This window comes from Sphingobacterium sp. UBA1498 (assembly GCF_002325125.1).
In the GTDB taxonomy this organism is placed as follows: domain Bacteria; phylum Bacteroidota; class Bacteroidia; order Sphingobacteriales; family Sphingobacteriaceae; genus Sphingobacterium.
Genome location: NZ_DCRG01000020.1, coordinates 1 through 46,308 on the forward strand (window position 1 = coordinate 1; position 46,308 = coordinate 46,308).

General features: G+C 41.5%; 37 protein-coding genes and 3 tRNA genes. 14 read left to right on the top strand and 26 right to left on the bottom strand.

Annotation, left to right across the window (positions count from 1 at the left end; genetic code table 11):
- Window positions 1–111: 111 nt before the first annotated feature.
- Window positions 112–1,176: a PA0069 family radical SAM protein gene (locus tag B3139_RS11045; RefSeq protein WP_293882941.1), complete on the bottom strand. Its 1,065-nt coding sequence runs from the start codon at window positions 1,174–1,176 to the stop codon at window positions 112–114.
- A 226-nt stretch (window positions 1,177–1,402) separates the two neighbouring features.
- Complete coding sequence (mnmA, locus tag B3139_RS11050; RefSeq protein WP_293882942.1) at window positions 1,403–2,494, bottom strand: tRNA 2-thiouridine(34) synthase MnmA; 1,092 nt, start codon at window positions 2,492–2,494, stop codon at window positions 1,403–1,405.
- Between the two features lie 187 nt (window positions 2,495–2,681).
- On the opposite strand from mnmA, the gene B3139_RS11055 reads away from it, so the two are divergent.
- Window positions 2,682–2,754 (top strand) — tRNA-Phe (locus B3139_RS11055).
- Between the two features lie 42 nt (window positions 2,755–2,796).
- Window positions 2,797–2,869 (top strand) — tRNA-Phe (locus B3139_RS11060).
- Window positions 2,870–2,996: 127 nt separating this feature from the next.
- Here B3139_RS11060 and B3139_RS11065 read toward each other — a convergent pair.
- The 7 genes from B3139_RS11065 to fucP all read right to left on the bottom strand — a co-directional run bounded on the left by B3139_RS11065 (window position 2,997) and on the right by fucP (window position 9,971).
- On the bottom strand, window positions 2,997–3,788 hold the full coding sequence (locus B3139_RS11065) for an SDR family oxidoreductase (RefSeq protein ID WP_209577861.1): 792 nt from the start codon (window positions 3,786–3,788) through the stop codon (window positions 2,997–2,999).
- 180 nt (window positions 3,789–3,968) lie between these two features.
- Window positions 3,969–4,796 (bottom strand): amidohydrolase family protein, encoded by an 828-nt coding sequence (locus tag B3139_RS11070; RefSeq protein WP_293882945.1) that lies wholly within the window; start codon window positions 4,794–4,796, stop codon window positions 3,969–3,971.
- A 24-nt stretch (window positions 4,797–4,820) separates the two neighbouring features.
- On the bottom strand, window positions 4,821–5,678 hold the full coding sequence (locus B3139_RS11075; RefSeq protein ID WP_209577859.1) for a fumarylacetoacetate hydrolase family protein: 858 nt from the start codon (window positions 5,676–5,678) through the stop codon (window positions 4,821–4,823).
- A gap of 40 nt (window positions 5,679–5,718) precedes the next feature.
- Window positions 5,719–6,483: an SDR family NAD(P)-dependent oxidoreductase gene (locus B3139_RS11080; RefSeq protein WP_293882948.1), complete on the bottom strand. Its 765-nt coding sequence runs from the start codon at window positions 6,481–6,483 to the stop codon at window positions 5,719–5,721.
- A 218-nt stretch (window positions 6,484–6,701) separates the two neighbouring features.
- The gene (locus B3139_RS11085; protein WP_293882950.1) at window positions 6,702–8,363 is read right to left on the bottom strand and encodes a UxaA family hydrolase; all 1,662 of its coding nucleotides are present in this window, start codon (window positions 8,361–8,363) and stop codon (window positions 6,702–6,704) included.
- Window positions 8,363–8,695, bottom strand: a complete 333-nt coding sequence (locus tag B3139_RS11090) for an L-rhamnose mutarotase (RefSeq protein WP_209577856.1) — start codon at window positions 8,693–8,695, stop codon at window positions 8,363–8,365. Before B3139_RS11090 ends, B3139_RS11085 begins: the two co-directional genes overlap by 1 nt.
- 10 nt (window positions 8,696–8,705) lie before the next feature.
- Window positions 8,706–9,971 (bottom strand): L-fucose:H+ symporter permease, encoded by a 1,266-nt coding sequence (gene fucP, locus B3139_RS11095; RefSeq protein ID WP_209577855.1) that lies wholly within the window; start codon window positions 9,969–9,971, stop codon window positions 8,706–8,708.
- A 143-nt stretch (window positions 9,972–10,114) separates the two neighbouring features.
- On the opposite strand from fucP, the gene B3139_RS11100 reads away from it, so the two are divergent.
- Window positions 10,115–10,978: an AraC family transcriptional regulator gene (locus B3139_RS11100; protein ID WP_293882953.1), complete on the top strand. Its 864-nt coding sequence runs from the start codon at window positions 10,115–10,117 to the stop codon at window positions 10,976–10,978.
- On the opposite strand, the gene B3139_RS11105 is transcribed toward B3139_RS11100, so the two are convergent.
- The 8 genes from B3139_RS11105 to B3139_RS11140 all read right to left on the bottom strand — a co-directional run bounded on the left by B3139_RS11105 (window position 10,967) and on the right by B3139_RS11140 (window position 18,509).
- Window positions 10,967–11,938, bottom strand: a complete 972-nt coding sequence (locus B3139_RS11105; RefSeq protein ID WP_313448038.1) for an NAD(P)H-quinone oxidoreductase — start codon at window positions 11,936–11,938, stop codon at window positions 10,967–10,969. The genes B3139_RS11100 and B3139_RS11105 overlap by 12 nt on opposite strands.
- Entirely contained in the window at window positions 11,935–14,607 is a 2,673-nt protein-coding gene (locus tag B3139_RS11110) for a TonB-dependent receptor (protein WP_293882955.1), read from the bottom strand. Before B3139_RS11110 ends, B3139_RS11105 begins: the two co-directional genes overlap by 4 nt.
- Window positions 14,608–14,831: 224 nt before the next feature.
- Window positions 14,832–15,359 carry a ferritin gene (locus tag B3139_RS11115; RefSeq protein ID WP_209577852.1) on the bottom strand — a complete coding sequence of 176 codons (528 nt, stop codon included), beginning with the start codon at window positions 15,357–15,359 and terminating at the stop codon, window positions 14,832–14,834.
- 324 nt (window positions 15,360–15,683) lie between these two features.
- Window positions 15,684–16,058, bottom strand: a complete 375-nt coding sequence (locus B3139_RS11120; protein WP_209577851.1) for a DUF6686 family protein — start codon at window positions 16,056–16,058, stop codon at window positions 15,684–15,686.
- 177 nt (window positions 16,059–16,235) lie between these two features.
- The gene (gene hpf / locus B3139_RS11125) at window positions 16,236–16,595 is read right to left on the bottom strand and encodes a ribosome hibernation-promoting factor, HPF/YfiA family (RefSeq protein ID WP_209577850.1); all 360 of its coding nucleotides are present in this window, start codon (window positions 16,593–16,595) and stop codon (window positions 16,236–16,238) included.
- 14 nt (window positions 16,596–16,609) lie between these two features.
- Window positions 16,610–17,491: a tyrosine-type recombinase/integrase gene (locus B3139_RS11130; protein ID WP_293882958.1), complete on the bottom strand. Its 882-nt coding sequence runs from the start codon at window positions 17,489–17,491 to the stop codon at window positions 16,610–16,612.
- A 100-nt stretch (window positions 17,492–17,591) separates the two neighbouring features.
- Window positions 17,592–17,786 (bottom strand): 30S ribosomal protein S21, encoded by a 195-nt coding sequence (rpsU, locus tag B3139_RS11135; protein WP_209577848.1) that lies wholly within the window; start codon window positions 17,784–17,786, stop codon window positions 17,592–17,594.
- A 90-nt stretch (window positions 17,787–17,876) separates the two neighbouring features.
- Window positions 17,877–18,509 carry an HAD family hydrolase gene (locus B3139_RS11140; RefSeq protein WP_293882961.1) on the bottom strand — a complete coding sequence of 211 codons (633 nt, stop codon included), beginning with the start codon at window positions 18,507–18,509 and terminating at the stop codon, window positions 17,877–17,879.
- A gap of 89 nt (window positions 18,510–18,598) precedes the next feature.
- Here B3139_RS11140 and B3139_RS11145 point away from each other — a divergent pair.
- A tRNA-Ile gene (locus B3139_RS11145) sits at window positions 18,599–18,672 on the top strand.
- Window positions 18,673–18,751: 79 nt separating this feature from the next.
- Here B3139_RS11145 and B3139_RS11150 read toward each other — a convergent pair.
- Window positions 18,752–19,780, bottom strand: coding sequence for a pectinesterase family protein (locus B3139_RS11150; RefSeq protein WP_293882964.1), 1,029 nt, complete (start codon window positions 19,778–19,780; stop codon window positions 18,752–18,754).
- 103 nt (window positions 19,781–19,883) lie between these two features.
- Window positions 19,884–21,530 carry a glycoside hydrolase 43 family protein gene (locus tag B3139_RS11155; RefSeq protein WP_293882967.1) on the bottom strand — a complete coding sequence of 549 codons (1,647 nt, stop codon included), beginning with the start codon at window positions 21,528–21,530 and terminating at the stop codon, window positions 19,884–19,886.
- Window positions 21,531–21,971: 441 nt separating this feature from the next.
- Here B3139_RS11155 and B3139_RS11160 point away from each other — a divergent pair, with 441 nt between their 5' ends.
- The 6 genes from B3139_RS11160 to B3139_RS11185 are packed head-to-tail and all read left to right on the top strand — an operon-like array spanning window position 21,972 to window position 30,033.
- Window positions 21,972–22,496: an RNA polymerase sigma factor gene (locus tag B3139_RS11160; RefSeq protein WP_209577845.1), complete on the top strand. Its 525-nt coding sequence runs from the start codon at window positions 21,972–21,974 to the stop codon at window positions 22,494–22,496.
- Between the two features lie 43 nt (window positions 22,497–22,539).
- Window positions 22,540–23,556 carry a FecR family protein gene (locus tag B3139_RS11165; RefSeq protein ID WP_293882972.1) on the top strand — a complete coding sequence of 339 codons (1,017 nt, stop codon included), beginning with the start codon at window positions 22,540–22,542 and terminating at the stop codon, window positions 23,554–23,556.
- On the top strand, window positions 23,543–26,791 hold the full coding sequence (locus B3139_RS11170) for a SusC/RagA family TonB-linked outer membrane protein (protein WP_293882975.1): 3,249 nt from the start codon (window positions 23,543–23,545) through the stop codon (window positions 26,789–26,791). Before B3139_RS11165 ends, B3139_RS11170 begins: the two co-directional genes overlap by 14 nt.
- 19 nt (window positions 26,792–26,810) lie before the next feature.
- Window positions 26,811–28,190 (top strand): RagB/SusD family nutrient uptake outer membrane protein, encoded by a 1,380-nt coding sequence (locus tag B3139_RS11175; protein ID WP_209577842.1) that lies wholly within the window; start codon window positions 26,811–26,813, stop codon window positions 28,188–28,190.
- A gap of 42 nt (window positions 28,191–28,232) precedes the next feature.
- Complete coding sequence (locus tag B3139_RS11180) at window positions 28,233–28,886, top strand: hypothetical protein (protein ID WP_209577841.1); 654 nt, start codon at window positions 28,233–28,235, stop codon at window positions 28,884–28,886.
- 7 nt (window positions 28,887–28,893) lie between these two features.
- Window positions 28,894–30,033 (top strand): cytochrome-c peroxidase, encoded by a 1,140-nt coding sequence (locus B3139_RS11185; RefSeq protein ID WP_293882982.1) that lies wholly within the window; start codon window positions 28,894–28,896, stop codon window positions 30,031–30,033.
- A gap of 57 nt (window positions 30,034–30,090) precedes the next feature.
- Here the strand turns inward: B3139_RS11185 and B3139_RS11190 are convergent, their stop codons facing one another.
- The 5 genes from B3139_RS11190 to B3139_RS11210 all read right to left on the bottom strand — a co-directional run bounded on the left by B3139_RS11190 (window position 30,091) and on the right by B3139_RS11210 (window position 37,637).
- Window positions 30,091–33,735 (bottom strand): M1 family aminopeptidase, encoded by a 3,645-nt coding sequence (locus tag B3139_RS11190; protein WP_293882985.1) that lies wholly within the window; start codon window positions 33,733–33,735, stop codon window positions 30,091–30,093.
- A complete protein-coding gene (locus B3139_RS11195; protein WP_293882988.1) occupies window positions 33,728–34,612 on the bottom strand; it encodes an ABC transporter ATP-binding protein in 885 nt (294 codons plus the stop codon). The genes B3139_RS11190 and B3139_RS11195 overlap by 8 nt, the downstream gene beginning before the upstream one ends.
- 171 nt (window positions 34,613–34,783) lie before the next feature.
- Complete coding sequence (locus tag B3139_RS11200) at window positions 34,784–36,538, bottom strand: DUF885 domain-containing protein (protein ID WP_293882991.1); 1,755 nt, start codon at window positions 36,536–36,538, stop codon at window positions 34,784–34,786.
- A 40-nt stretch (window positions 36,539–36,578) separates the two neighbouring features.
- Complete coding sequence (locus tag B3139_RS11205; protein WP_293882993.1) at window positions 36,579–37,100, bottom strand: STM3941 family protein; 522 nt, start codon at window positions 37,098–37,100, stop codon at window positions 36,579–36,581.
- A gap of 3 nt (window positions 37,101–37,103) precedes the next feature.
- Window positions 37,104–37,637 (bottom strand): hypothetical protein, encoded by a 534-nt coding sequence (locus B3139_RS11210; RefSeq protein ID WP_209577835.1) that lies wholly within the window; start codon window positions 37,635–37,637, stop codon window positions 37,104–37,106.
- A gap of 198 nt (window positions 37,638–37,835) precedes the next feature.
- On the opposite strand from B3139_RS11210, the gene B3139_RS11215 reads away from it, so the two are divergent.
- Together B3139_RS11215 and B3139_RS11220 are read left to right on the top strand one after the other, a co-directional pair.
- On the top strand, window positions 37,836–38,654 hold the full coding sequence (locus tag B3139_RS11215) for a hypothetical protein (RefSeq protein ID WP_293882998.1): 819 nt from the start codon (window positions 37,836–37,838) through the stop codon (window positions 38,652–38,654).
- A 140-nt stretch (window positions 38,655–38,794) separates the two neighbouring features.
- Window positions 38,795–39,883: a DUF6688 domain-containing protein gene (locus tag B3139_RS11220; RefSeq protein WP_293883001.1), complete on the top strand. Its 1,089-nt coding sequence runs from the start codon at window positions 38,795–38,797 to the stop codon at window positions 39,881–39,883.
- A gap of 68 nt (window positions 39,884–39,951) precedes the next feature.
- Here B3139_RS11220 and B3139_RS11225 read toward each other — a convergent pair whose 3' ends face one another.
- Window positions 39,952–40,671 carry an outer membrane beta-barrel protein gene (locus B3139_RS11225; protein ID WP_293883003.1) on the bottom strand — a complete coding sequence of 240 codons (720 nt, stop codon included), beginning with the start codon at window positions 40,669–40,671 and terminating at the stop codon, window positions 39,952–39,954.
- A 234-nt stretch (window positions 40,672–40,905) separates the two neighbouring features.
- Here B3139_RS11225 and B3139_RS11230 point away from each other — a divergent pair, with 234 nt between their 5' ends.
- Window positions 40,906–41,220 (top strand): hypothetical protein, encoded by a 315-nt coding sequence (locus tag B3139_RS11230; RefSeq protein ID WP_209577832.1) that lies wholly within the window; start codon window positions 40,906–40,908, stop codon window positions 41,218–41,220.
- 125 nt (window positions 41,221–41,345) lie between these two features.
- Complete coding sequence (locus B3139_RS11235; RefSeq protein WP_293883006.1) at window positions 41,346–42,224, top strand: pirin family protein; 879 nt, start codon at window positions 41,346–41,348, stop codon at window positions 42,222–42,224.
- A gap of 71 nt (window positions 42,225–42,295) precedes the next feature.
- Here B3139_RS11235 and B3139_RS11240 read toward each other — a convergent pair whose 3' ends face one another.
- Window positions 42,296–46,162, bottom strand: a complete 3,867-nt coding sequence (locus B3139_RS11240) for a TIM-barrel domain-containing protein (RefSeq protein ID WP_293883009.1) — start codon at window positions 46,160–46,162, stop codon at window positions 42,296–42,298.
- Between the last annotated feature and the right edge of the window lie 146 nt (window positions 46,163–46,308).

The window sequence follows — 46,308 nt, forward strand, 5'->3', positions numbered from 1 at the left end:
CTCAGTAAATATAAAAGCCTGATTCATTGCATGAATCAGGCTTTTTTGCTAAAATTTAAAGCGGGTATTCCTCCTCGAGAATAGCAAATTCATAATTGTCGCTCCAACCATCTAAAACAAACCCAGCTGCGTGCCTGCATCGGGTAAGCGGAAAAGATCCCTTCTCAAGGATGGAAGCACCCCATTATCCATATACTTCTTGACGGAAAGCTTAAATAAATGCTGTAAGCTCTCGGCCATATGGCCATCCCCTTTTATCCTTCGTCCGAAATCGGTATCGTTAATTTTTCCGCCATGGCAGGCTTCAATCCAATGCAATACTTTTTCAGCACGATCAGGATAGTTCTGATAGAGCCAATTCTTAAAGATGCCACCGATCTGTCCATTGAGCCGCACGATGGTATAAGAGGCTGTAATTGCTCCCGCATCTGCTCCCGAACGAATCAGATCTGAAATCTCATCACTATTGATCCCCGGAACGATGGGCGCCATCATCAGCATGACGGGTACACCAATCCCTGTCAATCCCTCAATCAATTTCAACCGGGCCGATGCCGTAGCCGTACGGGGTTCCATTTTCTGACGTACCTCCTCCCGCAACGAATTGATGGTCACGGCAACGGAAACCAGATTTAGTTCCGCAAGTTCGCGCAAGAGATCAAAATCCCGTCGCATCAGTACATTTTTACTGATGATAGAAACAGGATGCTGGTATTTAACCATCAATTCTAAGATCGATCGAGTGATGCCCAATTTTCGTTCAATAGGTTGATAACAATCTGTATTCCCGGAAAGCATAATCAAATCAGGCTGATAGCTCGCTTTCCTGAATTCCTGTTCGAGCAGCTGCGCCGCATTATGCTTTACCAAGATCTTCCGTTCAAAATCCAGTCCTGCACTGAATCCCCAATACTCGTGTGAATTGCGCGCGTAGCAATAAATACAGCCATGCTCACAGCCCTGATAAGGATTAATAGACCTTTCGAAACGCAGGTCAGGACTATTGGATTTGGATATAATCGATTTCGGATGTGTCGGAATAAACTGCGTTTTTGCAGTACCCAAAAATTCCTCATCCAGCCCCTCGACATGCTCCTGCACATATTGGTTCACAAAAAACTTGTTATTGGGATTAATCTGTGCCCCTCTACCCTTTAAATATTCCGACGAATTCATAGGTTAAAATTACTAATTATTTTAGTAAAAACAAAACAGGCAATAATTAGTTGAACTTTTAACCTTAAGGTGTAAAGCTAAAAATTGCTATTAAATAGGTCGATCAAACTCGTCTACCCTATAGTAAATTTAAATGGATAGTATATAGAATGAATAAAAAATCCCTATACTGTATCTACAGCATAGGGATTAAAACTCTTATTCTAAATCTCAGGTCAGATTCCTATTATTTCATTAAGAAACCACCACCGAGTAGATCATTCCCTTCATAGAAAACGGCAGATTGCCCTGGAGCAATACCTTTTACATTATGCACAAAGTCGATACGGACTTTATCATATTCTTGCGAAATGGTCGACAAGGCACCTGAATCTTTATAACGCACTTTTGAGATAGCTTCCATCGGTTGATCCAGTCCTGCATATTTCACAAAGTTCACATTACGAACGTACGCGTGTGACTTTTCAAGTTCATGTTCTTCACCCAAGACCACCGTATTACTTTCTGGAAGAATTTCGATCACAAACATCGGTTTACCTAAGGCAATACCTAAGCCTTTACGTTGACCGATGGTGAAATAAGGGTAGCCAATATGTTTACCGACGACGGTACCATCAGATAGGATAAAATTACCCGGACCAATTTGTTGATCCAATGTTGGCACCTTATGTCTCAAAAACGCACGGTAATCGTTGTCAGGAACGAAACAGATTTCGTAACTCTCCGACTTATTGGCCAGTTCCTTTTGTCCCATATCTAAGGCCATTTGGCGAATCTCTTTTTTCGTGAAAGATCCTAAAGGAAACTGGGTGCGGGCAAGGTTCTCTTGTGAAACGCCCCATAAAACGTAGGATTGATCTTTATTCTCATCTTTACCTTTGGAGATCACATAGCGGCCATTGTCGTGCATGCGAATATTTGCGTAGTGTCCTGTAGCGATAAATTCACAGTCCAATTTGTCGGCACGTTTCATTAAAGCCTCCCACTTGATATGGGTATTACACAATACACATGGGTTCGGCGTGCGACCAGCAATATATTCTTCAACAAAATTATCAATTACAAAGTCCCCAAACTCATCGCGTATATCCAATATATAATGCGGGAAACCATAGTTTACGGCTAATGTACGAGCGTCATTAATGCTATCAAGGCTACAACATCCGGTCTCTTTAGACGAACCACCTGCGGATGCATAATCCCACGTCTTCATCGTGATACCGATAACCTCATATCCTTGTTCGTGGAGCATAACAGAAGCAACGGAGCTATCTACCCCTCCACTCATTGCAACTAAAACTCTTCCTCTTTTACTCATCTCTATTTATTGAAGTGCAAAGATACAGCTTATTCCTTTTTCTGTATGTTAGTTTCTTGTAATTTTATCTCAATCAAAATCAACATGTTCGAAAAAAGTACGAAAATAATCTGCATAAAAGTTTTAGAATTCAAATTATCAGACTATATTTGCATCGCAATAGGGGAACAAACCCATAGCAAAAAGCGGTGCCATAGCTCAGCTGGTAGAGCAAAGGACTGAAAATCCTTGTGTCCCTGGTTCGAACCCAGGTGGCACCACGCTTCAATCTGATGATCACAGATTTAAATAAAAGGTCAACTGGTGCCATAGCTCAGCTGGTAGAGCAAAGGACTGAAAATCCTTGTGTCCCTGGTTCGAACCCAGGTGGCACCACAAAAAAAGCTTGTTCAAATGAACAGGCTTTTTTTATTTTAATAATACACTACTGCATAAATTTTGGAAATTGAACGAAAGTCTCACTTATGCTAAAGTCCAATTTCCAACATCCAATCGCTGTTTACTACGATTCAGCGATAATCGAACGGTCTAGATGCACATATCCACCATCGACATGAATCAACTGTCCTGTTGTATGGCTTGACTTATCGGAAAGCAGAAAGACTGTTGTATCGGCAATTTCCGCAGCTGTTGTCATCCGATGCCCTAACGGAATGCGATCCGTTATTTTTTTCAATGTCTCTTCTGGATTTGCTAAAGTTTGGATCCAGGTATCGTATTGGGGTGTTGCGCATTCTGCTACGATAATAGCATTTACACGAATCGAATAAGGCAACAATTCTACGGCCCATTCCCGTGTAAGCGCATTACGTCCACCATTAGATGCCGCATAAGCTGAGGTATTCCCCTGCCCTGTTTCGCCAGTTTTGGAAGAAATATTCACGATACTGCCTTTCGATGCTTTCAATGCATCCAAAGCATGATGGGCCATTAGGTAATAGTGAATTAAGTTCTTGTGTAGAGAAGCAACAAATTTCTCGTAATTTCCAGAAGCTAGTCCAACACCGTCATTCTGTCCGGCATTGTTCACCAAACCATCAATGCGACCGTATACTTCCAATGTCTTTTGGACCGCTCTTTCACAATCTTCGGGCCTAGACAACTCTGCTTCAATACAGAGTGCCTCAATACCAAACTGTTGGATTTCTGCCTTTACTTTTTCATTATCGGCCTGTTTACGGCCAACAATGACCGGAATAGCCTGTTCTTTAGCCAAAGCATGGACTACTGCGCGTCCGATGCCTTTTGCTCCACCGGTAACAATAATAACTTTATCTTTTAAATGAAGATCCATAATACTTTTATTGAATGGTTTGATTCATTGATTGTGGTTAACATTCGCAACAATGAACCTATTTCACTGGTTATTGATTAATTTATATTGACGTCATTGTGCCTATTAACTAGCTATATGACCAACAAAAGCTTCAGCATGCTATTTTTCATTTTCATAACATGCTGAAGCTTTTCTTTGTTAAAGATTATACACACGTATAGCGTTCTCTGCCCAAAAGGCATTCTTTTCTGCAGCTGTAAATTGCCCCAATTTATTTTCGACGATGGCAATACTCTCCTCGTAAGATGCCGCTAGGAGGCATACTGGCCAATCTGACCCGTACATGATACGTTTCTTCCCAAAACATAAAAATATATGTTCCACATATTGTTTGAAATCATCCAGCTTCCACCCCTCCCAATCGGCCTCTGTAGCTAGCCCCGAAACTTTACATACGACATTCGGAAAAGCGGCAAGTGCATCAATAAATACTGACCATTCATCAAATTCCTTTGATTTGATGGGTGGCTTTGCAATATGATCCAACACAAACTGAAGTTCGGGATTTTGTCGTACACAAGCGAGCGTTGAAGCGTAATGACGTGGGCGAATAAGCAGATCATATGTGTAACCATAGTCCGCCAAAGCTTTCAGCCCATTTAAAACTGCCGGACGAATGAGAAAATCGGGATCCGCTTCCCCTTCAACAACATGACGAAATCCTTTGATGACTGCAGTCGACTGATACGCGTCCAATTGTTGGCGGATATCTTGAGCCTGAAGATCTATCCAGCCCACAACCCCTTTTATAAAAGAGTAATCGTGGGCCAATTGAACCAAATAAGCGGTTTCCTCGTCAGATTCTTGCGCCTGAACAGCAATACTTCCTCCAAATCCATTCCGCTCCAGCAAGAACTGAATATCTAAAGGGGTAAAATCACGTTTTATAACTTGCATTTCTTCTGTAATCCAACTATATCTAATTGGATCGAATTTCCAGAAATGCTGATGGGTATCTATACGCATAATGAAAAGAAAACTTGTGAGCAATTAGTTTTTTGAATAGGCGACAACAGTCTGACGGGATTCACCAAGACCATCGGCTCCTAATTCGATCACATCGCCAGGCTTCAAATAAATAGGCGGATTAAACCCTAAACCTACTCCCGCAGGTGTGCCGGTTGAAATAACGTCGCCAGGCAACAGGGTCATAAATTTAGATACATACGATACAACATGTGCTACCGAAAAGATCAGATCCTTCGTATTTCCATCTTGATAGGTTTTTCCGTTTACCTTTAACCATAGACGTACGTTGTTGATATCTTTGATCTCCTCTTTTGTCGCCATAAAAGGTCCCATAGGTGCAAAAGTATCACATCCTTTTCCTTTATCCCATGTACCACCGCGTTCCAGCTGATATTCACGCTCAGAAACATCGTTGTGCAATACATAACCGGCTACATAGTCCAACGCTTCACCTTCTTCTACATACGATGCTTTCTTACCTATGACAATACAAAATTCGACTTCCCAATCGGTCTTTAACGAGTCTTTTGGAATCATTACGTCGTCATATGGACCAATCAACGATGTGGTCGATTTCATGAAGATGATTGGTTCGGCCGGAATAGGAGCATTTGTTTCCTTGGCATGATCTAAATAATTTAATCCAATACAAACAATTTTGGATGGGCGGGCAAATGGTGCTCCTATACGTTCGCTTTGGGGAACTTCAATCAACTTACCATCATTTGCTTTTACAAATTCTTCTAAACGAGCTATACCATTCTCTGCAAAGAATTGTTCATCATAGTCACCACCAAATGCGCTTACATCGTAATTTACGCCATCGATCTGAACACCGATATTCTCTTTGCCTTGAGCTCCAAAACGTATTAATTTCATGTTTATAGTATTGAGATAATAGATATTTATTTTTAGCTTATTAATTATTCAATTTAATAAAACCACCATCAATCGGGTAGTCATTTCCGGTAATAAAGGCTGCATCATCACTGCACAAGAAAAGGGCTAATTTTGCAATTTCTTCCGGTTGTGCCATACGGCCTATTGGCTGGCTTGCCGATAACTTTTTAAACATCTCGTCCTCTTTGCCTGGATAATTTTTTGCAATAAATCCATCCACAAACGGTGTATGTACACGCGCAGGGGAAATACTATTGCAACGAATCCCATAGGCCATGTAATCTCGTGCAACAGACATCGACATCGCATGGATAGCGCCCTTGCTCATCGAATACGCGAAACGGTCGGTGATACCCACCCATGCCGCAATTGAAGCGAGATTAAGGATTGCTCCTGAACCTTGTGCTTTCATCAAAGGCACCACAGCAGACAATGCATTATAAGCGCCTTTGACATTCACGTTAAAAACACGGTCAAAATCTTCTGATTGACAATTTTCTAAATTACCAACATGAGCAATGCCAGCATTATTTACTAAAATATCAATTTTTCCGATATTTTGTGCTATAGAAGTAATTTCTTGCTGATCAGTCACATTGCACCGATGAAGCACAGCTTGTCCTCCCGAAGCCAAGATCTCGGTAACCACAGCCTTGCCCCCCTCTTCATTTAAATCCAAAATATGAACTTTTGCTCCTTCTGCAGCAAATTGCAAACTGATCGCACGGCCTATCCCACTACCACCCCCTGTAATAACAGCTACTTTTTGTTCTAATTTTCCCATTTTCTATTTACTTATTAGCGTCAACCCCAAATTTCCTTAATCTGTCGATGCAACAAATTTCTCGCGTTGACTATTCTTTTTATGACTATTCAATCGTTTTACTTTCCAATAAAGGCATCTACTTTTTCACCTGACTTTTTCATTTATCGGCAAGTACTTCCTTTACCGATTTTTTCCAACATCAGGTGCTTCCGCGCAAGCCCTGTGGTATTTTATCGCTACAAAGAAACACCTCGACGCCAAGGGATGAAATCATCTTGCCCCAACAACACGGCCTTTGGCTGTATTCTGCCAGAAGCAACTTCAATCACATAATCCAAAATGCGGTGTGCGGCTTCCTCAATAGTTTCTGTTCCTTCGATGATCGTACCACAGTTTAGATCCAGTATATCCGGCATTTTCTCAAAAGTCTTAGTATTGGTCGAAAGCTTTACCACTGGAGCGATTGGGTTTCCTGTCGGTGTACCCAGCCCTGTTGTAAACAGGACAATATTGGCACCAGCTGCCACCTCTGCAGTGGTACTTTCTACATCGTTACCAGGAGTACATAATAGGTTTAATCCCGGGCGGTTAGCGAGTTCAGGATAATCGACCACCGCTATAACAGGCGATGTTCCTCCTTTTTTTGCAGCTCCGGCAGACTTAATGGCATCAGTTATCAAACCGTCTCGGATATTGCCTGGTGAAGGATTCATATAGAAACCTGAGCCGTCCGCTTCGGCTTTTGCATTATATGTACGCATCAACGACATAAAACGATCTGCTGTGGGCTCATCGATACAACGATCACTCAACTCTTGTTCTACACCACATAACTCTGGAAATTCCGCCAAAATCACAGAACCGCCTAAAGTCACCAAAATATCCGATACAAAACCTAGTGCTGGATTGGCAGAGATGCCTGAAAAGCCGTCTGAGCCGCCGCATTCCAAGCCGATACACAATTTGTCCAGCGGAGCTGGTCTGCGTTCATTTTGATCGGCTTGCATCATCCCTGCAAAAGTTGCTTTGATCGCCTTTTGCATAAGTTCCCTTTCGGTTCCCTCTTTCTGCTGCTCGAAAATATATAAAGGCCGATCGAAACCAGGACTTCGTTTTTCGATCTCCGCCTTCAAAATTGACGCCTGCGCATGCTGACATCCTAAACTCAACACGGTTGCCCCTGCCACATTTGGATGCGTGATATAGCCAGCCAAAAGGCCACATAGCGCATCCGAATCCATACGCGTTCCACCGCATCCCATCTCGTGATTTAAAAACTTGATTCCGTCAACATTTTTGAACAGACGGTCGTGCTCTCCCCCACTCGAATTCGCCAATAGCTCGTGGTTAAGGATGTCGTTAATATCCGCACCAGACTTATAGCGCTCAATCAAATCTTCTACCTCGGAAACATAATTATTTGCTTTTACTTTATAGCCGAGTTTCTCCTCAAAAGCAGTTTTTAAAGTCATTACATTCCTGTTTTCACAGAACACTAACGGAATAACCAACCAGTAATTTGCCGTCCCCACAGTACCATTGGAACGGTGAAAACCATTAAACGTTTTATCCTTAAAGGCCGAAACATCAGGTTTTGTCCAAGAGGTCTTCCGGTTACCCATTCTAAAATCTTCCGAAGCATGACGCAAGTTTTCAGTGGTAATAAGTTCACCTGCATTTAAAGGGATATTCAATTTTCCAACTAACACTCCGTACATCAATACTTCAGCATCTTGCTCCATGGGCTGGATGGTAAATTTATGTTTGGCAGCAACAGCTTGCTTTAATGGAAATTCTTTACCATTAAAAACAATCGTTGTTCCCTCGTCCAAGTCTTGTAAAGCGACAAGGACATTATCCATTGGATGGATCTGTAAATAGCGCTGTATAGCCATCATTATACTAATTCAAAAATTTTAGTCATCATTACCCATTTCTCCCCTGGCTTTGTCCCCGGAATTGCAGCCTGATATTTCCACATCAGCTGCTCCCATTCCTGCACCTTTTCATTGGCTTCATCCATAGCTGCTTTTCGCTCAAATGAAAAGTCGTCGCCCACTTCCATATTCATAAACAATCTATTTTCAAAACGATAGATTTCCATCTGCAGAACGCCGGCATCCAGAATCGAACGTTTTATTTCTGGCCATACCTCACGGTGATAATCCTCATACTCCCGGATCAATTGCGGATCATTCACGAGATCCAATGCCATAACATATCTTTTCATTTTAACTAATTTAATGTGATTTTAGACTTTCAGTTTCCACAATACTGACCCTTCTATTTTGGAAGGCAAACAACAGAACAACAATAAAACAAACCAAAGGCACAAAATAACCATATTGGAAATTTCCTGTTTTATCAGAGATAAAACCCAAAATTGGAGGTAACAAAGCACCGCCCACAATTGACATGACGATCAGACTGGATGCCGACTTCGTATCTGCTCCGATCCCCTGTACACCAAACGCAAAAATCGTTGGGAACATAATTGACATAAAGAAAGCGATACCAATTAGCGCATATAAGGTTTGAATGCCTGATCCGAAGATGACGAATAGGGATAAAAGGATGGCGATAAAGGAATAAATAATCAGCAGTTTGGATGCGGATACAAAACGCATAAAAAATGTACCTATAAATCGTCCCAGCATAAAAGCCAGTCCGGCAAATCCGGCGTAGTCAGCCCCCTCTTTACCCGATATGCCGGCAACTTCCGTAGCAAACAATACCAGAAAACTTAAAACACAAACCTGGGCTCCGACATAAAAGAACTGAGCCACCACTGCCCATCGAACATTTGTGTGACGAAAAGCATGAAAAAAACCTGCCTTACCTTCTTCTTCCGCATCTTTGATATCAGGCAATTTTGTAAAGAAAAACAAGGCTGCGATCAATAAAATCAATATACCCAATACCACATAAGGCAATTTTACAGAAGCTGTTTCGGACTGGATATAAGCCATTTTTGCCTGTTCAGCCAATTGCGCCAGTTCCTCCTGCGATTTAGGCTCATGAGATAAAATAAATTTCCCACCAAAGATCGGAGCCACAAAGGCTGCCAGACCGTTAAAGGACTGTGCAAAATTAAGTCGCTGCGCCGATGAAGCCGGATCCCCCAATATAGCGACGTAAGGATTGGCAGCGGTTTCTAGAATCGTAAGACCACAGGCGACAACAAATAAGGCTCCTAAAAAGAAAACATAACTGATCGTGTTGGCAGCAGGTACAAAAAGAAAACAGCCAATCGCAAAAAAGATCAATCCGATCAAAATGCCAGCTTTATAGCCGTATCGTTTCATAATAATACCTGCAGGAATGGCCATCACAAAATAAGCGATGAATACGGCAGAATCGACCAATGAAGCTTGAAAGTGCGTTAAACTAAATGCATTTCTCAAATGCGGAATTAAGATTGGATCTAGGTTATGAATAAATCCCCAAAAAAAGAATAAGGATGTCACCAAAATCAAGGCAAATGTGTAACTCTTTTTATTCGTCATATCTTTCAAATGGTTATAAGTAGTTATTTATGTAAAATAAGCTTAAAAATCCTAGACAACATTCAAGTATATTATCAAATTATTAAGCTATATTACCATATCCAAACTCAAATTGGTAACTTTACAGCATATATTTCACAATTATGAAAGCACAGCTGCTTCATTTAAACAGTAACCCTGAGCATTCATTCAATGCCAGAAGAGACAATACCCCGCAATACCACAACCTTTGGCATTATCACGAAGAACTGGAGTTGATTTATTTTGCTAAAGGCTCAGGTACTCAATTTATTGGTGATAGCGTTAGGCGTTTTGAATCGGGCGACATCACACTGGTGGGTTCAAATTTACCTCATTACTGGCTGTTTGATGCCATTTATCTGCAGCAGGAAAAAGCAGAATGCGCAGATATCCGTGTAATTCATTTTAAAGAAAACTTCTGGGGAAATGATTTTATCAATTTACCTGAAAATAAAGCCATCAAAGAGCTTATTCGGGTATCCAAGAGAGGCATTTCATTAGCAGCGCATAGCCGATTAAAAACTATGCAATTAATTGATGCTATTTTGACGACAACCGGCACACCACGTATTATTCATTTACTGGAGATCTTAACGTGCATTTCGGCCGAAGAAAAACATGATTTATTGACCAGCGCCACTTTTACCATCCAACTGCAAGATCAGGATGCCAACCGTATGCAGGTTGCGATGCACTTTATAGGTGAAAATTACCGCGACCAAATACGGCTGCAGGACCTTGCTTCGCTAACGGGTATGACACCAAATTCATTCTGTCGCTTTTTCAAGTCACAGACCGGAAAAACACTCTTTCAATTTCTGATCGAAATGCGCGTGAAGACAGCCTGCAATTTATTAATAGAAAACAAACAGACGGTGAAGCAAATCTGTTTTGAATCCGGTTTTCAAAACTTCTCCAGCTTTCACAAGTACTTCAAAACCGTAACCGGCACTACTCCCCTCAACTTTCAGCGATCAAAAGCTTAAGACGATCTTACCCAATAAGCTTGAGTCTTCCATCAGCCGATGAGCCTCAGGGGCCATAGCAAAAGGAAGCACTTGGTATATAGAAGGTTTAAAATGTCCAGCACTGAGCTTGGGCCATACCTGAGACCAGATCTCGTCACGTAGTATTTGCTTAAATTCGCGGTCTCGCGAACGCAGTGTACTTCCAGTTAAAAGGATGCGTTTTTGCATCAATTGCAGCAAATTCAATTCAACTTTTGCGTTTTCCATCGCGTTAATATACACCAGTCGGCCATCGGGGTTCAAGAGACGGATATTTTTCTCAAAATATGAGCCACCAATGCTGTCTAAAATAACATCCACACCCAGCCCCTTGAGCTGCTGCTCGAAATCTTCTGTTTTATAATTTATAGTTTTGACGGCTCCCAATGATGCGCAAAAACTGGCTTTCTCGGGTGAGCTGACTGTCGTATATACTTCCGCACCAAACAAAGAAGCGAGCTGAATTGCTGTACTACCAATCCCACCAGCACCACCATGTACCAAAAAGTGCTCACCTGTCTGCAATTTCCCCCGTCGGAAAACATTGTCCCATACCGTAAAAACGGTTTCTGGAAGTGAGGCTGCCTCGGCAAAATCCAGATGATCTGGAATAGGCAAACAATGCCCTTGATAGACTTTGGCATAGGTGGCATAACCTCCGCCCGCTACGAGTGCACAGACGCGGTCGCCGATATTCCACTCGGTGACATCCTTTCCTTTCTCAACGACAATACCAGCAATCTCCAAGCCAGGTATCCGAGGATTTACTCCGGCTGGCGCAGGATAACTTCCTTTACGTTGGAACACATCAGGTCTATTGACTCCTGCCGCTTTTACTTCCACTAAAACTTCGTATTGTCCGGGCTGCGGCATTTCCTCATCGCTAACTTGCAAAACTTCCGGCCCACCGGGTGCAGTAATAATAACAGCTTTCATCATGATTTTTTAGGGTATTTTTGTAATCTTATATTAAGGGAAAGCATAAAATAACGCGCCAGTCGATTATTACGGACATCCAAAATGTCATTTCCTAAGACGACACGCGAAATCCCGGTATTCTGGTTCATTAAATCGAATCCCTGAAAACGCAGCATACCGAGGTTATTCCGTCCAAAAGTATATTCCATATACGCATTGATTATCGTCGGGCTAATATTGTTCCACGAGCTTGAATATCCTGCGTTAAACTTTTGGGAAAGCTCAAGTCCCATCGTAAAATGTGTACCCAGATATGCTTTAGATCCCAGTCCAACAATACCCGAATGCACGGTGATATTATCTTGCACAGGCCAATCAAATGTCGCCCTGTTCAAGGAATAGTTACCATTTAATTCGGCTTCGAAGATATCACTCCAGGTATAGCGAAACTGAATCGCTTGAGTAAACAAGAAGTGTCCACCAAAGCTCTTCTTATCGTTTACATAAGAGATATTGTTATAATAATCGGCATTTCCGTTCAAGCTCATCTGCAGGTTATCGGACAATAACGAGGCTGTAAACAAATAATAACTCTTAACATCATAATATCCTTCTGTGTTGCGATAGGTCGTTTTTTGTATGGTCGAATTGGGATCAATTGTACGGTTGGCAACAATCTTATCATTCACCAGATTAAGAGCAAGACTAGCTTCAAAGTACTGACCACTGCGTGTCATTGATTTCCGGTATTTTGAAACAAAACTATGTGCAAATTCCGATTTTAGATCTTTATTTCCGACCACAATATTTTGTGTGTTGGTATTGTCCACCACAGGTTGTATTTGATAGAAACTCGGTTGATTATTACGCCCATAATAATCCATCGAAAGATCCTCCTCTTTGCTGAATTTCCATTTCAGTCCGGCAGAAGGTACAAGGTTCACATTGGAATAAGAGGTTTTTATCAGCTTGTCTGTTGAACTTCCTGTAAGCTCCGAAGGCTGAACCGCAAAGCCGAAACTCACTTTCACTTTGTCACTCAGATCTTGCCGATAAACCATACCGACTTTATTGCTTGCAAAAGCATAGTCGTACTTCAAACTCAGCGAATCCACCAAGAGAGGTCCATTGTCAAAGTTGTTGTCAAAAGTGGAACGTCTAGCATCAATCTTGGTATAGTCAAAATCGTAATTGATTTCTAAAGTCCCTCCTAAATCAACGGGTTCGACCAGGGACAGGCGACTTTGGATATTTTTATTTTCACTGCTGGAACGGACGCCTTGATTGAGATACGTCTCCGTTATTCTGGGCACATTTGAGCTACTATCGATTGCTTTATTAAAGTCGCGGACTTCCTCGTCTTTATCCAACGAATTAAAGTCAGTATGCAACGTATAAAGCACTTTCCGCCCCGGTTTGGTAAAACTTCTGACATAAAAAAGATCTAAAGCTGCCGCCGGACTTTCCGTGCTACTGCCCGCATCATAGTTACCCGTACTACTCAACAAATTATTTTGTATCCTCCTATCTTTCAACGTATTGCTTGTAGCATTGGTATAAGATAATTTGGGCGATATTTTAAGCTGATCTTTGGGAGACAGCTTGATATCAAAGTCCCAGTCCATTTTGTGTGTACGATCAATCGATTTTATGCTGTAGTTTTCAGAATTGCTGATCAAATTATTCCCCCCTTTCCCATATCCGTATATGGACTGCAACAAAGAATTTCCCTGGATGTAATTATTCCGCTGCGTAAAAGAATATTTACCACTGGCGGTCACATTTTTAGAAAGCGGACTGGAAAAACTGCCTCCTACGGATCCGATTTTATTCAGTCCATCTGTAGGGTCTGCAAAGTCGGCAAGTTCGCCCATTTCCCGCTCCCGCTCTCCACCATTGGGGGAACCAAAAGAAAAGAGGTTTGTGTTGGTATTGTTTACTGATGTGATAATAGAATATTCTCTTCCATCATTAAAGCGGTTCAGCCCAGCACTACCCAGATAACGATCGGCCGAACCACCGCCCAATGTGGCCTGTCCAAAAGTAATTTTCTTCTTATCATCTTTGAGGACGATATTGAGGATCTTTTCCGATTCAGCACTTTTAATTCCTTTTGCTGTAGCCTCGTCTCCATAAAAATCGATCACCTGAACACTTTTTACAAAATCTGCGGGTAGATTGCGTGTTGCTGTGAGCACATCGCCGCCAAAGAATTTTTTTCCATCGACCTTAACGGAGGATATAGGTTTGCCAAAGGCATAGACAGAACCATCCCTTGAAACCTGAACATTTGGCAACGCTTTGAGAGCCTCCTCCAACAGCGCGCGGTGATCGAATTGGAAGGCATCCAGATTAAATTGAACGGTATCCTGCTTATAGACGATAGGTTTATATTTCAGTACAACAACCTCTTTCAGCAGGGATACATGGGGGAACATCGTTAATTTTCCGACATCCAATGTCGCTGTTGTACTATTGTACAAGGGATAGCTACGTTCCAATATACTTAGGCCCAGCTGACTACAACTGATACGAATATCATTACCTTGCACACGGCTGAAATGAAAATAACCTGTATTGGACGTTGATGAGAACAAGGTATCGCGAGAGCTTGTCAGATGGACACTCACACCGTTTAACGGTTTTCCTGCTGTATCTACAACAATACCATACACCTCTTTTTTTGACACCTGCCCTAAGGCGCTTTTAGGTAAAAAAAACAAGTTCGTTATAGCTAAAAAAAGTACTAACCGGATAATATTCCCGTCCCTTAGTTCCATCAAACAGACTTTGCGATAATACAATTCAATATAAGAATTCTTAAGCTATTAACGTAAAAAGTTGTGATTTTGTATATAAAAAAACGAGCTGTCGGATAAACAGCTCGCTTTTTTATACCTATTTTTAAAAATTACTATTCACCTGGAAAACTAACTTTAAGAAGGTGTTTGTCAATTTCCCAACGGCCAGTACCTTCTTCACCGATTACATCGAATAATTCAAGAATGCGTCTTGCTACATACTCTTCTTCCACCTGCTCTGCCAAGAACCATTGAACAAAATTAAAAGTAACATAATCTTTTTCTTTCGCACATCTATCAGCGATGTTATTGAATTGTTCAGTAACAAACATTTCCTGCTCCAGTGTTTGTTCAAACACGCCACGGAACGACTCAAAATCTTGAGGAATACCGATCACCTCCGGAGAAATTGCACGTCCACCGCGATTGTTGATATAATTGAAAAGCTTCAACATGTGTTCACGCTCTTCGTTGGATTGCTTTGCAAAAAATTCTGAAGCGTTTTCCAAACCTTGATCATCACACCAAGATGACATAGCCAAATATAATGCAGAAGAGTGAGCTTCAACTTTAATTTGCGCATTCAATATATTTTCGATCTCTTCTTTCAAAGAAGATTTTAATTTCAATAAATCTTTCATATTTACCTTAAGTTTAAATTCTAAAACATGCACAGGTGAAACACATCCTCACCTGATTGTATCACAAAGATACAGCAGAACTTTAAAATTTGTATCAAGAATATGTAATACGAATTCAGTCTAAATTAGGCCAAGCGGGCACAACTTGTTTAGAATCAATACAATTACAAATACAGCTCATCAATACTTTCGATAAGCGATCAATAAAACGATTGGAGACATTATTGTTGAAAATAGTGTATGGCAACAAAAGAGAAAGGACAGCAGTATGAACTGCTTGTTTAAAATAAAAATTAGCTTAATACGATTCGTTTGATGTATTTACTACGCAAAAACTGCAAATGGCGAAACCTGAAGACACGTTCTGATTACGCTATTCAGCTCGATCATAAATTTAGCTCCGTCTAATAATTCACGTAACTGAAGCACATCTTCTACCGCTAAGATGAAACATCTTTCCGTACGGAAGGGCATGATGATTTCGAAATCCGACGAACGGGTAGTGTCATGAAGCATATGTTCGACATCAATGGCATCTATACGTTTTTTGAACATTAAAAAATCAGATACCGAGAAAGAAGTAGTCTCCTTATTATATTCCAACCAGAAACAATTTTTGCGGCTACATTGATAGACTTTACCTGTTGTAGTTGAAAAAACTTCCTCCACCTGTGCTAACGGACAAACCAATTCTGACATTTTTATTTCGCTTATCATTTAAATCGATCAAAAATAAATATTATTTATAATCAATCCAACTAAAACTGTAGATTATTTTGATTTAATATAAATAAGCCTTTTAATTCTTCACTATCCATAAAAAAAGAGGCCAGTTGATACTGACCTCTTACATGAATAACTTTATTTCAATCGTTTTTAATCGTATTCTTCTTCCTCTTCTTCCTCTACTACAAGAACGTCATTACGACTATTAATCACGGTATTTTTAGTTTTTGTTTTATGCTTATTTATCTGTCTACGAAGAGATTCCACGGCAATATCTGTTGCCTCTTCAAAACTTTTTGCCTGCCCCTTTGCAAAAAGCTGACTTCCTGGGATATTCAATTTAATTTCCGAAATTTTGTTTGCCTCATCATCGACATTTTCCAATCGCAGATAGCATTCGCCACCAATAATGGAATCCAAAAACTGCTCCAATTTTCCTGTTTTCTTTTTAATAAAATCGATTAGCTTTTGATCAGCAGTAAATCGAATAGATTGCACAGTAATGTTCATTTTTCCTCCTTTTTTTAAGCTTTTGGATGAGCTTGTTTATAAATTGACTTCAATCGTTCTGCTGAGTTATGCGTGTATACTTGTGTTGCCGCAAGTCCTGCATGCCCCAGCAGCTCTTTAATTGCATTTAAATCTGCCCCATTATCCAATAGGGCCGTTGCGAACGTATGCCTCAAAATATGAGGACTTCGCTTACCTTGTGTGGAAATAAGTGTCAACTGCCGATGTACGATATCGTAGATCAGCTTGGCGTATGCCGGCTTCCCCTCTTTAGTAACGATCAGTAAGCTATTATTAGTATCAACAAATTGTGTCGCTTTTTGTTGTAAATAGTTTTTCAATTCTTTCAATAAAAGATTATTGATCGGAACGAGGCGTTCTTTGTTCCTTTTACCTAATATAAGAATGTTTTTATTAAAAAAATCAATATCCTGTTCTTTAATTTTCAACAATTCCGCTAATCGGATGCCTGTACCAAACAATAATTCCATCACCATATAATCACGGCAGGATTCAAATCCATCCTGCTCCTGCTCCATCTGATCCAATAAGCGCACCAATTTTTCCTTTTCGACAACTACCGGTAATTTTTTAGGAGTTTTTAACGCTTTGATAAGTGTCATGGGATTTTTGGCAATACATTCCTCACGTTGCAAAAATTTAAAATATGTTCGCAATGCAGACATGCTTCGGTTTACGGAGCTGGCATTCTTTCCAGATTCCACCATTTGCGCAAAATAATGCCGCAAATCACGGTACACGATATCCTGCACCATCAGTCCTTCCCGACCCAAAAAATAATGAAACAGATCCAGCTCATGCTTATAAGCGACAACTGTGTGTTCTGAATATCTTTTTTCAATTTGCAAAAACCGAATAAACTCCTTTTCCAACATTTTTCCCTTGCTATATGGCTTAAATTACAAACTTAAAAGCACAAAAAAAAGGGAAAAGCATTGCTTTTCCCTTTATATTTTGAAATTATCAACGAATCAACTAGTTAGCTAGATCTTGATTCAAAGATTGTTTGTAAATCGCTTTTTTCACTTGAATGCGACGAGTTACAGATCTCTTTTCGTAAGCTTGACGTGAACGCAACTCTCTTAAAACTCCAGTTTTTTCGAATTTCTTTTTGAAACGTTTCAATGCTCTATCTAAAGATTCTCCTTCTTTTACATTTACGATAATCATGCGTTATATATACCTCCTTTCGCCGCTTTTAAATTTAAAGTGGGACAAAGGTAAGCTATTATTTTTAAAAAGGGAAACAAAATTATTTTTTTATATCAATTTGAATTCTTCCAGTAAAATTTGCAGGGGTTTCTCTTTGGTACACAATGCCGTATGCCATCCCAACTGATTAGCTGTTGCCAAGTGCTGCGGACTATCATCGATGAACAAAGTTTCTGCAGGGTCCAATTGTTGTTCTGTCATAACCAACTCAAAAATCTCCGCATCAGGTTTACGCATTCCCACCAAATGAGAGTAATAGGTCTTTTCAAAAAAAACTTCATTGTCTGCAACGCCATATTTCTGCTGGATATCATTCATACAATAGGCATAGTGAATAGCATTGTTATTGCTTAATAAGAAGGTCCGATATCGATCTTTCAACTGAAGTAAAATTTCATGATTACCTTGTGGCACACCAATCAGCAGGCTATTCCAGGCAGCGTCTATCTCGTCGTCCGCCAATGCCGAATTTTGGGTCAATTCTCTTATTCCATCCCGAAATTGAGCCGAATCAATTTTTCCTTTATCAAAATTATCAAAAAGTGCACTTTGACCATGATGTCCAAATACAGCATCTACATTCCCTATACCTAACTGAGTAAAAGCATCTTTCAATTTCACAAAGTCGATCATAAAGATCACATTCCCATAATCAAGAACAATATTTTTAATTTTTTCCATCGAATTATTTTGAAATATCGATACAAATATCGATAATTGCATCGTCAAAAGTGCACAACAGCTGTTTAAATTGACAAAATTACAGACCTGCTCCTATAGCTCAGTCGGTTAGAGTAGAAGACTCATAATCTTTTGGTCCCTGGTTCGAGCCCAGGTGGGAGCACAAAGCAAAAAAGCGGATTTTCTAGCTAGAAAATCCGCTTTTTTGCTTTATCACACCGACCGCCTTTTTGGTGCAACAGCTACGGCGTGATCATCTTTTTAACGTTCCAATCGCCCAGTACACGATCCAGCTTATATATATCCCGTTTTTTTTCCGGAAGCTGATGTGACCATTCCACACGCTTGGAAAGATTCAATGCCCCGGCTCCTTTCGATCCCAATTCGGCGTAAAACACGGTTTTATGCTTATCTGGAAACAAGCTATCACCCTTCCATTCATTCCACCCTTCAGGAACAATATGAGCTCCCAAAGTACAATCTACCAACACCGTATTGGCGTAGGGACGCCATGGTCTGCCGAGAAATACTTTATCGACAGCTGCATCTGCAGCGACAAAATCACACTGCTCAAAGACATAACCGTACTTTTGCCCCTGAGGTGTAGCAGCAGCTGTGACATACGAATTTCGCAGGGATAGAATCCGGCATTGCTGAAAAAATGCAATGCCCGGCCCGAAAATAAAATCTGTTGTTCCGCTGATACTGCAATCGAAAAAATAGCTCCTTGCGCCGCTTTTACCCAGATATAAAGTATCCTGAAAACCCAAAAGACGGCAGTTGACCAATGCTATCTGGTCACCTTCCAGATGAAGTGCCACCGCCTGCCCCACTGGACCAGCTGCATTTTCGATCGTTAAATCCTTGATGAGCACCCTACTTCCACGAACCAATAAGGTATAACTACTGAATGTCCCAAGCGTAAGATCCCCTCGCTCATCTGGACAGTCAACCTGCTTACCCGCATAATCATTAAAAACAATCTTGGTATGGATAGCATCCTCACCTATAAGCTCAATATTTTCGATATACGTTGGGATCACTATTTTTTCATGATAAATCCCTTTCCTGATCCAAATCCGAACGGCCTGTTCACCGCGAAAAGCACGAACTGAATTTACTGCAGCTTGTATACTTGTAAAATCACCCTTTCCCTGTTGGTCTACTGTAATCAATTCGGGAGGAGCAGCCCGCCCACATAGCGCGGTGAACAGTATACCCAACAGTAGGCCGACAGGCAGCATCTTAAATACATTTATTTTTCTCTTCATGAGTGTGTTTTTAGCATAAACCCTATTGCTGAGCTTATTATATTATCATACAATTTTAACTACCCTAAACGGTCAATAAGACTAAAGTAGGATAGCAGCATCCTTATTTTTCTATTCTAAACCAGTCTACTTCAGCATAACCACTATCATTGCTGTGCTTTTCTCTACTTGCATAGAGGCCTAATGCTGCACCAACCCACTTCCCTGGCTTAGCCTCAAATTGACCTCCAACGGGTATATAACTTTTGCCATCCAAACTATATGACCATTGACAGGAATTTCCATCTTTGACTACTACACGGATATACACAAAGTCATCCGGCAAAGAAGAAACGGACTGCACATTTTCCGCATGACCAGCATAGGCCCCTGAACAACGACCAGAGTAAAGTTGAAATTGACCTTTATCTTTACGTATAAAAAGCTGGGAATAATCTTCACCGACCACCACCAGTCCTGCTTTTTCACCAAGTTCCTTCTCATTGGGACGCAGTCGTATTTTTGCTGTCGCACTGAAATTTTCTGCAGGAAACTTTTGCGTCATAATATAAGGCGCCGACATTAGGTTTTTACTTCCTTGAGGCTCTTGTTGGCTATAGAGCCGGAGCTTACCCTCATGTGATGGCATAAGCCAAGTGCCATCCGGATTAGCCTGCCATTGCCACTGCAATCCTAAATGAGGAGACTCAAACTCGTCAGATTCCCGAGGATTGACCGAAGCAGAGACCTGCTTTCCGACGTTAGGTTTTCTATAGGTCGTCACGGGGGTACCTATGCCATTTCCATCGCTATCCTCGCCGATGATGGGCCAATTCTCTTTCCAGACCATCGGCTGAAGATGCACCACACGTCCTAGGGCTTCTTTATCCTGAAAGTGGAAAAACCAGTCCTCCCCAGAAGGAGTATCTACCCAAGCACCCTGATGCGGACCATTAACTGCCGACTTGTTCTGCGCCATAACCACCTTACGCTCATAGGGCCCATAAATATTTTTCGAACGCAAAACCAATTGCCAGCCCGTGGAAACCCCACCCGCTGGTGCAAACAAAAAATAGTATCCATTCCTCTTATATACTTTGGGTCCCTCAATTGTAGGGTCCAATTCATGCCCATCATAAACAATTATACCGCGATCCAATACACGAGTTCCGTCAGCGCTCATCGTTGCTATTGCCAGAACACTTTTCAAGCCTGCACGGCTCCCCGCATAGGCATAAGCTAAATAAGCACGACCATCTTCATCCCAAAACGGGCAGGGATCGATCAATCCCTTTCCTGGGAAAACCAACGTTGGTGCTGACCATGTCCCCCGGATATCCTTTGTTTTTATTTGATAGATTCCAAAATCCGGATCGGGATAATAGATATAAAACTCGCCATTGTGGTATCGAATAGAAGGTGCCCATACTCCTCCGCCATGTTGCACGCTACGGAATACTGCTTCGGGCACTTGCCGCTGCAGCGCATGACCTACAATCGTCCAGTTGATCATATCTCTGGAATGTAGAATGGGAAGGCCTGGACTGTGATGAAAACTGGAGGAAACCATATAATAATCTTTCCCTACACGGATCGCGTCCGGATCGGAATAATCGGCATGGATAATAGGATTTTTAAATTTTCCATTTCCAAGATCCGGACGCCACACCTCAGAAGTGTAATTCTGTCCGAATGCTAATAAACAGCTAGTCAAGGTCATATAAGCGATCAGGCAACTCGTTCCAATCGTTTTATTTTCAATTCTTATCATAAAATTCGAGCATAAAATATTCATTTAAATTCTTAAGCTCATTTCTATAACCAGCATGCTATGAAATGACACCTTAGGTTTATCTGCTACTTTTTAAAAATTGGTTACCAGTTAAAAATAGCTTTTTACGAATGTATTCTACTATTTTTTCTACGCAAACGATCTCAAAAGAACCATCGAAACCGACCATTCAATCTGCTTAACTAGCAATCGTCTTTGAACGCACCAACCGCCAATCATACGCTATTGACCTTTAAGGCTTTTGCTGCAACTTTTTAACAATAGTCAAAATTTAATCGACGGGAAGAATGAGAAATACGTTTGATCTAAGCCACGTGATATCAACAGCAAGAAGCGAATAGATCCATTCAAGCGCGATCCAAACAGCAATCTTATTTGTAATTATTCTAAATAAAAATGTAGATTTGCGCCATTCACACCATGAGACAACATTGGATAGCTACATTGAAAGGGTCGAGTGAGGCCTTTGAATCCTTATATGACTTAGTATACAGAGAGCTTTTTGCCTATGGCATGATGCTAGGATATTCGCGTGAAGCCGTAAAAGATGGTATACAACATCTATTTTTAGAATTATGGGAAAAACGTGACCGCCTGCCTCCTGTCGATAATATCAAATCATATTTGATGACATGGTTGCGCCGTATTCTGAATGACCGTCGGTTATTGGATGAAAAATTGGCGATAACAAATTATCGGTCCAATGACAATGCTCCTTCACACGAGACGGTCCTCATACAACAGGAATCCATTCGCGAAGCGAGTACCCGTTTAATTCAAGCTTTGGAATCCCTCACCCCGAAACAAAGACAGGTGATTGATCTCAGGTTTTTTCAAAACAAGTCTTATGAACAAATTGCATCTGAAACTGGAAATAGTCAACGAACAATCTATAACCTTGTTTATGAAGCCATTAAGGTTTTAAAGAAAAAAAATGAAAAATAATCCGGTAAAAAACTGGATTTCTCTCCTCTACACTCATATATACATGAAAAAAATTTACAACGATAGCGTTGATTTAGTAACCGATGAGAGTTTTGTGTCTTATCACAATGGAAACGCAAAACGAGCGGAAATTCATTTTTGGACGACATGGATTGCAGAAAATCCAGATAAATTACATCTTGTTACTGAAGCAAGGACGATGTTGGATGCCCTAAACGTGCATATCAGCGAAGGGGAATTGCAAGTTGAAAAAGATAAACTATTTGCAAAGCTGGAAAGCAAAGCAACTGCAAAAACACATCAGCTAGGAGGAAAATGGCGATGGATTGCTGCAGCTTCTATCCTACTCATCGGTGCATTTTCATTCCATCAGATTTTTCTTAAAGGCACGACTCAACCTACGCTCGCCTTACATCCTACCTCTACTGAAGAATGGCTTCATGTCGCTACCAAAAATGGCAGAATGATCAAGGTTAACCTCAGTGATGGAAGCCAGATTACGTTGATGGGTGGAAGTACACTACATTATCCAAAACATTTCAGTAAGGATACCATGTGTGTTCTGCTGAACGGTGATGCACACTTTAATATTTCAAAAAACGCAGGCCGCACATTTGCAGTAAAAACAGATAATGCCTTAGTGACGGTATTGGGGACACAATTTTTGGTGGAGCAAGTTGATTCAAAAAACACCCGTGTAAGTTTGTTTTCCGGAAAGATTAAACTGACCAACCGCAACAATAAAAAACAAATTCTGCTCAATCCTGGGCAACAGGGGTATGTCACCACTACGAATATCCATCTCGATAAATTTGCGCCCACACAGATCAATAATTTTCCGGAAGGTATTTTACATTTTCAAAATGCTCCTTTCGCTGAAGTCGCCCGGAAAATGACGCAATATTATGGCATCCACCTCTCCCTCCGCAAACCCGATGCGCGATGGAGATATACCGGGCATTTTGAGAAGCTGCCTGTTGAGGCTGCACTCGCCGCGATTTGTTTTTCAAAAGAATTGTCATCAAAAAAAATAGCAAAAGATACGTATGTGCTTTATTAAAGAAACAGTAAGACGAACCTTCTTATTGAACACCATTTTCCTACTATCCGCTGGGGCCGTTTCCGCACAAAGCACGCCCGGGCAAGGAACCTTGGAAACTGCTTTTAAATTATTGACCCAGCAGCACGCCGTACATTTTTCCTACGACGCTTCCATCGGACTGCAGCGCCGTGTTCCTCTTCCCACGGCCAAAGAGAACATAGACACGTATTTGTCTAGGCTAGCATCGACACATCAGCTGCGCTTTCAGCGAATCAAACGCTCTAACGTTATTGCCGTCAGCAAGGCAGCTAAGCCCATATTGCTCAACGGTGTAGTGACAGATGCAAAAAAAGGCTTGCCATTGGCCGGAGCGACGCTAATACTTAGGAAAGAAAACAAAACCTATCGCACTGATAGTTTAGGACGATATCGCATACTGACCGCAGCTGAAAATCGCGGCCAGGAAATTGGAATACGTTACTTGGGCTATCAAAATTACGACATTAAGGTGGATACCGCATTTCAGCGGATCAAACTGGTTCCATTAGATCAACAACTTGAGGAAGTATTTGTCAGCAGCACCTACGAAGCACCGAAACTACGCGAAGAGATGATTGGGAGTGTGTATACGATCAGCGCCAAGGATTTGCAAGCCGACCGGCCAATAGAAAGCGTAGATAAAATGCTGGAAGGACTAGTGCCGGGATTATATGTCGAACCCAGCACTTCCCTAGGCACCCCTGTTAAGCTTCATATTCGCGGCCAGGGAACACTGACAAACCTAACAAGCAATACCGGACGATCGACCTCTTCGCAGCCGCTGTACGTTGTTGATGGTGTTGTTGTACAAGAACAGGAAATAGGCGATGCCAATTCACTATTCACGGGGGAGACCTTGCTGAATCCGATCGCAGGAATCAACCCATTGGATATTGAATCCATTTCAGTACTTAAGGATGCTGCCGCAACAGCAATCTATGGCGCAAACGCGGCAAATGGTGTTATTTTGATCACGACCAAATCTGGTCGCAGTGGCAAGGCACAGCTAACAGCCTCTTACAATACCGGGGTCTCCACGTTTATCAACCAAATGAAATTACTCTCCGGACCGCAATACTACGAATTACTGCGAGAGTTTTATATAAATACGGGCTCAACGGCAACTGATGCCTCAAAAAAGGCAGGTAGCAACACCATCGATACCGACTGGTTTGGACTGACGTCACGTAATGCACGTTATGATAATATCAATCTGTCTCTTTCGGGCGGGAAAGGTAAAGATACATATTATCTTTCCATGGGCTACCGTAATCAGCAAAACGCCAGTCCTGGAAATGGTTTGAAGCAATACACAAGCTCTATACGTTATTATAATCAGTTTAGCGACAGGCTTCAAATGACCACCACCATATCGCCGGCACTGATGCGGCGGGAAGGTCTCGACCAATTCGCCAATGCCGCTTATATGCCGCCCAATATAACCCCCTATCAGGAAGATGGAAGTTACAGCACCTTCTTAGGCCTCGTCAATCCAGTCGCAGCATTAGCCGAAAATACGGATAAAGCGTTGGCTTTTACAGGGACCGCACGGATCGAACTGCAATATGCACTTTTACCTTTTCTAAGCTTGCGCGGAGCGATAGGCGGAAATATGCTGCAGTCCAAGCAGGAAACTTTTCTTTCGGGTATCGCCGGCGCCTCCATTGCCAAAGATGGGCGTCTGCGCATCAATGACCGAACGACATACAGCTGGACTTCCATGCTACAGCTTACCTACAGTCCAAAATGGCGAAGTGGACACCGCTTTGTCGGAATTGCGGGGATGGAGCTAAAAGATCAATACAGCAATTTACTAGTTGGGCAGGGTAGCGGATTTACCTACGACCGCGTCATCGCAATCGGGCTCGCAAGCACCAAGACGTCTTCTTCGTCGAAAATCTCGGACGCGACAGTATCCAACTATGTCCAGATGAACTACGACTATGACAAGCGATTTTATGCTTCTCTCAGTGGCCGTGCAGATCAGTCGTCTATGTTTGGTGGCGACAAACAGGTGGCGCTGAATGGAGCGCTTGGATTGGGATGGAATATCAGCAATGAAAAATTTATGCAAGCCATTCAGGCAATAGACTTTTTGCGTTTACGCGGTAGCTTCGGAACGACAGGCAATTCGCGGATTGGATCCTATGCGTCGAGAGGTTTATACAAATTCAACAATGTGACCTATGGCGGACAGATAAGTGCAAGCCCATCTTCTTCTGCGGCGGAAAATCCGGACTTAGGCTGGGAAACGAATATCAAGTTTAATGTTGGCGTTGACCTGAATGCTTTCAATAGGTTACGTGTGGCACTGGATTTATACCGAAACAATATCCGCAATCTGATCGCAAATATCAGTGTGCCACTGGAAACAGGTTATGGTGGTATGCCGCTCAATTCAGGAAACATGTACAATCAAGGACTGGATTTGAGCGTTGCCTACCAATGGTTAAAACAGTCCAAGGTCACATGGAACAGTACACTTATCGGTGGCTGGAATAAAAACAAGGTGACTTCGTTTAATAATCCATTGATTGAGCTGTATGCTGCAAACTCCTCAGATAACATAGGTGCAGGCCAGCGGGTAGGATACAGCGCTACATCATTGTGGGGGATCAGATGGGCCGGCGTAGATCCCAATACCGGGGAGGAAGGTTTCTACACCCCCAATGGTGATGTGGTCAACAGAACCGAAATACGGGCTATGGGGCAGAGCGCCTACCAATTGCTGGGGAATGCGATGCCCGATTTTCAGGGTAGTCTTATTAACAATTTGGGATGGAAGGGATTTCAGCTTACGCTCAATTTACAATATAATCTTGGTGGCAACAAGTTTGTAGCCACAACCTATTTACGGGATGGAAATAGTCTGTCAAACTCCAATATGTCGGTCAATTTGCTGGATCGATGGCAGCAGGTGGGCGATATCACGGCAATTCCAAAGCTAAACTCCAGCTCACCAGTTAATAACTCTTCCCGCTATTTGTACAGCATGACCTATATCAAGCTAAGCAACGCTTCCTTAAGCTATCGTTTGGCCGATCGTTTAATGAAACGGATGGGTATAGGACAGACAGCATTGAGCTTCAATGTAACCAATGTATTCTATTGGTTCAAAGACAAAAGTCCGGCGGGCAGAAACGGCATCCGCGAATACCGATTTATCTATCCTGAGACACGTAACTTTTCGATTGGTTTACGAACCACACTTTAATCTTTCAATAATTCGAGTTATGAACATAAAGACACTAAGTGTTGCTTTCCTTTTGGCCTGGAGCACAATGAGCTGCTCAAAATTCTTAGATAAAGAACCGGAAAACGAGGTTTCGGTAGACCTTATTTTCTCCGATATGCAGGGAGCAAAATCAGCCCTTGCAGGGGTGTACAACAACCTATTTCAGTCGGACTACTACAATGGTGTACGCATGGTTTACCCCGATCTACTCGGTGGCAATTTGACATTTGCCGCAGCGGGTAGAACAACGCTGTTAGATGTCTATTCATTTGAGACTGATGCTGACAATGATACGATGAACAAACTATACAGCTATCAGTACACGCTGCTCAATGCCATCAATAATATCATCAAACGCGTCCCGGCAATAACCAATATCAGTACACTTGAACGCAACCATATCATGGCGCAGGCGTATGGCTTGCGGGCATTGGTTCATTTTGATCTCGTACAGTTCTATGCGCAGCCCTATCTTTATACAAAGGATGCTTCGCATATGGGTATCATACTTGCCAAAAGCACAATTCTCCCCAAAGATGCACAAATAGCACGTTCTACCGTGGCAGAAGTATACCAACATATCGAAAGTGATCTGAATCTGGCTGATTCGTTATTTGCCAATAGCAAAACCGTATTTGAGGGCAATGCCAAAATATACATGAGCCTACAGGCAAGTAAAGCGCTTCAGGCAAGGCTGGCCCTCAATCGCAACGATTGGCAAAAGGCTTATGCCTTCAGCGCCGAACTGCTCAAAGCAAACTATTCCCTTTATAACCATGCTGAGTACATCGACAGCTGGAAACAGGCCAATACCAAAGAATCTATTCTTGAGCTGGCCGTTCCGAGCAATTATTCCGGCAACTCAATCGGTAGTTACTATGTCAAGGAGGCCAGTAATTCCTATTATCAGTTTAGGCCAAGTCAGGATCTCCTCGGACTGTTTGGCCAAGATGATGTAAGAGCAGCCGGTGGGATATTTAAATATCCAACACTACAAACGGCAGTAACTAGTGTCAAGTTGATCCGCCTCTCGGAAATGTACTTGATTCACGCGGAGGCAGCAGCTGAACTAGGCTATACCGATGAGGCTGTTTTGAGTTTGAATGCCATCCGACTCCGCGGTAATCCGAAGCTCGGAGCTTACGTTTTCAATACAAAAAATCTGTTGATCAATGAGATCCTTGACGAACGTCGCCGTGAGCTTTGTCTTGAAGGACTTTTATACCTTGATTTGATGCGCAGGGGGCTATCTGTTAAGCGCAATGACTGTACAGGGACAAACTGTAACGTCACTTTTCCAAATGATCATATGGTATTGCCCATCCCAAAGCAGTCGGTGCTTTCCAATAAGCGCATGATACAGAATCCTGGCTATTAATATTAATCAGCAACACTAAAATACAAATTAATAAAATACGACATGAACAGTTTAAAAGCAATCCTTAAGTTATCCAAATTCGTCACTATCTGCAGTATCCTATTTTCCACCATCTCCTGTAGTAAAGATAGTAATGTGGCTCCAGAACCCGAATATGTTCCTAAGCCGGACAACAATGCTATAGCTACCTTTACCAGTACAGATCCTTATTTTGAACTATATATCTACCGTTTTGATGACGCCACAGAAACCTGGGGAAAACGTATTCGGGCACATTATCCTACAGTGTCCACAACCGACACCACCTATATGGGATTTACGAATCCCTATGTAACAGATAGTGGCGTCAATCTTTTCCAGATGGTCACACTATATAGCGATAAGATCGGTACGACAAATATTAAAACGGCAGGTATCAATGTGGACCAGGTATTGCAATTCTTACCAGATCAGCATAACGACCAGCTCGGCAAAGTGACTGTAAAGGAGCAACAGGTAAAAATCTACAAGAAAACCGAATCTGCCACAGAACGGAAAGATATGGAATTTTTCGAAATCGGTATCAGTGGTGCGGGGACGTATGATTTAAAACAAGGCTTAATCGACCTAGAGGTGAATTTTAACGAGACAGCGATCGGTGGATCCAATAAAGTAACCCGTAAATACAAATTAAGCACCAAAGCGTTAGAATTGTAAACAACAAATGATACGAAGATTACTTGTATTTGGTTCATTGGGAGTCATCCTGATCTTACTGTCTTTTGTGCAGGATCAGGATATTCCTGATATTGCCTTATGGCGCAAATTATATTCCTCCGGCGATAGCAAGCGATGGCCGAAACCACATCTGGACGATGATGTAAAGGTAAATTTTGTCGATATTGGCACCTTGCCCAATGTTCAATATCCTGCCGATAATCCGTTTAGCAAGGAAAAGTCGGCGCTGGGAAAAATATTGTTTTTCGATCCCAGGCTTTCGGCAACAAAACAGTTGGCCTGTGTGAGCTGTCACGATCCGCAACTGGGCTGGGGCGATGGCAAGAGTCTGGCCCATGGACATAGTCGACGGGTAGGAAAACGAAATGCCATGCCCCTCTACAATGTCGGTTACTACCGCTCCTTCTTCTGGGACGGACGGTCATCTTCCTTGGAAGCGCAGGTATTATTTCCGCTGACCGACAGTGTGGAGATGAACACCGACCACCAAGTAGCTGTGCGCCATATTCAGGAGATCGCTGGTTATGCACCGTTGTTCCAATCGGCCTTTGGAGACAGCACGGTCAGTATCTTGCGTATTCAACAGGCGATTGCAACTTTTGAAAGGGGCATTCGTAGTTATAACAGCAAGTTTGACCGCTTTGTTCAGGGAAATAAGAATGCTATGACGGATGAAGAGGTATGGGGGCTGCATCTTTTTCGGACAAAAGCACGCTGTATCAACTGTCACAATACGCCTTTATTTTCAGATAATCAGTTTCACAACGATGGACAGACGTTATATGGTACCAAGCAGCAGGATTTCGGCCATTACCATATTAGCGGTAAACAGGAAGACATAGGCGCATTCCGGACGCCTTCATTGCGGGAGATTACGCTAACTGGCCCCTGGATGCACCACGGTAATTTTCCAACGCTGTTAGATGTCGTACAGCTCTATAATCTCGGTAATCCCGAACCAATACAACGCAGCGTTACGATAGACCCAAAAACAAGGCCTATACATTCGGCAAAGCTGAAAAAGCTAAACCTTACGAATGAAGAGATTAACGCTGTGCTTAAATTTCTGGGAGCGATCAGTGGTAGTACGCAACAACGTATGATGACTCCAAAATTGCCCGAATAAAAAAATCCTCATCTTGCGATGAGGATTTTCATATCCTTTTCTATTTGACAACCTTTTCTATAGCTCTTTCCTGTTGTCATCGGATTCAATATCAATCAGTTTATTGTAAGGATCTATGCCTACCTGTTCGGGCTTTTGATCAACAACTAGCGTCAGGGTATTATTGATCCGATCAATTCTATGCTTTTTGAGATAAAGTTCCTGCCGGTTGTTTCCACCTTTACCTTTTTTACTGGAGAAAATACCAACTTCAATATAATCTGCAAGAGGCAAAGACTTTATTGTCAGCCGATCTGATTTTTTAAATGACAGCGCCTGCCCCCCTGCGTCGATATAGCTCTTTTTCCCATTGCCATCCACGCGATATTTAGAAACTTCAAACTGAATATCAACCTGATATTTGCCATTTTTAAGTTTCTTGGCGCTCACTTTGTCAACTTTATTGTTATACAAAGTAATCGTTTCAAACATATCCTTGATCAGGTAACGCAGTGAGTCTGGAGTTACCTGCCTAAAGCTATCCACAAACTCGGTTGAGGTTGTGTATGGCGGATTTTGGAAAGCTGTGCGTTGCAAATAAGCTCGCGCAGTACGATTAAAAACATCCTCTCCCAGGTAATCGCTCAACGCATAAAGCACCAAAGACCCTTTTTGGTAATGGATGTACATTTGATTTTCATTGTACATCAATGGCTTCTCGCCTAGTTTTTCGGCACTTCGCCCCTGCAAATAGCCGTCGAGTGCATCTTTAAGAAACTTACGCATCTGCCCTTTGCCATATCTTTTTTCCAAAACCTTGAGCGATGAATATTCAGACATACTTTCGGACAATAAGGTCGCGCCTTGCACATTAGCCCCTACCACCTGATGGGCCCACCATTGATGGGCTATCTCATGTGCTGTTACTGCATAAGGATAATCAACTGCATCATCCTTCTTCTCATCAACATCGGCAATAAAACCGATTGCCTCAGAAAAAGGAATGGTATTGGCAAAAGACTGCGCAAACGTTCCAGCGGTACGCGGAAATTCAATAATACGCAATTGCCGATGTGGATAGGCACTATATTCTTTCGTATAGTAAGCCAGAGAGGCTTTACTAGAAGCCATCATACGATCGAGGTTGTAGATATGCCCTTTGTGGTAGTAAATTTCGAGGTTAACACCATTCCACTCGTCTTTTTTGACTTCATACTGCGCCGAATTAAAAGCAAAAAAGTTGAGGATCTCTGAATCCATTTTATACTGATAATACTTGCGGCCATCTTTTTCCCATTCCTTCGTCAGATATCCCGGGGCAATAGCCAACTGATCTTTAGCGGTGCTTACGGTAGCTTCGAAACGGATCCAATCCGCATCGTTGGAGATATAATTATCTTGCAGTGCTCTTCGATCACTCTGCGGGGCCATCCGATTTCGAAACGGTAGACCATACTTCTTGCGCACATCATTATCCACCAGCTCGCCCCGGTCCAGATAGCCTATATTCGGAAAAAGCATATTATTGATAAAAGTACCATTTCCTTTCACTGGTGACTTTTCATTTATCCAGGTATTGGCTGGACTTTCCGTACTAAATTTCAACACAATGGAATCTCCCGGAGCCATGGGCTTATCGAGCTTATAAATATTAAAATTATATATATCGTCGGCAGAAAGCAGCTTATTTGGCACATTGAAAGAAAATTGATAATCGTAATCATTATAATTGACAAAAATAGAATCGATAGCGATATTGGTCTTATTTTTCAGTACATACGCTGCTGTTGCTTTAAAACTACGCGTATCCGGAAAAATATCGAGATTAAACTTAATATCCACGACGCGTGGCTGCGGGCGATATTGATATTTCTTATATTTCTTTTCCCATTCGACGGCCTGTTTTTCATGATCCAAACTTGTATAATAGGGGTTTTTGACGTGGTTTTCGTAGTATATTGCACTGCCGATACCAACAAAACCTAAGAAAGCGATCAACACTATCGCACCTGCCGTCGGGCTCCAGTTGGCCCTAAGAATAGCCCAACGCTCCCTAAAGCCCGAAAAACTACCTCTCCGCCACAATAATAGTGCGAGCGTAGCAAAAACAACCGCGAAGAGCAGCCAATAGATCCGATACGTTAAAAAGGGAAGTACATAACCAAACCCGTCCATATCGGAGTAGTCAAGATCTGGCCCCTGATTAAACTGATAGATTTCCTGTTCAACTCCGACCATAGACAAAAATGGCAATCCAATAAATAAGGTCAGCAGTACAAAAAATCCAGCCAGGTAGTTTTTGAAAACCGTATGGACAAACAATGAAATAAAAAGCCATACCACATTGGACAGCATACCATAGACCATCAAATGCAGCACATATTGTTTGATTTCAAAATTGTAATAACGATGGTAAACCTGAAAAGCCATACAGGTTAAGATCACGACGCCCAACAGGGTCAACTGCATCAGCAGGACGGCAATAATTTTAGATCCCATAAAAGCCCAGTTGGGAGCTGCTGTGGTGTCCAGTAGTCCCCCCATCCGCGTAATGGTTCCACGGTGGACTAAAAGCCCCATAAAAAGAAAAGTCAGGATCAGCAGGAAAAACTTAAACGTACTCCCCGGGATCATCAGCATTTTCCAGGTAACGGGATAAGTCGACGTTCCAAATATCGAGCCAATGGTGCTTGCCATCAAGATAATGAACAAAACTCCTACTAAAGTCAATATTAAAAATACCGGATTTTTGACGATATAGCGATAGTCATATCGCGCCATTGTCCATGTCGTTTTCAAATAATGAAATGTCGAAAAATCATAGCTGACCTTAGGCAAATTGATCCGGAAGATACTGTCAAAGTTATTCTTTGTCAACCGAGCTCCTTTTTTTGACGATTTAAAGGAAATCGAATGTTGCGAAAATGAAAATAACATGTAAAACCCACCAATGAATAATGCTGCTACAGCGAGCCAAATGAGGCGGTTATAAATAACTGCTCCGGTAAAAGGCAGATTGTTGACATTCTTCTCATCTGGCGACCAGTACTGAGTATAATACGAGATGGCACTATCGCCAAACGGATCGATCAATGCACCGACAAAACGATTGTCCATGTTGTTTGCCAGACTTTGAACAAGCACCTGAAGAATAATAAGGATCAGCACGGCAACAAAACCAACGTATACGTTTCTTGTCAATGTTACGAGTACGAAGATAATGGCACTAAAAATAACCAGATTGGGAATAACCTGTACGATATAAGTCTGTAGATAAGCCCAAATATCAATCGGCCCCAACAAAGATTGATTGATGCCGGGTACAAATTGTGCCACAACAATACCAAGGGTTGACGCCAATACAATAACCAATACCACGGCTACCGACCCAAAGAATTTGCCCAACAGGTAATCCGTTTTTGAAAAGGGGTAACTGAACAGTATCGTATGCACCTGATACTGAAAATCACGATAGACACAGGCTCCAACAATGGAAGGAATCAAAAAATAAATAATTGTTGACATCCCATTGACCATACCATTAATTCCCCAAGGTGAGTTTCGGATGGTGTTGGATGAAGTGGTCGCCGTTACACCGTCAAAGATGCCCAGCGATGAAAGCATGATAAACAGCGAGAGTGCAAAGAACAGCGCCATGTAGATATAGACGGCCGAACTTTTAAACCAGCGCGTAAATTCAAAATTAAAGATAGCTTTAAACATGGCGTTGATCATTTTTTAGCGCAACAAAATAGACATCCTCCAATTGACCTTGGGCATTCACAAATGACTCATCCGGACGCTCATCACTGTGCACCCGAATGTTGAGCGTATTGTCCTGATTGTAATTGGTCGAAATGACGTTAAACTTCTGAGTATACTCGTCCAATTGATCTCTACTGATGATACGCACCCAGATCTTGCCCTCCAATTGGTCGATCGATTCTTTCGGAGTACCTCTCAAAAGGATCTTACCACCATTTAGAATAGCTAACTCATGACATAATTCCCGTACATCATCGACAATATGGGTAGAAAAAATAACCGTATGATCTGTACCTATTTCCCGTAGGACATTCAAAAAGCGATGTCTTTCCGCTGGGTCAAGTCCCGCGGTTGGCTCATCAACGATAATTAATTTTGGATCATTCAGCAACAACTGTGCAATACCAAAACGTTGTTTCATGCCCCCCGAGTAACCGCTTACACTTTTATTGCGCACGTCCCAAAGATTGGTCACTTCAAGAACGCGATTGATAATAGCATTGCGGTCCGCTTTGGATTTGATTCCTTTAAGTTTCGCAAAGTATTGCAGCAGATCGGAAGCGGAGAGGTTGGGATAAACACCAAATTCCTGAGGCAGGTAACCCAAAACTTTCCTCAAATCCAGCTGATTTTTCAACACATCGATATCGCCGAAAGTGATACGGCCACTGTCGGGTTTCTGAAGCGTAGCGATCGTCCGCATTAAAGAAGACTTACCCGCACCATTCGGGCCCAGCAAACCAAACATTCCGGGTCTGATTTCCAAGTCTACATTGTCTAACGCTTTGACCCCATTCGAATAGGTCTTACTAAGGGTTTCTATGGATAAATTCATAATTAATTTTAACTGTTAATAGTAGGTTAGTATACCAAAACAATGATATGTTACATGAATATAGTAAAAGTTAAAAACAAACGAAAAGGAAAGACCAAAATACCCACACCCACCCTGCCTGTAAACAACTGAGCCACTCCGGGGGAGTGGCTCAGTCATTGGTCGCGATGGCTATTTTAGCATCATCTCGCGGATATACTTCACTGGCGAATTTCCAAAACTCAGGAACGTCTCATGGAACTTTTTCAAATTAAACTGTTTCCCTTCTTTTTGCTTAACAGCCTCTCGAAGTTCATAGATTTCTTTATACCCAGTATAATAAGAAGTCAGCTGAACACTGCTTACCGACACACGTTTCCATTTACCCGCTGCTTCGGCCTGTTGTTGGAAGGCTTCATCCACCAACAGATGCATAGCGTCTTTCTCGCTCATATTCTTCACATGTACGCTGTAGTCCAATATGGCATTGCAAACTGCACGCAGATGCCATTTATACCACATCAACCACATTTCGGGCGCATTGTCACCGTAACCGTTTTCCAGCATCATCTGCTCGGTATACACTGCCCAACCTTCAATCATAGCACCATTTCCTAAAATACTCTTGATGAGACTTGGCGATTGGTTGGCATACACCAATTGGGTGTAATGCCCCGGAATAGCTTCGTGGATATTGAGTATCTGCAGGATGTAATGGTTATATTCTCTCAGATAACTCTCCTTAGCCTCTTTCGTCCAGCCACTTAGACTACCGACATTATAATAAGTGTTACCTCCTTTATCATATGGCCCCGGCGCACTGATTGATGCGCCCGCGACACCAGCCATATAGGCGGGCTCTTTGCGCACCACGAGCGGTTTACTCTCGTCGATATATAGTAAATCTTTCTGTTTGACAAAAGCGACCAATTTAGGTATCTGCGCTTCGATAGCCGACTGAAAGTCTTCTGCTTTGACATGATTTACCGAAAGGGTATCGATCATTTTTCGGATGACAGCCAAACTATCTGCAGGCACAGCTGATTTCCCAAAATACTTTGGCCAAAGTTCCTTGCTGATTTTATACATTTCGCCATGCAAATAAGTTTTCCGTGCAAGCGCAGCCTGATAAACCTGTTCGGCAGTGGATCCAGACTGTATATCAAAATCGAATTTTTTGTCGTAAAGCGCTTTTCCCAATCTAAAACTCCGTGGCGACGGATTAGGCGTCACTTTTAAAAACTGTACATACCCGTTTATCGCCGCAACAGCTTGCTGGGATGCCTTCCCAATGGCTTCTTTTTCCGCAATTGATAGATCTGATTTTTTCAGTGAATCCAGTAAGTCGCTTTCAAAAACAGATAATCCGCCCAAATTCTGTTGAATGCCCAAATCGGTCAATACCTGAGCTGGATTTTTAAGCTGTTTCTTTGCAGCCTCATAATAGGCCGGAATTTTTATTAAACGCTGTTGAATGGCTTTAAGCCGCGTCGATAACGGTGCATAACGCTCTGCGAGCATAAAAGCGATTGTCCCTCCAACGTTGTAAGACGACGGGTTCCATTCATAGGCACGCTCTTGCTCTATCGACCAAATATTTGATTCAAGATAATTTTTAATCAAATGATAATCTGTCTGTTGCGATAAATTCAAAGAACTCAAATCAAAGCTTTTTAGGCTGTCCAACTGGTTCTTTGAAAATTCTAGCCGTCGCTTTCTGGCATTCGCATCTGGTATGGTTAATAGAGAATCATACTGATGAAAACCAACTTGGGTAGCCCATTCTGGATTTTCTTTCCAAAGCTGCAGAATAAAACGGTCTTCATACGATTTAAAATTTTCATTCGTAGCGGTATCAGCAACAGTTTGACTGTTATGAGCTCCTGATCCACAGGAAGCCATCAGCCCCAGTCCAGCGATAGCAAGGGTATATATTTTAAGTTTCATTGGAGTAATTTGGCTAAAATTAACAAAAAAAAACGAGCCATTACTTTTGCTTGTCCCAATAAGATAAAAACAGTTGATGCAGTTCTGAAGGCTTCAGATCAATGGTTGACGCCGAATACATGATATTTAATTCCTGAGCAGATTCCTGATAGGCCATCTTCCATAGTAGTGATGGTAGTCTATCTTTATACTTACCTGAATTTTTTAGGGTAACAATGATCATGGTATCCCCACCCACTTTCTCTAAATCAATAGACTTTACATCTTGCCAATTCCCTTGACCAAAAGCTTTTGCCAATGGCGTAGTTTTTCCGAAAAAATATTTTTCACTAAGAACAATCTGGGCTGATTTATCCCGAAGACTCAGCAAGTTTACAATCAACAAGATGAGAAGTACCAACAATACTCCTGCAGAAAAGATCGTGGGCTTAGCTTTAAAAACTCCATCAAACAATCCAATACTATAAAGTAATATGATTAAGAGTAGCAAACAAAATGCTGCTGAAATTAGCAGCATTTGTGTTGTTTTTCGCTTATTTCTGTAAAGATGTGTTTCCTTCATGAGTTAGTTTCCCCAATTCACGTTTAGGTTGTGCTTTTCTGCGTAAGCTTTCCCTAAGGTATATACATTGTCGAAAGCACTATTGATTTCGGGCATGTCATTCTTCTCAATCTTTTGGAGTAAAGCCTGCTTTTCTTCAGCCGAACCTTTACGATCACATAACTTTGCATAGGCCGTATATTCATTTTTATAAACGGGCAGGACTTTCTCGAATAATGCAATAGACTGTTCTTTCAATGCTTTCGCTTCCGCATCGGAAACATTCAGCTCTTTGATATCCTTTAAAGCCTTTTCGACAACCTGAATCTTAATCTCAACTGACTTTTGAGCTTCATCGCCCACTTTCTTACTGGAAGGCATGTCCGCAAATTCCACAGTCTCCTGCTCGAGGCTTTTGCCGTAGCGCTCAGGCGCAAAATCCGCAATAAGATTGGTATTTAAAACAACTTTTCCGAAAAACTTATCCGGACTGGGAGATTGACAAGCCGTAAAAAACATGCTCGACAACATAAGAATAATAACTAGTAACTGCTTCATATATACATATTGTTTGTTCCCAAAATAATTAATAATTATGAAACAGGCAAAATATGTAGTCCTCTGACTGTCGCATACACTTTCAACCAGTTGCCCCTTTTCAATGATAAAAGAAGAGATATGAACGATAAGTATTGTACAAAATGTTAATTTTTAATACCTTAGCAATTAACATACAAGAGATTAAAAAAAGTCATTATGGGCTATGATATTAGTTACCACCCGATCTCAGAAAAACAAATAGAAACGTGGTATTTTGATTTACTCCAAAATCCCGAAAAGCTTGAGGAAATATCCACATTTCATCAGCTCGAAGACTTCTATAAAACCAAGTACCAAGACACTTTAAATGCGGGCCGTGAAACCGGAAAAAATGATTATTTTGACAAGACCCACGGTTTTTTTATAGCGGTGGTACAAGGTTTTTTCGAAAAGTACTTTTATGTTCGCGGCGGAGCTTTGTCCTTCTCCCAAAATGAACATTTGTCTGTCTATTACAAAAGATGGGAAGAATTTATACAACCAGAATTCCTAACCAATACGATCGAAAATAGGCTTGTTGAAAACTATTGCTCGGGTGTCTTTATTCCAGCAGAGAAAACCGCTCAATTATGGATAGACTATCATCATAACCCAGCCATCAGGGCTGAATTAGATACACTTTTTTCAGAGAACCGGATTTCAATTTTTCTCGATGCATTGCAATATGCCAAGGAGCGAAATCTCGGCCTTTTGGAAGCAACCGAAGTCGTAGAACCACAACCTTTTGACCTGAATGAATCGAAAAGTTACTCCAACCTGTTTAACTGTGACAAAGCAGGTCTACTCTTATATCAGGCTACAGCTTTAAAACAGATTCAGGATATAGCACAACGCAGCGGACTTCCTGAAAATGAGGCTTTGCCAAATGTCAAGACTGATACGATACATGTGCAGCCGGAGAAGCCTGAAACGACCGAAAACTTTCCAAACAGTAAAAAAAGAAATTTCTGGAACAGGTTATTTGGAAAAGATTAAACCAGCTATTTTGCGCTCAATAATAACACTGTTTTCAACACTTATGATGATTTCTGGCATATACGTGTATCACGTCGAATCTGAATCCAGCACACTGATTTGACTATATTCTTCTTCGCATTATAACTGCTCATTCTATTATGATTTTAATTCTTCTTTTCATTATAATCACGCTTTTCGGAATTTTATATCTGCTGCGCGCGCTCGTGAAAAAACAACAGCGGGATGTATCCTTTGTTGAATATACCGTTGTCACTGCTTACCTTTTAGCGCTGCTGCTTGCGGGGATTGGTTTTGTATTCCATTCGAGCCAATATAACCAACCCGTGGACCCTGTGGATGGAGACTGCTATATTCCCTTCGGCGGCAAACACATCTTATCGCTGTTTATCTATTTCGTTGCATTCAATATTTCAGCAGCTACCATCTGGATAAAAGGGCGAAGAATTCCACCCATACCTCTCGTTATGATGCTGGTGATGTTATTGATAGGCAGCGTAATGAGTGTATTTGTACTTATTCAGGTCAGTCACCACGATACATCCACACTGGATATGTATGTTGGCAATGAAGGAACTTTATACTTTATTTTTACACCAATTTGCAGCTTAATTATCGGTGTCGGATTAATCCGTAGAGTCATCGTAGAAGAAAAGGGTTACGCCATGAACAGAACTTACACCAATCCCACCCTCAACAAGATCAATACCTTACTTTCTTCCAAGCTGAATTATCCCTTATGGGCTATTGTATTACTTGTTCCGGTCTTTCTGATACTGACCCTCATCCTCATCTTATTGGGGCAGGATCACGATTCCATGGCGAAAGTTTTCACGGAGACAACTACTTGGGCATTTTCACAAAAAATGCATCCTCCCATTTTGGATCATAAAGGACATTATTTATGCACAGTCGCCGCGAAAGGTAATCCTGCCCTTGTAAAACCGTTGAGATTAGGCAAAAGGCACGGCAATACCATTATCGTCAATAGACAGCTTCAGATTGCCAATGCGTTTGAAGAAATTTTGAGTGATCTATCACCTTCGATACACCGGTTTGTGCGGTATTGCTATGATAAATATGGTTTCAACATCTCCATCAAAATCAATTCAACCGGTGCATCAAATATGACTTATATTTTAATGAAACCCTTAGAATATATATTTCTATTTTTCTTATATATGCTTTATATCGAACCCGAGAAGAAAATTGCCAAACAATACAACTAATATCTTCGCGCCCCGATCTGTTATTTACGAAAATGACCTATAATCGAAAGCAAACGTGGGAGTAAGCTTTATTCATTTTTAAATATCGGTCTTAGTAACTGATATTGTAGGCCCAATCGGAATACATTTAGTCGTGCCGCACCAAGGTCGCTACCCAGCATCTGTCCGGTATAATCCTTCAATCCCCATGAATAACCGGCAAACACGGTATAGCGGTCATAATTTACGTTAAATTGTAAACGTGGCCGCAGATCCATATCAATTACTTTACCTCTGTCACGATCAAATGTTGTTTTATTTCCCTGTTTATCCTCAATACTACCTTTTTCCTTGATGCTCAATACTTTGGCAATATCCATCCCCAGCTGAATATCCATCGTCATGGGTTCAAAAAAGACGCGATAACCGACAAACGGATTAAAATTGATAAACTGTTGATTAAGTTGGGTTTGACCACGGCTTCCATTCATAAATTCGCTTCCCTCCAAATCAATCTTTGTCTGCAATCTTTCGTAGGCGCCTTCTAGACCTAATATCAAATTGTTGGCAAAAATATAACGGTAGTCTAAAGCCCCACCTATGTTTATTCCATATTTTTTTCCATAGGGATTACTGGTATAAAAGTCCTGCTGCGTGGATCCAATCAACGTGCTCTTGGCCTCACTCCCTTCTCCCGTAAAGTTGGATACCCCAGAAGTAACCCCCACACGTAGTTCGTGCGTTTGCGAAAAAGCTATAAAATGAGTTACACCGGCAAAAAGCCCGACAAGTAAAAGTCTCTTCATCATAAACTAAATAATAATTAAAATCGCTAAAAAATTATATACATCCGATTACTAAAAGTAAGAAATTTTATGTGATTGTACTTATTTCACCCCTTTCTTTTTCTGTTGACATATTGCGTATTGATCCAAATCGTTCAACGGCGCCCCTTCATGATGAAAACATGCAGAGAGTATATCGCTGTATTTATTAAACTACATCAATGGAAATGAATCAGTTCATGTTTACTTTTGTTCATTATGAAGACCTTAACATTTCTCCTATTTGGCAAAAATGAAGAAATTTTGCTTACGCTAAAAAGAATCATTGAGAGCACTCCTATGTGGAACGCAACATTACTGCAAGAGTTGGATAGTTGTAAAAAGCAGCTAATTAATCATCCTGTAGATGTATTATTATTAAGCTCGGGGCTCTCGCTGCAGGAAGAACAAGAAATAACGGATTATCTTTCGCAACTCCCTTATTCCATCGGCCTGATTACCCATTATGGTGGCGGCAGCGGGATTTTGAAAAATGAAATTTATACGCTGTTTCCAGACTTACTGCCAGGTTAATGCAACTTTGAGCAGCGCAATATGAGAACGATACAACTGGAAACCGCTAAAATGTTTCTTTATTGAACTAGATCAATGGCGATCGGCTACTAAAAGGCTAATTTTGGATACTAAATAAAATGATCATGAACAAACAGAACTTTATAAAAAAGGGACTTTTAGGTTCCGGAATATTTACATCGAAAGAATCTTCAGCTGATATCTTGAAAAATGATATCGACGAGATAAGCCCCCTTGAAACTTTGAATGTGGAAGATACAAACTATCCATCAGACAAATTGGAAAACCACAGTGTCCTCCATAAAGCAACTACTCGCGGGCATGCGGATCATGGCTGGTTACAAAGCAATCATACGTTTAGTTTCGCCAATTATCACAATCCTGAACGCATGCATTTTGGTGTATTGAGGGTACTCAATGACGATACAGTCGCTGCGGGAAGAGGTTTCGGTAAACATCCCCACGATAATATGGAAATTATCAGCATCCCATTGGAAGGCGACCTGGAACATGAGGACAGCATGGGCAATAAAGCGATTATACGAAAGGGAGATATTCAGGTTATGAGTGCAGGCACTGGCATCATACACAGCGAGTATAATAAAAACACCGATCAGGCAGTCAAATTTCTACAGATTTGGATATACCCTAATCAACGGAATGTGAGTCCGCGATACGATCAAATTACCTTGGATGGTATGCAAAGACAGAATAAATTTCAACAGATTCTCTCGCCAGATCCAGACGATCAAGGGGTATGGATTCATCAGAATGCCTGGTTTTCGATGGGCCATTTTGACCAGGACGTTCAAGTAAAATACCACGTCAAACAGGCCGGTAATGGTGTCTATATTTTTGTGATAAAAGGCAGCGTTAGCGTTGAAGGGCAGGCATTAGAAACCAGAGATGGTTTTGGAATATGGGATGTATCAGAAATCAACATGAAAGTAACCTCGCCGGATACCGAAATCCTGTTGATGGATATCAGTATGGTATTGGACTAACGCAGGGAGCAGATAGCAATGAACAAAACTGGGAGCTTCATAGGCGCCCAGCTTCGTTCATTTGTTGGCTTTTAGAAAGTGACAGCATTTAGCTTTTTATCCACCAAAACACCATCCTTCGCCTGGAGGTTGAAGATGATATTGCGCCTCGCTTTTAATCTAATCTTAAATAAAACCTCCGATCCATTTAAGACCTCTTTGTTGCCTAGATTTACAAAAGTAGGATACAACACCTTACTGCCGTTGGTATGGAGACGATCGTTCGTATAATTGTTCATCTCTTTTAGATGCAAAGGCTCGATACCGACATATTCAAAATCTCCCTGATTATAAGGGAGGGCAAAACTAAGTGCATTGACTGCGTTGAGCTGTTCTCCACGTACACTGATTTCAACTATTTCGCCTAACTTTAAACTCGTTTTTGATGGAACCAATTTCAGTTTACCAGCGACTTTCTCCCCTTTGGCAGGCTTTGCCCCCCCTTCGATGACGACAGCAACGTTGGAAATATCATAAGCATCAATCAGTTTATTTTTATTGACATCACCGTTGCTAACATACCCCTCGAAATCTCCATCTCCAAAGCGCAAGCCCATATAATTAATATAAGATGTTAAATCATTGTGGTCGATCAATCGGTCATTATTGATATCACCCGGTAGGTAGCTTGATGATCCTGGCACTTTAAACACATACAATTCTCTGCCAGAACCAAATCCACCCACAGCTTCAGAAATTGAAAGTTTGATAAATCGTGCGACCGGATGTGATCCAAACGCAAAACGTTTCATTTCGCCATCACGTTTCCAGTCAAAGCTGCCTGCTTCAGTCCAGGTCACCTTGTCATTGCTATAGAAAACTTTTCCTTTCAAAATTATACCATTCCCGCCGTCAGTCCTTGGAAGATACTCAAACTTATCCAATTGATTGACAGATTTTAAATCTAAGGTCATATCAAAAGGAACTGCTGTCTGCCCCCATTTCGTATGCCACATATCTCCCTCATCGTAATTGAACAATTTATGGATACCGTTCCCACCTTGGTTATCAACAGACGTCTCTGCTTTGATGCCATCAATAGCAAACTCCAAGGGGTTAGCTTTTGTTTTTGCCGAAAATGTACTCCAATCTGAAAATCCAGATTTATTGACTGCCCTGATTTTAAACTGATAATCCGTTTGAGCTGCTAGTCCATCAAAAAGCAGTTGCGTGTCCTGGATGGTCGAATAGATCAAGTCATTGCATTCAATTTCATAATAATCAGCATTCACAACCTTTCCCCAAGTTGGATTTAAGGTATACGCTTGCGTATTCTGATCGGTGATTACAGCCTTAGGCGATTCTAAAGCACCTGTTTGGGTTAGATACCTGTCGGCAGGTGCATACGTATAGCCTTCCAATTTGACTTCAACTGCAGTTGATGAGACATCCTGTTTGGCTAGTCGTACCAACAACATCGGATTTTTAACCAATGGTATTTTCTCGAATTCAGATCCCTGGGTTGCAAACTGGTTCAAATTTGGATGTGGATCGTAGAAATAGACATTTTCAGAAGAATTAAATACATCTAAACTGTTTACTTCTTTGAGTTTTATATTTTTTCCATTGATCTTTACTTTCAACGCCTTGGGTGCTTTACTGACGTTAAAACGAATTTCGGTAGACTTCATCATTTCAAAGCCATCAAATTCACCCTCCGTTGGCGCAATTGTAAATAACACGCTATTGCCTGCAAGGTGAGACGCTAGTGTTGTTTGAACACCCTTTCCATAACGATATGCTTCAGTCTTTCCGTCGTCGTCATATTCAACAAAGCTGGAATTTCCGTAGGGATAAACCTCATAGATACGTTGATCTGTTTTGATTTCCTGCACGTTATTGTTCGGATGGGTTACCGGAATAATAGCACCATTTTTAACAAAAACGGGCAGTTTCCAAATGGGAGCGTCAAAATTATTGATGATACGCCCACCTGCATACTTCTCACCGGTAAAATAGTCTATCCATTCACCATCTGGCAGGTAGATACCATTGCGGATATCATTTCCGTTATCATCAACATGAGTTTCCTGATAAATTGGTGCTACAAGAAAACTAGGACCATATAAGTATTGATATTGAGTAGATTTGCCGAGCGTAAAGCTGTTTGCCTGCTCCAAAAACATGGCACGAATGATGGGCAGTCCATCGATAGCTTGTCTGGCGACGCTATAACTATAGGGAACCAATTGTGACTTTAATTTGAGATACAAACGGTTGATCGACGTAGCGGGCTCACCTAAAGCATGTGGGTATTTCTCATTTGAACCCCAACCATCCATATTCAGTTCCATCGGCGTCCAGGTTTTCCACTGGAAATCACGAATATTAACTTTAAAATTTTTCCCACCAAAGATTCCGTCCATATCGGAGGTAATATTAGGCTGGCCTGAAAGCCCAGACCCGATGTAAGTAGGTATATGGAATCGAATGTACTCCCATACACCGCCCGTTTGGTCACCCGACCAGATAGTAGCATAGCGTTGTGTGCCTGCCCAGCCATCCAATGAAATAATAAATGGACGCGCATTGTTTCCATAATAAGGCATGGTATGCCCGACGTCAGCGACTCCATTGAGGCCAAAAGAATATCCGGGGCCAACCCAGGCAACATCCGTTTTTAGAACCCTGACACCCGCATCCCGCACTTCTTTTACGATATCCCGTTGCAGTAATGCACTTATACTATCTTTGGGATGGAGATCTGACTGTGTCCATAAACCGATTTCGACACCATTTTTACGTGCATAATCGCCAAATTCCTTCAAATTGCCGATATTTCCATCTAAGGTTTCCGTTTGTCCATAACCAGCACCATAACCGTCATTCGGAAGGATCCAACCCAAAGGCATATCATGTACCTTATAGCGGTCGATCACGGCGCGTGCTGAAAATTGATAATTGTTTTTCTCCCCATTCAGGGATTCTTTGATTCCGCCGTTGTCCTTTTGGCTTTCTTTATAACGCTTGCCATCTTCAAATAAAATCCCTTGCTCATCTTCCTTCCAGAAATCGCGATTATAGGCGTTAAGATGGCCTTCATATAATCCAAATTTCGGTAGAAGGATCGGCTTACCCGTCAATTGATAGAAATCATTCAGCAAAGATTTAGTGCCCTCATTCACCATAAAAAAGACATCTAAATAGTCGGTATCATGTGTTAATTTTACCGTGCCTTTTGTTTTGGCTCCAAATGTATAATTTCCCTTTTTGAACGTATGCCACATCAAGCCATAACCTTTTGTAGACCAGTAAAAAGGCGTTGGGGAAGCTACACCACCATCTGTCCAGCTATTCTGGTTTTCAATGGCGATTGTGTTCCCCTTATGAGAAAAGCGTCCATTCTGTACACCACCTCCAAAGAAATATTCGTCTGCCTGTTCTTTCAATTCGAGACTGACTTGATGCTGATCAAAATTGATTGGCTTTAAGCTTTCAACGACTACCCTATTGTTTTTACGATTGAGGATACTAAACTGTGAAGTCTGCTTATCCATTGAAAAAAGGATATCTTTGGTGGAGATGCTTACCTTATTTCCTTCATCCTTGACCTCCAGTCCAGTGACAGTTTTGCGGGGCTGCTCTACGAGAATTTTTGCGGCGGGTTTTGCTTCAGGATCACGGATAATACCCCCATGAATATCTTGGAACATTCTAAAAATATGATCGCCATAGAAATCTAAAGTCAACCGTTGATTATTATCGTATACAATCTCTACTGTCGTTGGGTTAATTTTTTGAACGGTGCTAATCTTAGCTGTATGATCAGCGCGATATGTACTCAAATATTGGATTGTATTCGTTCGGGCTTCAAGCCTATTGGATTGAAAAATAAAAGGTGAAGCCAATCCTATTAGTAAACTGACCTGTGCTTTTGCGCGCCAAAAAGATATCTTCATGCGTATGATTTATAATGCATTAAATTAACTTAACAATAATACAATAGTAAATCGAAGTAAAAAAGCGATTATGAAATGCAAACGATTGTCCAATAATAATGTTGCGAGAAGGAGGATATGTTGACAAACGAAAGAAGCCCTTGACT

Coding starts and splice junctions, on each gene's coding strand:
- B3139_RS11045 (WP_293882941.1), bottom strand. CDS start 1,176: ATGAATTCGTCGGAATATTTAAAGGGTAGAGGGGCACAGATTAATCCC.
- mnmA (WP_293882942.1), bottom strand. CDS start 2,494: ATGAGTAAAAGAGGAAGAGTTTTAGTTGCAATGAGTGGAGGGGTAGAT.
- B3139_RS11065 (WP_209577861.1), bottom strand. CDS start 3,788: ATGGATCTTCATTTAAAAGATAAAGTTATTATTGTTACCGGTGGAGCA.
- B3139_RS11070 (WP_293882945.1), bottom strand. CDS start 4,796: ATGCGTATAGATACCCATCAGCATTTCTGGAAATTCGATCCAATTAGA.
- B3139_RS11075 (WP_209577859.1), bottom strand. CDS start 5,678: ATGAAATTAATACGTTTTGGAGCTCAAGGCAAAGAGAATATCGGTGTT.
- B3139_RS11080 (WP_293882948.1), bottom strand. CDS start 6,483: ATGGGAAAATTAGAACAAAAAGTAGCTGTTATTACAGGGGGTGGTAGT.
- B3139_RS11085 (WP_293882950.1), bottom strand. CDS start 8,363: ATGATGGCTATACAGCGCTATTTACAGATCCATCCAATGGATAATGTC.
- B3139_RS11090 (WP_209577856.1), bottom strand. CDS start 8,695: ATGAAAAGATATGTTATGGCATTGGATCTCGTGAATGATCCGCAATTG.
- fucP (WP_209577855.1), bottom strand. CDS start 9,971: ATGACGAATAAAAAGAGTTACACATTTGCCTTGATTTTGGTGACATCC.
- B3139_RS11100 (WP_293882953.1), top strand. CDS start 10,115: ATGAAAGCACAGCTGCTTCATTTAAACAGTAACCCTGAGCATTCATTC.
- B3139_RS11105 (WP_313448038.1), bottom strand. CDS start 11,938: ATGATGAAAGCTGTTATTATTACTGCACCCGGTGGGCCGGAAGTTTTG.
- B3139_RS11115 (WP_209577852.1), bottom strand. CDS start 15,359: ATGAAAGATTTATTGAAATTAAAATCTTCTTTGAAAGAAGAGATCGAA.
- B3139_RS11120 (WP_209577851.1), bottom strand. CDS start 16,058: ATGTCAGAATTGGTTTGTCCGTTAGCACAGGTGGAGGAAGTTTTTTCA.
- hpf (WP_209577850.1), bottom strand. CDS start 16,595: ATGAACATTACTGTGCAATCTATTCGATTTACTGCTGATCAAAAGCTA.
- B3139_RS11130 (WP_293882958.1), bottom strand. CDS start 17,491: ATGTTGGAAAAGGAGTTTATTCGGTTTTTGCAAATTGAAAAAAGATAT.
- rpsU (WP_209577848.1), bottom strand. CDS start 17,786: ATGATTATCGTAAATGTAAAAGAAGGAGAATCTTTAGATAGAGCATTG.
- B3139_RS11140 (WP_293882961.1), bottom strand. CDS start 18,509: ATGGAAAAAATTAAAAATATTGTTCTTGATTATGGGAATGTGATCTTT.
- B3139_RS11150 (WP_293882964.1), bottom strand. CDS start 19,780: ATGAAGAGAAAAATAAATGTATTTAAGATGCTGCCTGTCGGCCTACTG.
- B3139_RS11155 (WP_293882967.1), bottom strand. CDS start 21,530: ATGATAAGAATTGAAAATAAAACGATTGGAACGAGTTGCCTGATCGCT.
- B3139_RS11160 (WP_209577845.1), top strand. CDS start 21,972: ATGAGACAACATTGGATAGCTACATTGAAAGGGTCGAGTGAGGCCTTT.
- B3139_RS11165 (WP_293882972.1), top strand. CDS start 22,540: ATGAAAAAAATTTACAACGATAGCGTTGATTTAGTAACCGATGAGAGT.
- B3139_RS11170 (WP_293882975.1), top strand. CDS start 23,543: ATGTGCTTTATTAAAGAAACAGTAAGACGAACCTTCTTATTGAACACC.
- B3139_RS11175 (WP_209577842.1), top strand. CDS start 26,811: ATGAACATAAAGACACTAAGTGTTGCTTTCCTTTTGGCCTGGAGCACA.
- B3139_RS11180 (WP_209577841.1), top strand. CDS start 28,233: ATGAACAGTTTAAAAGCAATCCTTAAGTTATCCAAATTCGTCACTATC.
- B3139_RS11185 (WP_293882982.1), top strand. CDS start 28,894: ATGATACGAAGATTACTTGTATTTGGTTCATTGGGAGTCATCCTGATC.
- B3139_RS11190 (WP_293882985.1), bottom strand. CDS start 33,735: ATGTTTAAAGCTATCTTTAATTTTGAATTTACGCGCTGGTTTAAAAGT.
- B3139_RS11195 (WP_293882988.1), bottom strand. CDS start 34,612: ATGAATTTATCCATAGAAACCCTTAGTAAGACCTATTCGAATGGGGTC.
- B3139_RS11200 (WP_293882991.1), bottom strand. CDS start 36,538: ATGAAACTTAAAATATATACCCTTGCTATCGCTGGACTGGGGCTGATG.
- B3139_RS11205 (WP_293882993.1), bottom strand. CDS start 37,100: ATGAAGGAAACACATCTTTACAGAAATAAGCGAAAAACAACACAAATG.
- B3139_RS11210 (WP_209577835.1), bottom strand. CDS start 37,637: ATGAAGCAGTTACTAGTTATTATTCTTATGTTGTCGAGCATGTTTTTT.
- B3139_RS11215 (WP_293882998.1), top strand. CDS start 37,836: ATGGGCTATGATATTAGTTACCACCCGATCTCAGAAAAACAAATAGAA.
- B3139_RS11220 (WP_293883001.1), top strand. CDS start 38,795: ATGATTTTAATTCTTCTTTTCATTATAATCACGCTTTTCGGAATTTTA.
- B3139_RS11225 (WP_293883003.1), bottom strand. CDS start 40,671: ATGATGAAGAGACTTTTACTTGTCGGGCTTTTTGCCGGTGTAACTCAT.
- B3139_RS11230 (WP_209577832.1), top strand. CDS start 40,906: ATGAAGACCTTAACATTTCTCCTATTTGGCAAAAATGAAGAAATTTTG.
- B3139_RS11235 (WP_293883006.1), top strand. CDS start 41,346: ATGAACAAACAGAACTTTATAAAAAAGGGACTTTTAGGTTCCGGAATA.
- B3139_RS11240 (WP_293883009.1), bottom strand. CDS start 46,162: ATGAAGATATCTTTTTGGCGCGCAAAAGCACAGGTCAGTTTACTAATA.